Genomic DNA, 56,900 nt, shown 5'->3' on the forward strand with positions numbered 1-56,900 from the left:
GAGGACGAAGGGCGAGGCCTCGACGAACGTGCGGGCGGACTCGTCGATCCGCCCGATGTCCTTCTCCCACAGCGACGGGTGGGGCTCGGGGACCACCTCCCGCAGCTCGTCGAGGGTGGTGACGGTCTGCAGGTCCGGGGGTGCGGCCGGGGCGGGAGCGATCTCCATGACAGGTAAGGTAACCCTTACTCTCGCCGCGGCGGGAGCCCGTTCCCCCGGCCCGCGCTCAGCGGATGCTCAGTGCCGGGCGGGGCTCAGCCGCCGCGGTGGGCCGCGGCGTGCAGCGCCCGGACCGTGCGGATGGCGTCGACGGCGTGCTGGCGTTCGACGGCCTGGATCGCCAGGACCGGCAGGTACTCGTAGTCCGGCAGGTCCAGCCGGGCCCACGAGGCGCCGTCGGGGAAGGCGACCCGCTCCACCTGTGACCAGGGCAGGTACCGCGGCAGGGCCACGTTGCGGACCTCGATGCCGTGCTCGTCCGCCCGCACCCGCGGCCGGGCGAACAGCGCCAACCCGGCCGCGATGAACAGCCCGAGCAGCACCATGGCCACCTGGTCGGCCAGCCGGAAGAACACGCCGGTCGCCGTGTTGCGCAGGATCACCGCGATCACGACGAAGATCACCAGGACCGCCGCCGCGGAGACCCAGCCGAGCCACAGCGCCAGCCGCGGCCGGATCGTCACCGCGCCGGGGCCGCGACCGGGGCGCGCCGGCTTCTCGCTCACGTCGGCGGACACCGGGGTCTCCGCGCTCACGAGAGCGCCCGCAGCTCGGCGAGCACGATCGCCGTCCGCAGCGCGGCCACGGTGGCCTCGGCGCCCTTGTCCTCGCTGCTGCCGGGCACGCCGCTGCGGTCCACGGCCTGCTCGAGGGTGTTGGTGGTGAGCACGCCGTTGCCGACCGGGGTCGACTCGTCGAGCGCCACCCGGGTGAGCCCGGCGGTCACCGAGTCGCACACGTACTCGAAGTGCGGGGTGCCGCCGCGCACCACCACGCCCAGCGCCACCACCGCGTCGTGCGTGCGGGCCAGCTCCTGCGCCACGACCGGCAGCTCCACGGTGCCCGGCACCCGGACGACCGTGGGCACCGCCCCGGCCTTCTCCACCGTGGCCAGCGCCCGGTCCACGAGCGCGTCGACCACCTCGGCGTGCCAGGTGGCCGCCACGACGCCGACCCGCAGCCCCGCCGCGCCCGTCAGGTCGCCCGCGTCCGCGGGCCTGCCCTCACCGCTCACCGCACGTCTCCGGCACCACTCGAGTCCATGGCTCCAGTCTCCCAGGTCCGGCCGCCGCGGAGCGCCCGGGTCAGCCGCCCAGGCCGTCCGACAGGCCGTCGGACAGGTTGCCCGGTCCGTCCGATTCGCCCAGGTTCGGCAGGTCGTGCCCCATCCGGTCCCGCTTGGTGCGCAGGTACCGCAGGTTCTCCGGGTTGGGCCGGATCGGCATCGCGATCCGCTCGGTGATCCGCAGGCCGTAGCCCTCGAGGCCGGCCCGCTTCTCCGGGTTGTTCGTGAGCAGCCGCATCGACTTCACGCCGAGGTCGGAGAGGATCTGCGCGCCGATGCCGTAGTCCCGGGCGTCGGCGGGCAGGCCCATCGCGAGGTTGGCGTCGACGGTGTCGGCCCCGGCCTCCTGCAGCTGGTAGGCCTGCAGCTTGTGCAGCAGGCCGATGCCCCGGCCCTCGTGCCCGCGCATGTAGAGCACCACGCCGCGACCCTCCTGGGCCACGGCCTCGAGCGCGGCGTCGAGCTGCGGGCCGCAGTCGCAGCGCAGCGAGCCCATGACGTCCCCGGTCAGGCACTCCGAGTGCACCCGGACCAGCACGTCCTCGCCGTCGCCCTCGGGGGTGCCCACGTCGCCCTTGACCATGGCGATGTGCTCGATCCCGTCGAGCAGGGAGTCGTAGCCGAAGGCCACGAACTCGCCGTGCGCGGTGGGGATCCGGGCCTGGGCGACGCGCTGGATGTGCTTCTCGAAGCGCCGCCGGTAGGCGATGAGGTCGGCGATGGTGACCAGGGTGAGCTCGTGGTCGTCCGCGAAGACCTGCAGCTCGTCGCCGCGGGCCATCTCGCCCTCGTCCTTCTGCGACACGATCTCGCAGAGCGCGCCGGCGGGCGAGAGCCCGGCCATGCGGGTGAGGTCGACCGCGGCCTCGGTGTGCCCGGGGCGGCGCAGCACGCCGCCCTCGCGGGCGCGCAGCGGCAGCACGTGCCCGGGCCGGACCAGGTCGTTCGGCTGCGTGGTCGGGTCGGCGAGCAGCCGGATCGTGTGGGCGCGGTCCGCCGCGGAGATGCCGGTGCTCACCCCCTCCTTCGCGTCGACGGTCACGGTGAAGGCCGTGCGGTACGCGTCGGCGTTGGTGTGGTGCATCGGCGGGAGGTCCAGCCGGTCGCACTCGGTGTCGGTGAGCGCCACGCACACGTAGCCGGAGGTGTAGCGGACCACGAAGGAGACCAGCTCGGGCGTGGCCTTCTCCGCGGCGAAGATCAGGTCGCCCTCGTTCTCGCGGTCCTCGTCGTCGACCACGACGACCGGCTTGCCCTCGGCGAGGTCGCGCAGGGCCCGCTCGATCCGCTCGAAGCCGCCCGTGAGGCCGGCTGCGGCGGCGGCCCCCTGGTGAGCGATCTCGGTCACTTGGCACCGTCCTGTCCGTGCTGGTCCTGGGGCTGCCCGGGCTCGCGCCGAGCGGGGGTCGGGCCGCCGACGTAGCCGGCGGTGAGCCGCTCCACGTACTTGGCGACGACGTCGACCTCGAGGTTCACCGGGTCGCCGGGGGCGCGCAGGCCGAGCGTGGTGTCGGCGAGCGTGGTGGGGATGAGCGCGACCGAGAAGGTGTCGCCGTCCGTGCCGGCCACCGTGAGGGACACGCCGTCGACGGTGATCGAGCCCTTCTCGACCACGTACCGGGCGAGGTCGGGGGGCAGGCTGAACCGCACCTCGTCGCTGCGCTCGCCCGGGGTGCGCTCGAGCAGCGTGCCGACCCCGTCGACGTGGCCCTGCACGATGTGCCCGCCGAGCCGCGCGCCGGCCTGCAGCGCCCGCTCGAGGTTCACCTTCACACCGGGGGCGGCGCCGCCGAGCGAGGTCCGCTTCAGCGTCTCGGGCACCAGCTCGAGGCGGAACTCGTCGCCCTGGGCCCCACCGGGGTCGGCGACGGTGAGGCAACAGCCGTTCACCGCGATCGAGTCGCCGTGCGCGGCGTCGTCGGACACGCGCGGTCCGCGCACGGTCAGCACGACCACCTCACCGGACTGCCGGACGTCGACGATCTCGCCGACCTCCTCCACGATCCCCGTGAACATGGCTCCGCCTCTCCTGCCTTCCCGCTCCGCTCTACCCCGCGGCGGGGCGCGCGTCCACCAGCACGTCGCCCCCCACGGTGCGCACCGTGTCCACCTGCAACCGCCGGATCCCGGCGATCGTTCCCACACCCGCGTCGGCCAGCGCCGCCGGGCCCGCCCCGAGGAGCGCGGGCGCCAGGTAGGCCAGCACCCGGTCCACCCGGTTGGCGGCGAGGAAGGCCCCCGCGAGCCGCGGGCCGCCCTCCAGCAGCACGTCGACGGCGCCACGGTCGGTGAGCGCCTTCAACACGTCGTCCGGCGAGTGTGTCCGCAGGTGTAGCACGTCCGGCGCGTCGAGCCGCGATCCCGGGCGAATGTCACTGTGGCCCACCACAACGCGGAGGGGCTGGCGCTCCCGGTCCGTGCCGTCGGGGTAGCGGGCGGTGAGGGCCGGGTCGTCCGCCAGGGCGGTGCCCGTGCCGACGACGATCGCGTCGACGTGGGAGCGGAACTCGTGCACCTCGGCGCGCGCCTCCGGACCCGTGATCCAGCGGCTGGTGCCGTCGGCGGCGGCGCTGCGCCCGTCGAGCGTCGCCGCGAGCTTCCAGGTCACGTGCGGGCGCCCGGCGCGCACGGCGTGCAGCCATGCCCGCAGCGGCCCGGCCGCGACCGAGTCGGCGAGCGTGCCGACGGTGACCTCGACGCCGGCCCGGCGCAGCACCTCGGCGCCGCCCGCGGCCAGCGGGTTCGGGTCGGCGACGGCCACGTGCACCGCCGCGATCCCGGCCCCGAGCAGCGCCTCGGCACAGGGCGGGGTGCGCCCGTGGTGGGCGCACGGCTCCAGGGTGACGACGGCGGTGCCGCCGCGGGCCCGCTCCCCCGCCTGCCGGAGCGCGACGACCTCGGCGTGCGGTCCGCCGGCCGGGGCCGTGGCGCCGACGCCGACGATCTCGCCCGCGGCGTCGAGCACCACCGCGCCCACGGGCGGGTTGGGGCTGGTCGCCCCGTGCACGGCCACCGAGGCCTCCAGGGCGCGCCGCATCGCCCGCTCGACCGGCGGGGTCGGACCGGCGGGAGCGGTCACCCCGACCACCGCGGATGGGCGGCGACCGCCTGCTCGCGCAGCGCCACCACCGCCTTGCCGGGGTCGTCGGCGCCGTAGACGGCCGAGCCCGCCACGAAGCAGTCCACGCCGGCCTCGGCCGCGGCCTCGATGGTGGAGGCGGCGATGCCGCCGTCGATCTCCACGAGCAGGGTGAGGTGCCCGGTGTCGACGAGCCGGCGCGCGGCCCGGACCTTGTCCAGCACCTCGGGCATGAACGCCTGCCCGCCGAAGCCCGGCTCGACGCTCATCACCAGCAGGGTGTCGTAGTGCTTGAGGACCTCGACGTACGGGTCGAGCGGGGTGCCCGGCTTGATCGACAGCCCGGCCTTCGCCCCGGCCGCGCGGAGGTTCTTGGCCAGCATCACCGGGTCGGCGGCGGCCTCGACGTGCACCGTGACGTTGTGCGCGCCGGCCTCGGCGTAGCCCGGCGCCCAGCGGTCCGGGTCCTCGATCATGAGGTGGCAGTCGAGCGGGATGTCGGTCGCCTTCAGCAGCGACTCCACCACCGGCAGGCCGAGCGTGAGGTTCGGGACGAAGTGGGCGTCCATCACGTCGACGTGCAGCCAGTCGGCGCCCCGTCCCCCGCCGGCGGCCGCGTCGGAGACCCTCGCGGCCTCGTCGGCGAGGTGGGCGAAGTCGGCGGACAGGATGCTCGGGGCGATCAGGGGACGCACCACGGCAGGGTATCGCCCGGCCGCCGCCCCTCCGCCCCCGCGCACCCCTCGCCCGGCCGGGCGAGGCAGGTCACACGGGGGCCGGGCGGCGCCCGCTCAGGCCGTGCGGCGGAGCAGGGTCAGGAACATGGCGTCCGTGCCGTGCCGGTGCGGCCAGAGCTGCACGTGCGGGCCCGGGCCGAGCTCCGGGACGCCCGGCAGGTACCCGCGCGCGTCCAGCCGCTCGACCGTGACCCCGAGGTCCTTCCGGCGGACGATCCCGCCGACCACGCCGACGGTCTCGGACAGGTGCGGCGAGCAGGTGACGTACCCCACGACCCCGCCCACGCGGACGTGGCGCAGGGCCGCCAGCAGCAGCTCGCGCTGCAGCTTCGCCAGCGCGGAGACGTCCTCGGGCTTGCGCCGCCAGCGCGCCTCCGGCCGCCGGCGCAGCGCCCCGAGCCCGGTGCAGGGCGCGTCGACGAGCACGCGGTCGAACGCTCCGTCGGGCAGCGGGGCCTCGCGGCCGTCCGCGTGGTGCACCGTGACCGGCAGCCCGTCGGTGGACTTGCGCACCAGGTCGGCGCGGTGCTCGGTCTGCTCGACGGCATCGAGCGTGCCGCCGTCGAGGCCCACGAGCGCGCCGAGCAGCACGGCCTTGCCGCCCGGGCCGGCGCAGAGGTCGAGCCAGCGGCCGGTGTCCTCGCCCACCAGCTCCGCGCGGGACACGGCCAGCGCGACGAGCTGGCTGCCCTCGTCCTGCACCGTCGCCACGCCCTCGCGGATCGCGTCGAGCTCGCCGACCTCGCCGCTGCCGGGCTCGAGGTGCACCCCGTACGGCGAGTACGGCGCCTCGGTGCCGCCGGTGACCAGCGCCAGCTCCTCGGCGGTGATCTCACCCGGCCGGGCCAGCAGGTGGACGGCGGGGCGGGCGTCGTCCGCGGCGAGCGCGGCGGGCAGCTCCTCGTGGGAGCCCAGCGCGTCGGCGAAGGCCTGGCCGATCCACTTCGGGTGGGCGTGCACGAAGGAGGCGTGCCCGATCGGGTCCTCCTTCTCGTCGGGTGCGAGCTCGGCGAGCCACTCCTCGGCCCCCTTCGCCGCGGCGGTCTCGGCGACCTTGCGCAGGATCGCGTTGACGAAGCCGGACGAGCGGGAGCCCGCGAGGCCGCGGACGATGTCGACCGAGGTCGCGACGGCCGCGTGCTCGGGCACGCGCATCCGCAGCAGCTGGTAGGTGCCGAGCCGCATGGCGTCGACCAGCGGGCCCTCGATGCGGTGCAGCGGCCGGTCGGCGCACGCCTCGATCACGGCGTCGAGCTGGCCGGCGGCGCGCAGCGTGCCGTAGCCGAGCTCGGTGGCGAGGGCCGCGTCGCGGTCCTTCAGCCGGTACCGGCGCAGGATCGAGGGCAGCACGAGGTTGGCGTAGGCGTCGCGCTCGCGCACCGCGGTGAGCAGCTCGAACGCCGCCTGCCGGGCCGGGTCGCCCGCGGGCGGGCCGGGCGGGTTCGCCCGACGACGAGGTGGGCCGGAGTTGCGGGGACCGGCGCCGCGGTCGCGGCGCGGGCCGCCCTGCCGGCGGTCACCGCCCCGGTCACCACCCCTCTCGCCGCGGCCGCCCCGGTCGCGATCACCCCACTGGCCCCGGTCGCGGTCGCCCCCGCGGGAGCCCCCGCGCGGTCCGTCGCCGGAGCCGCGCCGGTCACCGCCGGACCGGTCGCCACCGGACCGATCGCCGCCACGCCGATCGCCACCGCGCCGATCGCCACCACGCCGGTCGCCACCGGACGGGCCACGCCGGTCGTCGCCGCGGTGGCCGCGGGGCCGGTCGTCCCGGCGCCGCTCGTCGTCCTGCTCGCTCACGACAGCGACTCCCCCGCCTCGATCCGGACGCCGCGGGCCCAGTCCGCCGCCGGCATCGCCTTCTTCCCCACCGGGCGCACCTCGCCCAGCTGCACGGGCACCGTGGCCGTGCCCACCAGTACGCGCTTCTTCTCCGCCCGCAGCTCGCCGGGCTTGAGGTCGGTCTCCCCGGTGCGCACGGGCGTGACCGGCCCCAGGCCCAGCCGCGCGCCCCGGAACTCCGTCCAGGCACCCGGCTCGGGCGTGGTCGACCGGATCAGCCGGTCCAGCGGCACCGCGGGCGCCGACCAGTCCACCCGGGCGTCGGCCACGGTGACCTTCGGCGCGTGCGACACACCCTCGGCGGGCTGCGGCACCGCGCGCAGCGTGCCGTCCTCGATGCCGTCCATGGTCGCGACGAGCAGGTCGGCACCGGAGCGGGCGAGCCGGCCGAGCAGGTCGCCCGAGGTGTCCCGCTCGCCGATCGCCTCGGTGACCACGCCGTAGGTCGGGCCGGTGTCGAGGCCCTCCTCGAGCAGGAACGTGGTGGCGCCGGTGATCTCGTCCCCGTGCTTGATCGCCGCCTGCACCGGCGCGGCCCCGCGCCACGCCGGGAGCAGCGAGAAGTGCAGGTTGACCCAGCCGTGGGCCGGGACGTCGAGCGCCGCCCGCGGCACCAGCGCGCCGTAGGCGACGACCGGGACGCAGTCCGGCGCCAGCTCGCGCAGCGCCTCGAGGAACTCGGGGTCGCGGGGCTTGACGGGGGTGAGCACGGGGAGGCCGGCCTCGTCGGCCAGCGCCCCGACGGGCGAGCGGACGAGCCGGCGGCCGCGCCCGGCGGGGGCGTCCGGCCGGGTCAGCACCCCGACGACCTCGTGCCGCGGCGAGTCGAGCAGCGCCCGCAACGCCGGCACGGCCGGCTCCGGGGTGCCCGCGAAGAGCAGTCTCAACGGGCTTTCCCGAACATCGGGTGCGGGCTGACCTTCACGATCGGGTCGGGGCGGCCGAACCACTCGGCGGCCCGGATCTCGGACATCGCGAGCTTGCGGGTCTCCGGGTCGAGCCGGTCGACGAACAGCACGCCGTCGAGGTGATCGGTCTCGTGCTGGATGGCCCGTGCGAGCTTGGCCGTGCCCTCGACCGTGATCGGCTCGCCGTGCATGTTCCAGCCGGTGGCGACCACGTTCAGCGCCCGGCGGCAGTCCCAGCCGAGCCCGGGGATCGACAGGCAGCCCTCGGGGCCGAACTGCTCCTCGCCGTCGACCGCGTTCCAGGTCGGGTTGACCATGTGCCCGGCCACGCCGTCGACCTCGAAGGTGAACACGCGCAGCCCGACGCCGATCTGGGGCGCGGCGAGGCCGGCGCCGCCCTCGTCGTGCATGGTGTCGGTGAGGTCGGCGACGAGCTTGCGCAGCTCCGCGTCGAACGTGGTGACGGGCGCGGCGGGGGTGCGCAGCACCGGATCGCCGAACAGGCGGACGGGCTGAACGGACACGGAACTCCAAACGATCGGGATCTGCCCCGATTGTGCCACCCGGGCCCGGCCGGGCCGGGCGCCGCCGGTGCTCCGCCTGCAGGGGCCGGGGTCAGCCGATCTCGGCCGGGTCCAGCCGCACCCGGACGGCGTCGGGTGCCTTGCGCGTGCTCCGGGCGGCCTGCGCCGCGTGCAGGTACCGGGCCAGCGCGCGGCCGTCCGTACGCGGCACGCGCAGCAGCGCCCGCTCCCGCACCTCGCCCGCGGCCTCCCCGGGCTCGGGCGGGGTGTCGATCTCCACCGGGCCGAGCACCTCGACCTCCGGCCCGCCGTCCTGCGCGGCGGCGAGGACGGCGTCGACCACGTCGGCCACCGCGCCCGGCGTGCCCTCCACCGCCGCCATCCGCACGGCCGGCGGGAACCCGACCTCGGCGCGCGAGGCGAGCTCCTCGGCGGCGAACCCGGCCGGGTCCCACCGCACGAGCGCCTGCACCACCGGGATCGCGGACTCGGCGACGACGATCACGCGCCCGCCCTCGGCGTGCGGCCGGACCAGCGCCGCGGCCGCGAGCCAGCGGCGCAGGGCCTCCTCGGCCACCCGCAGGTCGGCGCGGGAGAGCATGGCCCAGCCGTCGAGCAGCAGCGCCGCGCCGTACCCGGCCGCGGTCCCCTCCACGTCGGGCTCCGCCCCGGGCGTCGCGACGACGATCTCGGCCTTCGCCGGCACCGTGGCCAGCACCGGCGCCCCGCCCCCGGACGTCCGCACGGACACCCCGGGGAAGGCCCGGCCCAGTTCCTCAGCGGTCCGCCGCGACCCGACGACGCCCGCGCGCAACCGTCGCGACCCGCAGCCGCCGCACCGGAACGCCGGCTCCGCCCGCCCGCACCACCGGCAGGTCGGCAGCCCGGGATCGGCGTCCGTCCCGCCGCGGGGCAGGCCGAGCGGGCCGGCGCAGTGCCGACAGCGGGCGGGTTCGCGGCAGTGCGCGCAGGACAGCCAGGGCAGGTAGCCCGCCCGCGGCACCTGGACGAGCACCGGCCAGCCCGCGCCGAGCGCCTGCCGCGCCGCCTCGAACGCGACGGCCGGCACGCGCGCCGCGCGGGCGTCGGGGTCGCGGGCGAGCTGGGTGTCGGTCTCGCCGATCGCGGTGACCCGCGGCGCGGCGCCGCGCACGGTGGCGCGGTCGGCCACGATCGGGCTCGCCCACCGGGACTCCACCAGCAGCTGGGCCTCGGCCGTGCGGGAGTGGCCGCCGACCAGCAGCGCGGCGCCGGCGGCGTGCGCCCTGGCCACCAGCACGTCCCGGACCTGGGGGTACGGGGCGCGCGGCTCGGCGTGGCTGTCGTCCCCGTCGTCCCACACGGCGAGCAGGCCGAGCTTCTCGACGGGCGCGAACGCCGCCGACCGGGTCCCCACGACCGCCCGCACCGCGCCGCGCCGGACCGCCAGCCAGCGCCGGTACCGCTCGGCCGGGCCGAGCTCGGCGGTCAGCGCGACCACGGCGTCGGGGCCCAGGCGCTCACCGAGGGCGGCGCACGCGGCGTCGACGTCCCGCTGGTCGGGCACCACGACGAGCGCCCCGCGCCCGGCCGCGACGGTCGCCGCGGCGGCCTCGGCGAACCGCGCGGCCCAGGACTCCCCCGGCAGGGCCTGCCACACGGCGTGCGCGGCCCGGCCGCCGGCGAGTGCGTCGAGGTAGGCCGCGCCGTGCTGGTAGCGCGCCCACCCCGCGGGGTCGGGCGCCTCGACGGGGGGCAGCTCCCGCTCGCGCGGGGTCTCCGCCTCGACGCGGGCGTGCCGCGGCGGCACCGCCATCCGCACGACGTCGGCGAACACCCCGGCGTACCGGTCGGCGACCGCCCGGCACAGGGTCGTGACCTCCGGGGTCAGCACCGGCTCGGGCGAGACGACCTTGTCGATCCACGCCAGCCGCCCGGTGTGCCCGGACTCCTCGGCCCGCTCGAGCAGGAACCCGTCGACCAACCGCCCGGCGAACCGCACCCGCACCCGGACGCCGGGTCGGGCCTGCTCGTCCAGGTGTGTGGGCACGCGGTAGTCGAACGGCCGGTCCAGGTGTGGCAGCGGCACGTCGACGGCCACCCGCGCGACGGGCTGCACGGCCGCCGCGCTCCACTCGCCGCGCGTCCGGGAGGCGGGCGCCTTCCGCACCGGCCTGCTCACACCAGCGCTCCTGTTGTGCACGAACGGCACTCTCGCGCGGACCTGGCGCACGAGAGTGCGGTCAACGCCGGGCTCAGGCGCCCGCGGCCGACTTCAGCGCCTCGGCGCGGGAGGTGTCCTCCCACGGCAGGGCGATGTCGTTGCGGCCGAAGTGGCCGTAGGCCGCGGTCGGTGCGTAGATCGGGCGCAGCAGGTCGAGGTCGCGCACGATCGCCGCCGGACGGAGGTCGAACACCTCGGTGATGGCCGACTCGATCTTCGCCGGGTCGACGCGCGCGGTGCCGAAGGTCTCGACGAACAGGCCGACGGGCGCCGCCTTGCCGATCGCGTACGCGACCTGCACCTCGATGCGCTCGGCCAGCCCGGCCGCCACGACGTTCTTGGCCACCCACCGCATGGCGTACGCCGCGGAGCGGTCCACCTTCGACGGGTCCTTGCCCGAGAAGGCGCCGCCGCCGTGCCGGGCGAACCCGCCGTAGGTGTCGACGATGATCTTGCGGCCGGTGAGCCCGGCGTCGCCCATCGGACCGCCGATCACGAACCGGCCGGTCGGGTTGACCAGCAGCCGGACGTTCGAGGTGTCCAGCCCGAGGTCGGCGATCTCCGGGGTGACGATCTTCTCCAGCACGTCCGGCGCGAGCATGCCGTCGAGGTCGACGTCCGCCGCGTGCTGCGTGGAGAGGACCACCGTGTCGACCCGGACCGGCTTGTCGCCGTCGTACTCGATGGTGACCTGGGTCTTGCCGTCCGGCCGCAGGTAGGGCAGCACGCCGGACTTGCGGACCTCGGTGAGCCGGCGCGACAGCCGGTGCGCGAGCGCGATCGGCAGCGGCATCAGCTCGTCCGTGTCCGTGTTCGCGTACCCGAACATCAGACCCTGGTCGCCGGCGCCCTGGCGGGCGATCTCGTCCTCGATCGCCTCGACCCGGCTCTCGTACGCGGTGTCGACGCCCTGGGCGATGTCCGGCGACTGCGCGCCGATCGCCACGTTGACGCCGCAGGAGTTGCCGTCGAAGCCCTTCGACGACGAGTCGTAGCCGATCTCGAGGATCTTCTCCCGGACCAGGCCGGGGATGTCCGCGTAGGCACTCGTCGTGACCTCGCCGGCGACGTGCACCTGCCCGGTGGTCACCAGGGTCTCGACCGCGACGCGGCTGCGCGGGTCCTGTGCGAGGAGCGCGTCGAGGATCGTGTCGCTGATCGCGTCGCACATCTTGTCCGGGTGACCCTCGGTCACCGACTCGCTGGTGAAGAGCCGACGGCCCACGTTCGCCACGCGCCACTCCTGCCGAGGTCGTCGCTCCCCTGGCCTCGTTGCCGGCTCCGCCGCGTCGTGCGGCGGGGCGGGGTGCAGATCGCTGGATGCTGTCGGACGGCAGGGTAGTCGACCGCGGGCCTCCACAGGTGAGGACACCTCGTCCGATGACGCTGCGTGACGAACCGTGTCGTGAGCGCGCCGTCCACCACCCCTTCGGGTGGACCCCGAGCGGGGTCCCGAATCGGTAACGAGCGGCGTCGTTGGGCCCGGTGACACCGCAGCCGCGCCCCACCGACGCCCTCGCGTCGCCCCGAACCGGGGTCGCGGTCGACACTCTCGGAGGTTCCTCCCCATGAAGGTGACTGCACTGCAGCGACCGGGCCGCGCGGCCGCGGCGGTCGGCGGCGTGCTCGCCGTCGGCGCGGCCGGGCTCATGGCCGTGCTGGCCGGCACCGCGTCCGCGGCGACCACGGGCACCTGCACCGACAACGTCAACGTCCGCGAGGAGCCGGCGGCCGACGCCGACATCGTGGCCGTCTGCGACCGCGGCACCGAGGTCGAGGTCGGCGAGACCCGCAACGGGTTCGTGAAGCTCGAGAACCTCGACGGCTGGGCCGTCAAGGACTACGTGAAGACGGACGGCACCGGCACCGCCGCCGAGACCCCGGACGACGCCGGCCTCACCCCGTCGCGCGGCGACGCCGACGACTCGTCCAACGGCGGGGCCCCGGAGACCACCCCGTCGGCCTCCGGCACCGACTCGCCGGAGAACGCCGCCCCGGCCGAGGGCGCGGACGGCGCCGACGGCACCGGCGCCGACGAGGACGCCCCGGCGGAGCCGGCCCCGGCCCGCAGCGGCGGCGTGCCCGGCCTGCTCGGCGGCTGACGCCCGGCGTCACGCACACGAGACGAGGGGCGGTCCCGGTGGGACCGCCCCTCGTGCGTTCTCGCGGCTCGCGGAGCCCGGTTCAGGCCAGCCGGGCCGCCACCGCGTCCCACAGGCGCGACGCCAGCAGCGCCTTCGACCCGTTCGGGATCTGCGTCTCGCCACCGTCCGCACCGAGCAGCCAGCCCTGGTTCTCGGTGTTCTCGAAGGCGCCGCCCTCGCCGACCCAGTTGACCAGCAGCAGGTCGCAGCCCTTCTTGGCGAGCTTGCGGCGGCCGTACTCCAGCACGTCCGCGGTGTCGTCCCCGGTCTCGGCGGCGAACCCGACCACGACCTGGCCCGGCTCCCGGGCGGCGACGAGCTCGGCGAGGATGTCCGGGTTGAGCGCCAGGTGCAGCGGCTCGGGCTCGGACCCGTCCTTCTTGATCTTGTGCGCGGCGAGCGCGGCGGGCCGGAAGTCGGCGACCGCGGCGGACATCACCACGGCGTCGGCGCCCTTGACGGCCGCGTGCATCGCGTCGCGCATCTCCAGCGCGGACCCGACCTTCACGACCTCGACGGCCGCCGGGTCGGCCAGCTCGGCGGTGTGCCCCGCGACGAGCGTGACGTGCGCGCCGCGCTGGGCCGCGACCTTGGCCAGCGCGTACCCCTGCCGGCCCGACGACCGGTTGCCGAGGTAGCGCACGGGGTCGAGCGGCTCGCGGGTGCCGCCGGCCGAGACGACCACGCGCCGGCCCGCGAGGTCCCGCGGCAGCGCGTCGGCCCGCTCCAGCAGCAGCCGGGCGAGCTCGGCGATCTCGGCGGGGTCGGGCAGCCGGCCGGGGCCGGTGTCCTTGCCGGTGAGCCGGCCGGACGCGGGCTCCATGACGACCGAGCCCCGCTCGCGCAGCGTCGCCACGTTGGCGCGGGTGGCGGGGTGCTCCCACATCTCGGTGTGCATCGCCGGCACGAACAGCACCGGGCACCGGGCGACGAGCAGGGAGCCGCCGAGGAGGTCGTCCGCGCGCCCCTGCACCGCGCGGGCCAGCAGGTCCGCGGTGGCGGGGGCGACGACGACGAGATCGGCCTCCTGGCCCAGCCGCACGTGCTGGACCGACGGCACGTCCGAGAAGACGCCGGTGTGCACCGGCTGCCCGGACAGCGCCTCGAAGGTGGCGGCGCCGACGAAGTTCAGCGCCGAACCCGTGGGGACGACCCGCACGGAGTGCCCGGTCTCGGTGAGCCGGCGGAGCAGCTCGGCGCTCTTGTAGGCGGCGATGCCGCCCGCCACACCGAGCAGGACCTTCGGTGCGGTCATGGCGTCCTCACGCCTCGGGACATGCCGTTCGCGCGCAGCCGGCCGGGCTCACTCGCCCTCGGTGTGCTCGAGCAGGCCGCTCTGGATCTCGCGCATGGCGATCGACAGCGGCTTCTCGCGGGGGCCGGGCTCGACCAGCGGCCCGACGTACTCCAGCAGGCCCTCGCCGAGCTGGGAGTAGTAGTCGTTGATCTGCCGGGCACGCTTGGCCGCGTAGATCACCAGGGCGTACTTCGAGCTGACCTTGTCGAGCAGGTCGTCGATCGGCGGGTTGGTGATGCCCTCGGGGGTGGAACCGGCGACCGCGCCGGTCAGCGGCATGCTCACTCAGAAACTCCAGAGACGGACGGATGCGGGAATTCCGCAGGTGCGACCAGCAACTCTACCAACCGGTCGACGACGGCCTGCACCTCGTCGTTGACCACGACGACGTCGAACTCGTCACGCGCGGCCATCTCCTCGACCGCGGTGCGCAGCCGGCGCTCCCGGACCTCCGGGGTCTCGGTGCCCCGGTCGGTGAGCCGGCGGGCCAGCTCCTCGAACGAGGGCGGCTCGACGAACACGGTGACCGACTCGGGCATGACCTGCTTGACCGAGCGCGCCCCCTGCAGGTCCACCTCGACGAGCACCGGGTGGCCGGCCGCGAGCTCGCGCTCGACGGGCTCGCGCGGGGTGCCGGAGCGCTGCAGGCCGCCGTGCACCTCGGCCCACTCCAGCAGCTCGCCGTCGGCGATCAGCCGGTCGAACTCCGCCCGGTCCACGAAGTGGTAGTGGATCCCCTCGACCTCCCCCTCCCGCGGCGCCCGCGTGGTCGCGGAGACGCTGAAGTGGAGGTCGGGGAGCTCCGAGCGGAGCCGGTCGACGATGCTGCTCTTGCCGACCCCGGAGGGCCCTGCGAGCACCATCAGCCGGCCCCGGCGGGGCGGCGGTCCTGCCGGCACGCCGCCCCCTCTCAGGAAGGGAACTCGGCCAGCAGCGCCTTGCGCTGCCGCTCGCCGAGGCCGCGCAGGCGGCGGCTCGGGGCGATCTCGAGGCGCTCCATGATCTGCGCCGCACGGACCTTGCCGACGCTGGGCAGGGCCTCGAGCAGGGCCGACACCTTCATCTTGCCGAGCACCTCGTCGGTGTCGGACTGCTTCAGCACCTCGGCGAGGGTGATCCCGCCGCGCTTGAGCCGGTCCTTCAGCTCTGCCCGGGCCCGGCGGGCGGCCGCGGCCTTCTCCAACGCGGCGGCGCGCTGTTCCTCGGTCAGCTGGGGAAGGGCCACGGTCTCCTCCGTCTTTCGTCGTGCGCGAGGGCGGTCGCCCGGTGGCGGCGGCCGCCGTCCCCGGTGGGTTGTGCCGGGGGCCGGGAGGGAACGTACCCACGCACCCGTTCGTGATGCCAACGGGGGTGCCACCTGTGGGTTTGATGCCACAGGCCCGGTCGTCCACACCCGTCCGGGTGATACCACGAGCGACCGCGCGGAGGCTACGGCGACGCGCCCGTTCGGCGCGCGGGACCGGCGCGTCGCCGGTGGTCTCCATCACAGATCCGTCACGAATCCGTCACGAATCGTGCGTGCGGGGGCGCTCCGGCGCTCAGCCCGCCTGCTCCACCGACCGCAGGGCGCGCAGGCGTGCCGGTGTGAGGTCTTCCTTGTTGATGTACGCCACGGCGCCGCACTGCGCGGCGTCGCCGGGGAGGTCGTCGAGCGCGTAGGTCGACAGGAGCACCACGACGGCGGCCGGATCGCGGGCAAGGATCCGCCGGGTGGCCTCGATCCCGCTGATCCCGGGCAGGTTGATGTCCATGAGGACGACCGCGGGATGCACCCGTTCGGCCTCGACGAGGGCCTGCTCGCCCGTCTCGGCCTCGGCGGCGACGCGCCAGCCGCCGACCATCCCGACGACGGTGCGCGCCACCGTCCGGAACGGGCGCTGGTCGTCCACGATGAGGACGTCCACCACCTCGTCCACCGTTGCGGCCACTGCAGACACCTCCGCGCTCCCCGACCCGCGCGGCACCGGTCCCGGCCGCGCGGTCCGCCCAGCGTGCCGGGCCGCGGCGGCGGGCACCATGGTGCCACCATCCCCTCCGAACGGGTGAATCCGAGCGCCGGAGGTATCACCGGCCGCCCCGGCCGTTCGCGGGCCGGTCCTCAGCGGAGGGCGGTGAGGGCCGCGGCCAGCTCGTCCCGCTGGGCCTCGGCGGCGGACCGCAGGGCCGCCACCCCCGGCCCGGCCTTCAGGATCGACCGCGACGCCGCGGGCAGGACGAGCCCGGAGAGGCCCGCGAACCGCTCGGCGACGTCCCGCGGGGTCGCGCCCTGGGCGCCGAGCCCGGGCGCCAGCACGGCGCCGTTGAGGGCGCCGAGCTGCAGCCCGTGGTCGTGGGTGGCGCCCACGACCACGCCGACCCCGCCCAGCGGCGCGGCGCCGGTGTTCCGGCCCGCCGCGCCGTCGACCATCGCCTGCGCGACGGTGCGCCCGTCGGCGCTCGCCAGCTGCACCGACCCGCCCTCCGGGTTCGAGGTGCGGGCCAGCACGAACACGCCCCGATCGGCCTCCTCGGCGGCCCGGAAGGCCGGTTCGAGGGACCCGAACCCGAGGTAGGGCGAGACCGTGATCGCGTCGGCCGCGACGGCCGCGCCGACGCCGAGGTAGGCGTCGGCGTACCCGTCCATGGTCGAGCCGATGTCGCCGCGCTTGACGTCGAGCAGCGAGAGCGTCCCGGTGCCGGCGAGGTCGGCGAGGGTCCGCTCCAGGACCGCGATCCCCCGCGACCCGTGCCGCTCGAAGAACGCCGCCTGCGGCTTCACCACGGCGACGTGTCCGGCCAGGGCCTCGACGGCCGCGGCGCAGAACCGGGCGAGCCCGTCCGCGTCGTCCGTGAGGCCCCACTCCGCGATCAGCCCGGGGTGCGGGTCGATGCCGGCGCACAGCGGCCCGAAGCGGTCGACCGCCGCCACGAGCCGCCTCCCGAACCCGGTCACGGGCGGGACTTCTTCAGGGCCGCATGGGCGTCCTGGAGGGAGCGCACGCCGATCGAGCCGCGCAGCTTCGCCTCGATGCCCTGCACGGCCGCCGAGGCGCCCTGCACCGTGGTGATGCACGGGACGCCGCGGGAGACCGCCGCCGCGCGGATCTCGTAGCCGTCGACGCGCGGGCCCGAGTTGCCGTACGGCGTGTTGACGATCAGCGCGACGTCGCCGGCCAGGATCTGGTCGACGATCGTCTCGCCCTCGTCCTTCTGCGAGTGCTTGCGCACGACGGTGGTCGTGATGCCGTGCCGGCGCAGGACCTCCGCGGTGCCCTCGGTGGCGAGGACCTCGAAGCCCAGGTCGGCGAGCCGGCGCACCGGGAACACCATGGCGCGCTTGTCCCGGTCGGCCATCGACACGAAGACCTTGCCCTCGCCCGGCAGCGAGCCGTACGCGGCGGCCTGGGACTTGGCGAACGCGGGCCCGAAGGACGCGTCGATGCCCATGACCTCGCCGGTCGACTTCATCTCCGGGCCGAGCAGCGGGTCGACGCCCTGCCCGCTCGGGGTGCGGAACCGGTTGAACGGCAGCACCGCCTCCTTGACCGCGACCGGCGCGTCGGCCGGCAGCTCGCCGCCGTCGCCCTGCTGCGGGAGCATCCCCTCCGCCCGCAGGTCCGCGATCGACGCGCCGAGCATGATCCGCGCGGCGGCCTTGGCCAGCGACACCGCGGTCGCCTTCGACACGAACGGCACCGTGCGCGACGCCCGGGGGTTGGCCTCGAGGACGTAGAGCGTCTCGCCGTGCAGCGCGTACTGGACGTTGAGCAGGCCGCGCACCCCGACGCCGTGCGCGATGGCCTCGGTGGAGGTCCGCACGGCCGCGAGCACGCTGCGCCCCAGCGTGATCGGCGGGAGGGTGCAGGAGGAGTCGCCGGAGTGCACGCCGGCCTCCTCGATGTGCTCCATCACGCCGCCGATGAAGACCTCCTCGCCGTCGCACAGGGCGTCGACGTCGATCTCCACCGCGTCGTCGAGGAACTTGTCGACGAGCACCGGGCGGTCCGGCGAGATCGTGGTGGCGCGGGCGATGTAGCCGGCGAGCGTGGACTCGTCGTACACGATCTCCATGCCGCGCCCGCCGAGCACGTACGAGGGCCGGACGAGGACCGGGTAGCCGATCCGGTCGGCGATCTCGCGGGCCTGCTCGAACGAGGTGGCGGTGCCGAAGGCCGGAGCCGGCAGCTTCGCCCTCCGCAGCACCTCGCCGAACGCGCCGCGGTCCTCGGCCAGGTCGATCGCGGCCGCGGAGGTCCCGACGACCGGCACGCCGGCCGCGGTGAGCCGCTGGGCCAGGCCGAGCGGGGTCTGCCCGCCGAGCTGCACGATCACACCCGCGACGTGCCCGGACCGCTGCTCGGCGTGCACCACCTCGAGGACGTCCTCGAAGGTCAGCGGCTCGAAGTACAGCCGGTCCGCGGTGTCGTAGTCCGTCGAGACCGTCTCCGGGTTGCAGTTGACCATGACGGTCTCGAACCCGGCCTCGCGCAGCGCCTGCACGGCGTGCACGCAGGAGTAGTCGAACTCGATGCCCTGGCCGATGCGGTTGGGCCCGGAGCCGAGGATGAGCACCTTCGGCTTCTCGGTCTGCGGGGCGATCTCCGACTCCGCAGCGGGGTCGGTCTCGTAGGCGCTGTAGTGGTACGGCGTCTTCGCCGCGAACTCCGCGGCGCAGGTGTCCACCGTCTTGTAGACGGGCCGGATGCCGAGCCGGTGCCGCAGCGTGCGCACGCCGTCCTCGCCCGCGAACTCCGGGCGGATCGCGGCGAGCTGGCGGTCCGACAGGCCCGCCCGCTTGGCCCGGCGCAGCAGCGCGGCGTCGAGCACGGGCGAGGCCTCGATCTCGGCGCGGAGCTCGACGAGCAGCTGGATCTGGTCGAGGAACCACGGGTCGATGCCCGAGATCTCCGCGACCTCGTCGACGGTCCGCCCGGCCCGCAGCGCCCGCTCGACGGCGTAGATGCGGCCGTCCGTGGGCGTGCGGATCTCGTCGTCCGTCGGCGGGGCGGCCGGGTCCGGGGTGGTCCAGAAGCCGATCGCGCTCCGCTCCATCGAGCGCAGCGCCTTGCCGAACGCCTCCGGGAACGACCGGCCGAGCGCCATGGCCTCGCCGACGCTCTTCATGGTGGTGGTGAGCTCGGGGTCCGCGCCCGGGAACTTCTCGAACGCGAACCGCGGGATCTTCACCACGACGTAGTCCAGCGTCGGCTCGAACGCCGCCGGGGTCTCGCCGGTGATGTCGTTGCGGATCTCGTCGAGCGTGTAGCCGACGGCGAGCTTCGCCGCGATCTTCGCGATCGGGAAGCCGGTGGCCTTCGACGCCAGCGCCGACGACCGGGACACGCGCGGGTTCATCTCGATGACGACGAGCCGGCCCGTCTCCGGGTGGATCGCGAACTGGATGTTGCAGCCGCCGGTGTCGACGCCGACCTCGCGCAGCACGGCGATGCCCACGTCGCGCATGTGCTGGTACTCGCGGTCGGTGAGCGTCATGGCCGGCGCGACGGTGATCGAGTCACCGGTGTGCACGCCCATCGGGTCGAGGTTCTCGATGGAACAGACGACGACCACGTTGTCGCGGTGGTCGCGCATGAGCTCGAGCTCGAACTCCTTCCAGCCGAGCACCGACTCCTCGATCAGCACCTCGGTGACCGGCGACGCGGCCAGCCCCGCCCCGGCGAGCCGCTCGAGCTCCTCGTCGGTGTGCGCCATGCCGGACCCGAGCCCGCCCATGGTGAACGACGGTCGGATGACGACCGGGAGTCCGAGCTCGCCGACCGCGGCGCGGACCTCGTCCATGGAGTGGCACACGGCCGAGCGCGGCACGTCGCCGCCGACCCGCTGCACGATCTCCTTGAACTTCAGCCGGTCCTCGCCGCGCTGGATCGCGTCGACGTCCGCGCCGATGAGCTCGACGCCGTAGCGCTCCAGCACCCCGTTCTCGTGCAGGGCGATCGCGGTGTTCAGCGCGGTCTGCCCGCCCAGGGTGGCCAGCATCGCGTCGGGCCGCTCGGCGGCGATGACCTTCTCGACGAACTCGGGGGTGACCGGCTCCACGTAGGTGGCGTCGGCGAACTCGGGGTCCGTCATGATCGTGGCCGGGTTCGAGTTGACCAGCGAGACCCGCAGGCCCTCGGCACGCAGCACGCGGCAGGCCTGCGTGCCGGAGTAGTCGAACTCGGCGGCCTGTCCGATCACGATCGGTCCGGAGCCGATCACCATCACGTGCCGGATGTCCTCGCGGCGCGGCATCAGACCGCTCCCCCGTTCTGGTCGAGCAGGCGGTGTCGGCCGCCGGACTCCTCGGTCCCGGCCGGCCCGTGGCTCACCGGGTTGTCCGTCATGAGCTGGCAGAAGCGGTCGAACAGGTCCGCGGCGTCGTGCGGGCCGGCGGCCGCCTCCGGGTGGTACTGCACGCTGAAGGCCGGGAAGTCCAGGCCGGTGAGCCCCTCGACGCAGCCGTCGTTGGGGCAGGTGTGGCTGACGACGCCGGTGCCGAACGGGGTGTCGAAGCGCTCGCCCGCGCTGCCCTCGACCGCGAAGCCGTGGTTCTGCGAGGTGATCGCGACCCGTCCGGTGGCGTGCTCCACGACCGGGATGTTGATGCCGCGGTGCCCGTAGCGCAGCTTGTAGGTGCCGCGGCCGAGCGCCCGGCCGAGGATCTGGTTGCCGAAGCAGATGCCGAACAGCGGGATCCGCCGCTCCAGGACCTGCCGGGTCAGCGCCACCGGGACGTCGGCCGTGGCCGGGTCGCCCGGGCCGTTGGAGATGAAGACCCCGTCGGGGTTGACGGCGAGCAGCTGCTCGAACGTCGTGTCGGCCGGCAGCACGTGCACCTCGATGCCGCGCTGGGCCATCATCCGCGGCGTGTTGAACTTGATCCCCACGTCGAGCGCGGCGACGGTGAACTTCTTGTCCCCCACCGCCTCCCGGACGTACGGGGTCTTCGTGGTGACCGCGCCGTAGAGGTCCGCGCCCTCCATGCCCGGGCTCTGCCGGACCCGCTCGACGAGCATCTCGTCCGAACCCAGCGAGGTGCCGGAGAAGACGCCGGCGCGCATGGCGCCGCGCTCGCGCAGGTGCCGCACGACCGCGCGGGTGTCGATCCCGGCGATCCCGACGACGCCCTGCGTCCGCAGCGCGTCCTCGAGCGAGCCGGTCGACCGCCAGTTCGACGGCCGGCGGCTGGGGTCGCGCACCGCGTACCCGGCGACCTGGATGCCGGTGGACTCGTCGTCCTCGCCGTTCCAGCCGGTGTTGCCGATCTGAGGGGCGGTCTGCACCACGATCTGGCGGTGGTACGACGGGTCCGTCAGGGTCTCCTGGTAGCCCGTCATCCCGGTGGTGAACACGGCCTCGCCCAGGGTCTCCCCCACGGCACCGAAGGCCTCGCCCCGGAAGATCCGCCCGTCCTCGAGGACGAGCACTGCGTCGATGGTGGGGCTGGTCATGCCACAACCTTCCCGTCGCGGGCCGTGATCCGGCCACGCAGAACCGTCGCGACCACCGCTCCGGGCAGCCGCATTCCCTCGTACGGCGTGTTCGCCGCCCTGCTGGCCAGCGCCGCGCCGCGCACCGTCCACTGCGCGTCCGGGTCGACCAGCGCGAACGTCGCCGGCTCCCCGACCGCGATCGGCCGGCCCTGGTCCGGCAGGTTGCCGATCTCGGCCGGCCGCTCCGACATCACCTGCGCGACCCCGTGCCAGTCCAGCAGGCCCGGCTCGACCATCGTGTGGATCACGACCGACAGCGCCGTCTGCAGACCCAGCATGCCCGGCTTCGCGGCCGCCCACTCCGTGTCCTTGTACTGCGAGGCGTGCGGGGCGTGGTCGGTCGCGACGACGTCGATCACACCCTCGGCCAGCGCCTCCCGCATGGCCTGCGTGTCCGCCCCGGTGCGCAGCGGCGGGTTGACCTTGTTGACCGGGTCGTAGCCGGTCAGCCGGCCGTCGGTGAGCAGCAGGTGGTGCGGGGTGACCTCGGCGCTCACCCGCACGCCCTGCGCCTTCGCCGCCCGCAGCACCGCGATCGAGTGCAGCGAGGAGACGTGGCAGACGTGCAGCGCCGCCCCCGCCTCACGGGCCAGCGCGACGTCCCGCGCGATGACCGTCTCCTCGGCGGTCGCGGGCCAGCCGGCCAGGCCGAGCCGGGACGCGATCGCGCCCTCGTGCGCCTGGGCGCCGCCGGTGAGCCGGTGGTCCTCGGCGTGCTGGGCGATCACGACGTCGAGCGCGCTGGCGTACTCCAGCGCCCGGCGCATGATCAGCGGGTCGTTCACGCAGCGGCCGTCGTCGGAGAACATCCGGACCTGCGCCGCGGACGACACCATGGTCCCGAGCTCGGCGAGCTTCTCGCCCCGCAGCCCGGTGGTGACGGCGCCGACCGGGTGCACGTCGACCAGGCCGACCTCCTCGCCGCGGCGCCGCACGTGCTCCACGACGACGGCGGTGTCCGCCACCGGATCCGTGTTCGGCATGGCGAAGACCGCGGTGAAGCCGCCGAGCGCGGCGGCGTGCGAGCCGGTCTCGATGGTCTCGGACTCCTCGCCGCCCGGCTCGCGCAGGTGCACGTGCAGGTCGACGAGGCCGGGGAGCAGGACGTGGCCGCCGGCGTCGAGGGTCCCGACGCCCTCGGCGGTCAGGCCGGTGCCGATCTCCGCGACGACGCCGTCGCGGACCAGCAGGTCGACGGCCTCCTCGCCGTAGGGCTTGGCGTTCGTGATGAGCAGGTCTGTCATTCGGGCGCTCCGGCCAGCAGGTGGTAGAGGACGGCCATCCGCACGTGCACGCCGTTGCGCACCTGGGCGAGGACCGCGGCGTTGGGGGCGTCGGCCACGGCGGGCGCGATCTCCATGCCGCGCACCATCGGGCCGGGGTGCAGCACGGGCGCGCCCTCGGGCAGCAGGGCGAGCCGGCGCTCGTTGAGCCCGTAGGCGATCGAGTACTCGCGGGCGCTCGGGAAGAAGCCGCCGTGCATCCGCTCGGCCTGCACGCGCAGCATCATCACCGCGTCGAGCGCGGGGAGCTCGGCGTCGAGGTGGTGGGCGACCCGGCAGGGCCACTCCGCGACGCCCGTCGGCAGCAGCGTGGGCGGGGCGATCAGCACGACCTCGGCGCCCAGCGTGGAGAGCAGCAGCACGTTGGACCGCGCGACCCGGGAGTGCAGGACGTCGCCGACGATCCCGATCCGCCGGCCCGCGACCGAGCCGAGCCGCTCCCGCAGGGTGGCCGCGTCGAGCAGCGCCTGCGTGGGGTGCTCGTGCGTGCCGTCGCCCGCGTTGACGATCGAGGTGTGGGTGCCCGTCGTGCCGGCGTCCTTGTCGGCCCACCCGGCGATCCGGTGCGCCGCACCGGAGGCCGGGTGCCGGACGATCACGCAGTCCGCGCCCATCGCCGAGATCGTCAGCGAGGTGTCCCGCAGCGACTCGCCCTTCGACACCGACGAGCCCTTGGCGCTGACGTTGATCGTGTCCGCGCTCATCCACTTGCCGGCGATCTCGAAGGACACCCGGGTGCGGGTGGAGTCCTCGTAGAACAGCGTGACGACGGTGCGGCCGCGCAGCGTGGGCAGCTTGCGGACCTCCCGGCCCAGCAGCGTGTCCTTGAGCCTGCTCGCGGTGTCCAGCAGGCCGGTCGCGGTGGCCGCGTCCAGGTCCGCGATCGAGAGCAGGTGCTTCACCCGCGCTCCTCCCGGTCGACGGTCGGCTCCGCGGGCTTCGCCGCCGCGCCGACGGTCGGCTCCGCGGGCTTCGCCTCCGGCCGCTCGATCAGCACCCCGTCCCGATCGTCCGACTCGGTGAGCCGGACCAGGATCTTCTCCGCGCGCGAGGTCGGCACGTTCTTGCCCACGTAGTCGGCCCGGATCGGCAGCTCGCGGTGGCCGCGGTCGACCAGCACGGCCAGCTGCACCGCGCGCGGGCGGCCCTCGTCGCTCAGCGCGTCGAGCGCGGCGCGGGTGGTGCGGCCGGACATGAGGACGTCGTCGACCAGGACGACGAGCTTGCCGTCGATCCCGCCCTCCGGCACCGCGGTGTCGACGAGCGCGCGGGCCGGGCCGCGGCGCAGGTCGTCCCGGTAGAGGGTCGCGTCGATCGAGCCGACGGCCGGGGCGACGCCGGTGAACTCCGTGATCGCGGCGGCGAGCCTGCGGGCCAGCACGGCCCCGCGGGTGGGGATGCCCAGGAGCACGAGGTCGGCGGTGTTGCCGGGCCCGAACGCCGTCTTCTCGATGATCTGGTGCGCGATGCGCGCGATGGTGCGGGCGACGTCGGCGCTGCTCAGCAGCTCGCGGGCAGGGGGTTGCCCCTCGCCGACGTCCCCGCGGCGATCGTTCGCCACGAGGTGCTCTCCTTTCCCGCCTCACGGGACGGGGTTAAAGGACTGTCGGTGCCCGAGGTTAGCAAGCGGCGGGTCTCCGTCGCGCCCGGGCGGGAGCGCCGTCCGTCACGTCCGCGGGACGGCTCCGCCAGGTCACGGGGGCGTCACGATCGGGCAACGCAGCGGTCCCCGTCGGGCCGCCCGCGCACCGCGCCCGGACACGCGGCGACGGGCACGGCCCGTACCGTCACGCAGGGCCACACCCACACGTTCACCATGCGTCCCAACGCTCGCGGGGCGTCGCGGCCGGGCGGGCGGACTGCCCGATTGATACCGCCGTCGGGGGACGAACCGTCGTTCGATCGGGTGGGAAAGCCTCACCTGGCACCCGTCCGGGGCCACCCGGCTTGACCTGCGACGCGACACCGGCGCATGATTACTCTGCGTATTGATCGACAGTGGCGAGGGTGGCCGCCGCGGCGGCGACACCGACCTCGTCCCACGACGAGACCAGCGAGCACCACCGGAGCGCGTCGGCGCTCAGCACCACCCACTCACCACTCAGCGGTACGAGGTCCACTTTCGGCCCACGACGGCCGAGAAGACCAGGAATGAGGAGATCGCCACATGGGCGACTACGCCAAGGCCCTCGGGAGCAAGCTCCGGGCCATCCGGCAGCAACAGGGGCTGTCGCTGCACGGCGTCGAACAGAAGTCCGGGGGCCGCTGGAAGGCGGTGGTCGTCGGCTCGTACGAGCGCGGCGACCGCGCGGTCACCGTCCAGAAGCTCGCCGAGCTGGCCGACTTCTACGGGGTCCCGGTGGCCGAGCTGCTGCCCGAGGGCCGTGTCCCCTCCGGCTCCGAGCCGGCCACGAAGATCGTCATCAACCTCGAGCGGCTCCAGCAGCTGCCCGCGGACAAGGTGGGCCCGCTGGCCCGCTACGCCGCCGCGATCCAGTCCCAGCGCGGCGACTACAACGGCAAGGTCCTCTCCATCCGCGCCGAGGACCTGCGCTCGCTGGCGATCATCTACGACATGACCCCGGGCGAGCTGACCGACCAGCTCATCGACTGGGGCGTGCTGCCGCCGGAGGCGCGGCCGTCGCACCGGGTCGAGTAGGGGCACGACGGCATCGGGTCACCCGCTCCGCACGGGACCGCGCACCGGGGAAGGGCGCGCGGCACCGTGACCAGGTCGGCGGGGAACGATCCGGAGGCGGCGGTCCCGGGGCTGCGGACCGCCGCCGTCGTGCCCTCCTCGAGGGGCGTGTTCAGGACCGGGGTGCCCGGAACAGGCACTCCTGGGTGAGGCTGGCGACGTGCCGGCCGGTCCGGTCGTGGAGCGTGCCCGTGTACCAGTTGCGCCCGCCCGCGGCGCTGCGCGGCACGAGGTCGATCAGCATCCACTCGTCGGCCCGCACGGGCCGGTGGAACCAGATCGCGTGGTCCAGGCTCGGGCCCGGCACGCCCCCGTCGACCGGCGGGAACGCGCCGAACATGTCCGAGATGTAGGTGAGCGCCGAGGCGTGCACCAGCGGGTCCTCCGGCAGCGGCTCGGTGCACCGGGTCCAGTAGCGGACCGGGTAGCTCCGGGCGCCCGGGTGCGCGCGCACGGTGCGGCCCTCGAAGCCGAACACGCGCGGCACCGGCGCACCGGACAGCGTGTCGGGGTCGGGCGCCTCCGGGAGGGGGTCGACGGACGTGTCGGGGCCGTCCTGCGGCACCGCGAACGACGCCGCCATGTTGAAGATCACCTCGCCGTCCTGGATCGCGACGACCCGGCGCGCGGTGAACGAGCGGCCGTCGCGGTCCCGGTGCACCTGGAAGACCGTGGGCCGGGAGGCGTGCCCGCCGCGCAGGTAGTAGCCGTGCAACGAGTGCGGCGCGCGGTCGTCGGGCACCGTGCGCCCGGCCGCGAGCAGCGCCTGCGCGGCGACCTGCCCGCCGAACAGCGCGTAGTCCTCCTCGAAGACCGTGCACGCGCGGAACAGGTCGCGGTCGATCCGCTCGAGCTCCAGCAGGTCGCGGAGCGTGGGCTGGGTGCGGCGCGACTCGGTCGCCGTCATGCGTGAACCTCCCCGGGGGTCGCGGCTCGGGAGTGCCGCCAGTCGGCCAGCAGCGTACGCAGGCCGGTGACCAGTGCGATCGGTGAGTCGATCATCACGTGGTGCGCCGCGGCCGGGATCTCGACGACGGGGACGCCGCGGCCGAGCCGGTCGCTCACCATCTCGCCCATGTGCTTCGGCATCAGCCCGTGCTCGGCGCGGAACAGCGCGACCCGGCAGCCGGGGATGTCGAGGTCGTCCGGGGTCAGCGGGTTGCGGGCGAACACCCGCGGGTCGAACTTCCACGACCACCCGCCCTCGACCGCGCGCAGCGAGTGCTCGGCGATGTGCGCCAGCACGTACGGCTCGCCGTCCTGCGGCGGCACGGTCCGGAAGTGCCGGATCGCGCGCTCCCGCTCGGCATAGACGCGGAGCGGCCCGAAGGCCCGGCGCTGCCGGGCGGCCTTGTCCTCCGGCGGCATCTCGCGCACCGGGGTGTCGATCGCGACGGCACCGCCCAGCCGGTCGCCGAACTCCTGAGCGGCGATCAGCGCGACCATGCCGCCCATGCTGTGGCCCAGGATCACCGGCAGCGGGGCGAGGCCGGCGGCGTCCGCCACCGCGAGCGCCTCCCCGGCCCACTGCTGCAGCGTGTAGCGCTCGCGCCGGCCGGAGTCGCCGTGCCCGGAGAGGTCCATGGCGACCACCCTCCGACCCTCGGGCTCGACGAGCAGCGGCCCCAGGTGGTCCCACCAGCGCGCGTGCGCGGCCCCGCCGTGGATCAGCAGCACGCCCTCGCCGGGCGGGCCCCACGCCCGGAAGGCGACCGCGGCGCCGTCGACCTCGACCGCGCCCGTCTCGGGCTCCGCGGCGAGGGCGGCCCGGAACCAGGCCGGGGCGTCGGGCGGGGCACCGGGCGGGGTACCGGGCGCGGGATCGCGCCCGGACACTGGCTGCGGCACGGGCGGCTCCTGGGTCGCGATGGTGGTGGTGACGGTCGTCGTGGTGGTGGCGCGGTTCGGGACGTTACGGCACCCGACGGTCGCGCCGGCCCCGTCCGGACGCGGTGTCGGGAAGCTCGTGGTCGGCGGGATCATCCGCCTCGTCGCCGATCCCGCGGGCGGCCAGCGCCTCGCCCAGCTCGTCGGCGTGCCGGAGGGTGCGCACGACGAAGGGCACCGCGAACGCCGTCGGCGACCGCTCCGCCCCGCGCGCCCGGGCGGCCTCGCGCACCGACCCGGCGATGCCGGACAACGTGGTGACGGCCTGCACCGTCAGTCCGACGAGCAGCCCGAGCCGGTCCGGCCGCACCCCGATCCGGCGCAGCGGGCCGAGCACGCGCTCGACCGTCGCGACCACGGCGTCGATGCGGGTGGTCAAGGTGAACAGGCCCGCCGCGGCGAGGGAGGCCGAGAGCCGCAGGACCGTGACGAGCGCGGGGCGCCAGCCGAGCAGCCACACCTGCAACGCCCCGACCAGCACGGCGAGCAGGAGCAGGGTGCGCACCAGCGGCAGGATCCGGTGCGCCGGGATCCGCGCGACCGAGTACCCGGCGGCGACGAGCGCGCAGGCGCCGCCGAGCCAGACCGGCGAGCCGACGAGCACGACCGCCGTCACGAGCGCCAGCAGCACGAGCAGCTTCGGCCCGGCCGGCGCGCGGTGCAGCGGGCTGTCCCCGGGCGAGTAGAGGCCGAGCGGGGTCATGTGTCGCACAGCTTCCGGTAGTGCCGGATCGCGGGCTCCGGCTCGTCGTCGGCCACGACCCGGCCCTCGTCGAGCACCACGACCCGGTCGAAGTCCGCCAGCAGGTCGAGGTCGTGGGTCACCAGCAGCACCTGCTGCCGCAGCCCGGCGACGATCTCGGCGAACCGGCGGGTGTTGCGCAGGTCGAGCAGGGTCGTCGGCTCGTCGCAGACCAGGACGTCGGGATCCAGGGCGAGCATCCCGCACAGCGCGAGCAGCTGCTTCTGGCCACCGGAGAGCTGGTGCGCGGGATGGTCGGCGTAGCCCTCGAGGCCGTGCGCAGCGAGCACCTCGGCGGCCCGGCGGGCGCGCTCCGACCGCGACAACCCGCTGCGGCGCAACGAGAACGCGACGTCCTCGCCCGCCGTCGGCATCACGATCTGGCTGTCCGGGTTGGTGAACACGAACCCGACCCGGCGGCGCACCGCGGGGCCCTTCTCGGCCGGGTCGAGGCCGTCGACCAGCACCTGGCCCTCGCTCGGCAGGACCAGCCCGTTGACCATGCGCGCCAGCGTGGACTTGCCCGAGCCGTTGGCGCCGACGAAGCCGATCCGCCGCTCCGGGAGCGCGAGGTCGACCTCCTCCAGCACCACCCGCTCCTCGTAGCGGTGCCCGACGCCCTCGAACGTGATCACCGCGCTCCCCCTGCCGGCACCGGCTCCCCGTCCGGCCCGACGGCCTGCCACAGGGCCGCGACGCCCAGCCCGCCGCCCGCGGACAGCGCGGACAGCCCGGCCCCGCCCCGCCCCTGGCGCACGAGCTGCGTGAACAGCCGCACCACCAGGACCGCGCCCGAGGCGCCCCAGGGATGGCCGAGGGCGATGGCGCCGCCGTCGGGGTTGACCGCCTCCTCGTCGAGCCCGGCGGCGTCGAGGCAGGCGAGCGCCTGCCCGGCGAAGGCCTCGGTGAACTCGACGACCTGCGGCGTGCCGTGCTCGAGCACCTCGCGCAGGGCCGGGACGACGCCCAGCCCGAGCCGCCGCGGGTCGCAGCCGGAGGTCGCGCTCGCCACCAGCCGCAACCCGGGCAGGTTCCGCTCGCGGCGCACGCGCTCCGACACGATCAGCACCGCGGCGGCGCCGTCGCTGACGCCGCACGAGTTGGCCGCCGTCGCCGTGCCGTCGGGCGTGAAGGCGGGCCGGAAGCGCGCCAGCCGCGCGGCGGTGAATCCCGCCCGGGGGCGTTGGTCGCGCCGGACCCCGGCGACCTCGACCAGCTCGTCGTCGAACCGGCCCGCGACCTGGGCGGCCATCGCGCGCTCGTGGCTGCGCAGCGCGAAGCGGTCCTGCCGCTCGCGGGAGATCCCGTTCTCCGCCGCAACGAGGTCCGCGGCCTCCCCCATCTCCGGGTCGCCGAACTCGGCCGGCGCGAAGGGAGCCCGCGTGTACGGCTCCGGCGGATCCGTGCGCCACAGGCGGTGCGGGGCGGTCGACGCGCTCTCGACGCCGCCCGCCAGGTACACCTCGCCCTCCCCGGCCCCGAGAAGAGTGGCGGCCAGAGTGATCGCCGCGAGCCCGCTGGCGCACTGCCGGTCGACGGTGAGGCCGGGGACCTCCGCGCCGAGGCCGGCGCGCAGGGCAGCCACCCGGGCGGTGTTGCCGCCGGGGCCGAAGACGTTGCCGAGCAGGACGTCGTCGACGGTGGTGAGCCCGGTGTCCGCGAGCACGGTTCGGAGCACGGGAGCGGCCAGCTCGTCCGCGGCGAGGTCGCGCAGCACACCGCCCGCGGTGCCGATCGGGGTGCGGCGGGCGGCGACGATCACCGGCGCGATCACGGGTGCGCTCATCGGAGGCGCTCCGCGCCGAGGGTCCCCGCGGCCAGCTCGTCGGCGATCACGGCCCGGGCGGGCTTGCCGGAGGCGGTGCGCGGCAACGCCTTCGCCCGCAGCCAGACCCGCGGCCGCTTGCCGGGTTCGAGGGCGTGGCGGGCCGCCGCGCGCAGCTCGGCCAGCGGAGGCTCCCCCTCGACGACGGCGGTGACCAGCGCGCCGAGGCGGGCGTGCGGGGTCCCGGTGACCACGACGTCGTCGACGCCCGGGACCTCGCGCAGCACGGTCTCCACCTCCTCGGCGGCCACGAGCCGGCCACCGCTGGAGATCACGGCGGAGCCGCGGCCGTGCACGGTGAGCAGGCCGTCGTGGAGGTCGACGCGGTCGCCGACGGTGGTCCACGCCCCGGCGGGCTCGAGGCGACCGGCGCGCAGGGCGCCGTCGGCGGCGAGGGGCGAGCGGACCCAGAGCGTGCCGTCCCGGACGTCGAGGTCGACGCCCGGCACCGGCCGCAGCCCGTCGCCGCGCCGGACCGCGACCAGGGAGTGCTCGGCCGAGCCGTAGTACTCGACGAGCTCGGCCGCGGGGAAGGCCTGCCGGAACCGCGCGCGCAGGCCGTCGCCGAGGTGCGCCCCGCCGCAGACGACGGTCCGGAGCGCGGACTCCGCGGGGGCCCGCTCCTGGGTGGCGACGAGATCGGCGAGCATCGCCGGGACGACGTGGGTCGTCGCGGCCGCGCGGGCGTCCGCGGCCCGCCCGAGCCGGAGCTCGGCGCCGCACCAGAGCGCGTGCAGGGCCCCGAAGAGGAAGAGCGACGAGCTCAGCGGGCCCGCGATCAGCACCGGGCCGGGCACGGGGCCGAGGGCGGCGAAGCTGCGCAGCCACGAGTCCCGCGAGCGCTGCAGCACCGTCGGGCGGCCGCTGCTGCCGGAGGTGGTGGGCAGGTAGAAGGGGGTGCGGCCGTCGCCGGCGGGCGTGGTGGCGGGGCCCGGCTCCGTCGCGGTGGGCCGGACGACGAGGTCGGGGCGCGCGTCGTCGAGCACGGCCGTCCGTTCGCGGGCGGTCCAGCGCGGCTCGATGACCAGGGTCGCGGCGCCCAGCAGGTCCGCGCCGAGGAACCAGGCGAGGAGGTCGCCGCTCCCCTCCAGGGCGACCCGGCCACCCTCCCGCACATCCCGCCGCGCCAGCTCCGCGGCCGCGGCGTGCGCCCGGGCCAGCAGCCCGTCGGGGACCGCGGCCCCGCCGAGCACGGGCGGGACCGGCCGGTCGGCTGCGGCGGTCACCGCGCCCGCGTCCCCACCAGGCGTCCGGGGAGGGCGCGGTGCACCACGGACGCGATCAGCGCCGCGACCACGACCTTGACGAGGTCACCGGGCACGAAGACCAGCGACCCGGTGAGCGCGGTGCTCCACGAGCCGGTGTACACGGCCAGCCACGGCACGCCGATCACGTAGTCCGCGACGAGGCCGGCGAACGCGGCGAGCAGCAGCACGGGGAACCCGGGGCGGCCGCGCCGCGCACCGGCCTGCGCGATCAGGCCCGACACCAGCGCCGACAGGATCCAGCCCAGCAGGAATCCGCCGCTCGGCCCGACGAACGGGGCGAGCCCGCCGCGGCCGCCGGACAGCAGCGGCAGGCCGATCGCCACCAGCGCCAGGAACAGCACCACCGCGAACACGGCCCGCTTCGCGCCGACCAGGACGCCCGCGAGGAACGGCCCCATGTTCTGCACCACGATCGGCACACCCGTGGCGCCGACGTACACCCCCGGGAAGAGACCGAGCACCGCGATGAACGCGGCGAACACCACGGTGGTGGCCAGATCGGTGGCGGGCGACGACGCTCGGGCGGGCACCCGACGAGGCTAACGAGCCGGACGTCGTTCCCCGAGGTCCGACCCCTGTCAGCCGCGCCACTCACCGGTCCGTGGGATGTCGGCGCCTGCGGTACCCGAGACCGCGGGCACCCCTCGCACCCGCGGCCCCCGATCTCGCGGGCGCGCCCCTCAGCCCGCCAGCACCGCGTCGATCTGGCCCATCGCCTCGCGCATGCCCTCCTCCATGCCCATCGCCGTGAGCCTCTCGAGGTCCTCGAGGGAGGTGAAGGTGCTGACGGTGGTCATGCGGGTGCCCGAACCCGCCGCCTCCAGCGTGACGACGGCGTGGGTCGTGGGCATCGCGGTGTTGGGCTCGCCGTCCTCGCCCGCGAAGCCGTCGTCGAACTCGAGGCGATGGGGCTCGTCGATCGCGGTGATCACCCACCAGCCGCCGGCCTTCTCCCCCTCGGGACCGGTCATGTAGTAGCGCGACCGCCCGCCGACGACGAACTGGTGCTCCACGAACGTGGCCGGCCAGGTCGGCGGGCCCCACCACCGTTCGAGCCGGCGCGGGTCCGCCCACACCTCCCACACCCGCTCGACGGGCGCCTCGAACTCGGCGACGAAGGTCAGCGTCAGGGCCTGCGGGTCCTTGCGGACGTCGATCACGGTCACGGTCCGGTCCTCTCCTCGGGATCCTGGGTCCGAATGTCGGGGGAAGAGACGTCCTCGGCGAGGATGTCCTCGATCGCCCGCACGCGGTGCCGCCAGATCCGCTCGTAGTCCTCGAGCAGGCGGGCGGCCCGCTGCAGGGCCTCCGGGTTGCCGTGCACGAGCTGCTCCCGTCCGCGCCGCTGTTTGGTGACGAGCGCGGCCCGCTCGAGCACCGCCACGTGCTTCTGCACCGCGGCGAAGCTCATCTCGTACCGGCGGGCGAGCGTCGAGATGGACTGCGCCTCGCGCAGCACCTGCTCGACGATGTCCCGCCGGGTGGCATCGGCGAGGCCGTGGAAGATCCGGTCGACCTCGTCCGGACTCAGCTCACGTACAACCACATGGTTGTACGTTAGGGCATCCGCCCGAGCGCGACAAGCCCCCGGTTCGCGGCGGCCAGCGCCAGCAGCACCACCGCGGCGTCCGCGGGCACCGCGAGATCGCGGCCGGTCAGGGCGGTGAAGCGGCGTAGCCGGTTGAGCACCGTGTTGCGGTGACAGAAGGACCGCTCCGCCACCTCCTTGATCGAGCCGGACTCCGCGAACGCGCGCACCGTCTCCAGCAGCCGTTCCCGCTCCCCCGGCGCGGCGACCGCCAGTCCGGACAGCACCGAGTCGACGAGCTCGGCCGCGGTGTCGGACAGCCGTCCCGCGGCGAGCGGCAGCCAGGCCGCGGACACCTCGACCGGGCCGGGCCCGGTGGTGACCGACGCGATCTCGGTCGCCAGCCGGGCGCACCGCGGCACGTTGGCCAGCCCGTGGGCGAGCGGCCCGACCCCGCACTGCACGCCGTCGAGCACCGCTCGTACCGGCGCCCCCGTGCCGCCCTGCCACTCCGCGACCAGCACGCTGTGCGCCCCCGTCGACTGCACGTGCACCACGCGGTCGCCCGCCCCCAGCCCCTCCGCGGCCCGCCGCAGGGCCGCACCGGACGCCGCGCCGGCGGCGGCGACGAGGAAGTCCGCGTCGACGTCGACGGCCAGCGCGAGCGCCACCCGCTCGACCTGGTCCGGATCGGGGTTCTCGCTGCCGAGCAGCTCGCCCACCAGCGCCGTCCGCTCCCCGTGCCGTTCGCGCGCGAGCAGCGCGGCCTCCTCCTGGTAGCTGGACTGGATCTGCAGCGTGTAGTCCTCGACGACCGCCCACACCTGCTCGACCCGCGCGACCAGGACGTCGCGCTCCTCGGGCGTTGCGCGGTCGCGCAGGGCCGACCACAGCACCCGGAAGTCGAGCCGCACCGCCGAGAGCAGCTCGTTGAGCGGGACGCCGCGCCGGGCCCGGTCCCGCCCGATCGCCTCGCCGACGCCCGCGAGCCGCTCCGGGACGTCCTGCCCCGCGATCCGGCGCAGCAGGTGGTCGAAGGTCAGGTCCGCGTCGGTGACCAGCCGGTCCGGCGGGACGAGCCCGCGGCCGTACGGGGCGATCCGCCGGACCCGCTCCACGAACTCGTCGACCAGTCCCCCGGAGTCCGCCCGCAGCCGGCCGACGAGGACGGCCCAGCGGGCGTCGTCCGTGGAATGCGCGTCCGTGTCACGCGGGCTGTGCATCTGCACATCATCCAGCTCACATCGCGCTGCGCGAAGTGGTACCGGTGCGAGTGCGAAACGACCAGTCTGTGCCGGTGCACCTGACCCCGCGAGAGACCGAGCGGCTGCTGCTGCACAGCGCGGCGTCGCTCGCGCGCCGCCGGCTCGACCGGGGCGCGAAGCTCGGCGCGCCGGACGCCATCGCCCTGGTCTGCGACGAGATCTGCGAGATGGCCTGGGACGACCTGCCCTACGAGGAGGTCGTCGCCCGGGCCCGCACCGTCGTCGACCCGGCCCGCCTCGTCGACGGCGTCGCCGCCGCCGTGCCGGCGCTGCAGGTCGAGGCCCTGTTCCCGCACGGAACGGTGCTCGTGCACGTCGACACCCCCTTCGGCGCCCCGCCCGCCGACGGGCCGGGGGCCGTCCGCGCGGAGGGCCCGCCCCGCGAGCTCGCACCGGGCCGGGAGCGCGGCACCGCACGCCTGCGCAACCGCGGGCACCTCGCGATCTGGGTGTCGTCGCACGTCCAGCTCGACCGGCTGAACCCGGCGCTGGAGGTCGAGCTCGCCGACGCCGGGAATTTCCGCCTCGATCTGCCGGCCGGGACGTCGCTGAAGGTGGAAGCGGGCGCAGAGCGGGAAGTCCCGGTGGTCCGGATGGGAAGGACGCACGGATGACGACCGTCGAGCGCCGCGAGTACGCCCGGCTGTACGGGCCGACGACGGGCGACCGGATCCGGTTGGCCGACACCGACCTCTGGATCGAGATCGAGGCCGACGACACCGAGCCCGGCGAGGAGCTCCTCGGCGGCTGCGGCAAGACCGCCCGGCACGGCGCGCTGGTCAGCAGCTCCGCCGACCGGGCCAGCGCCCTGGACATGATCGTCCTCGGGGTGGTGCTGGTCGACCCGCTGCTCGGCGTCCGCAAGACCAACATCGGGATCAAGGACGGGCGGGTCGTCGGCGTCGGGCGGGCGGGCAACCCGCAGGTCCAGGCCGGGGTCGAGCTGGAGGTCGACGCCCACACCGCCATGATCACGGGCGAGGGGCTGATCTGCACCCCCGGCGTCGTCGACTCGCACGTGCACCTGTCCAACGCCGACCTCGCCGGGGCCGCGCTCGCCGCCGGTGTGACCACGCTGGTCGGGATGGGCATGGGCGGGGTGTGGGACGTCGGCGCCAACCCCCGCCGCAACCTCCACACCCTGATCGAGGGCTGGGCGGACGTGCCGATCAACGCCGCGTTCCTCGCCCGCGGCAGTTCCACCAGCGCCGCGCTGCTCGAGGAGGCGGTGGCCGCCGGCGCCGGCGGGTTCAAGATCCACGAGGACTGGGGCGCCACTCCCCCGGTGATCGACACGTGCCTGGGAGTGGCGGAGGGCGCGGACCTGCCCGTCGCCCTGCACACCGACACCCTCAACGAGTCCGGCTACCTCGCCGACACCCTCGACGCCGTCGGCGGCCGTACCGTGCACGCCTACCACGTCGAGGGCGGCGGCGGGCATCCCGACCTTCTAACGATCGTCTCGAAGGACAACGTCCTCACCTCGTCGACGACGCCGACGCTGCCGCTCACCCCGTCGACCGTGGCCGAGCTGGGCCCGATGACCCTCACGGTGCACCGCGGGCACGCGCACGTGCCCAGCGACGCGAGCATCGCGGCGAGCCGCATCCGCGAGCACGCGATCTCCGCGGAGAACGCCCTGCACGACACCGGCGCGATCGCGATCGTCAACTCCGACGCCCTGGGCATGGGCCGGATCGGCGAGACCGCCCGCCGCACCTGGCAGCTCGCCCACGTGCAGGCGACGCTGGCCGGGGAGACCAGCCCCGACGTCGTCAACAACGCCCGGGTCCTGCGCTACCTGGCCAAGCTCACGCACAACCCGGCGGTCGCGCACGGGCTCGCGCACCACGTCGGCTCCGTCCGGCCCGGGCTGCTCGCCGACCTCGTGCTGTGGAACCCGGCCTGGTTCGGCGCGCAGCCCGACCTGGTGCTCAAGTCCGGCTTCGTCGCCTGGGGCGCCGCGGGCTCGGGCTCCGGCTCGACGCGGCTCACCCAGCCGCGGCGGATGCGGCCCTTCTACGGCGGGCTGGGCACCGCGCCGTCGCGGCTGGCGCACGTCTTCGTCTCCGAGCACGCCGACCGCGCGGGCCTGCCCGCCGGACGCGTCTACGCGAGCATCGCGGACAGCCGCGGCCTGAGCTGCGCGGACATGCTGCACAACACGGCGACGCCGCAGGTCGAGGTGGCCCCCGAGCCGATCCCGGTGCGCGTCGACGGCCGCGACGTGCCGCTGCACCGCTCCCCCTCCCTGCCCCTGACCCGGCTCCACCACCTGGGGTGAGCATGATCGACCTGCTGCTGCACAACGCGACGATCCACACGCTCGACGCGGACCATCCGCGCGCCCGGTCGGTCGCGATCCACCAGGGGCGGGTGTTCGCCCTCGACCCCGACGGCCTGCGCGCCCGCCGCGAGATCGACCTGCAGGGCGCCACCGTGGTCCCCGGCTTCGGCGACGCGCACAACCACATGGGCTGGTTCGGCCAGTCGCTCTCCGAGATCGCCCTCGCCGGCCTGCCGGACCTCGACGCGCTGTACGCGGCCGTCGCCGAGCGCGCGGCGACCCTGCCCGCCGACGCCTGGGTCGTCGGTTCCGGCTACGACGACACCACCCTCGGCGGGCACCCGCACCGGCGGGAGCTGGACCGGGCCGCGGGCGGCCGCAAGGTCTGGCTCAAGCACCGCTCCGGGCACGTCTGCACCGTGAACTCGCCGGTGCTCGACCTGATCGGCGACCGGCCGGTGCCCGAGGGCGGCGTGGTCGTGACCGACGAGGACGGGCCGACCGGGACCCTCGAGGAGCAGGCCCAGAACCTCGTCGGCGAGCTCGTGGTGCCCCATCCCCTGGCCGACCTCGCGACGGCGATCCGGCGGGCGGCGGCGGTGTACGCGGGCGAGGGCCTCACCCACGTCACCGAGTGCGGCGTCGGCGGCGGCTGGATCGGCCGCTCCGGGCTCGAGCTCGGCGCGTACCAGCAGGCGGGCCCGCTCGACGTCCGGGTGCAGGTCATGCCGGTCTCCGACGCCCTGCACCCGGTGCGGGGCCACGCGAGCGACCCGGACCGCTTCGGCCTGGACCTCGGGCTGCGCACCGGGTTCGGCGACGACATGCTCCGGCTCGGCCCGATGAAGATCTTCCTCGACGGGTCGCTGGTGGCCCGGACCGCGGCCATGCTGCACCCCTTCTGCGACCGGCACTCCCACGGCTACCTGCAGGACGATCCGGAGCTGCTGCGCCGGCGGGTGGTCGACGCGCACGTGTCCGGCTGGACCGTGGCGGCGCACGCCATCGGCGACCGGGCCGTGGACCTCGCCCTCGACACCTTCGCCGAGGCGCAGAAGGAGCGCCCGCGGCCGGAGGTGCGGCACCGGATCGAGCACGCCGCCGTGACGACCGAGGCGCAGATCGCGCGGATGGCCGACCTCGGCGTCACGCCGGTGCCGCAGGCGCGGTTCCTGTACGAGATCGGCGACACGATGGCCGCCGCCGTCGGACCGGACCGCGCGGACTCGCTCTACCGGGTCGGCGGGTTCCACCGCGCCGGCCTGCGCGTCCCGGGCAGCTCCGACCGGCCCGTCGCGCTCGGCGCCCCGCTGCTCGGCATGCAGTCGATGGTCGAGCGGCGCACCCGGGACGGCGCGGTGCTCGGCCCCGACGAGCGCGTCACGGCCGCCGCGGCCCTGCGTGCCTACACCCTCGACGCCGCGTGGATCGCCGGCGACGAGCGCATCCGCGGCTCCCTCACCCCCGGCAAGCACGCCGACCTCGTCGTCCTCGGCGACGACGTGCTGACCGTCCCCGCCGACCGGATCGGCGCGACCGAGGTGGTCGCGACGCTCCTCGGCGGACGTCCCACCCACGGCTCCACCACGCTCGGTCTCGACACCCAGGAGATGTCATGAGCACACCGGCGCACACCGCGGTCGTCAGCGACCGCGAGGCGCGGAAGGTCGCCTTCGGCGCCTTCGTCGGCACCGCCCTCGAGTGGTACGACTTCTTCCTCTTCGGCACGGCGGCCTCGCTGGTGTTCAACCGGCTGTTCTTCACCGGGTCACCGGCGGCGGCCACGCTCGCGGCGTTCGCGACCTTCGCCGTCGGGTTCGCTGCCCGGCCGTTGGGCGCGATCCTGTTCGGCCACCTCGGCGACCGGATCGGCCGGCGGACCTGCCTGATCGTCACCGTCACGATGATCGGCATCGTCACCGGGCTGATCGGTGTGCTGCCGACCGCCTTGTCGATCGGCGTCCTCGCCCCGATCGCCCTCACCGTGCTGCGGCTGCTGCAGGGCATCGCGGTCGGCGGCGAGTGGGGCGGCGCGGTCACCCTCGCCGTGGAGCACGCCCCGAAGGACAAGCGCGGCCGCTACGCCGCGATGCCGCAGATCGGCTCGCCCATCGGCACGCTGCTGTCCTCGGGGGCGTTCCTCGCGGTGTCCGCGCTGCCGAAGGAGAGCTTCGACTCCTGGGGCTGGCGGATCCCGTTCCTCATCGCCTTCCCGCTGCTCGCCGTGGCGCTGTACCTGCGCCGCCGGGTCGAGGAGTCGCCGCTGTTCGAGCAGCTGCTGGCCGAGGACGAGCGGGCGAGCTCGCCGGTGAAGGACGTCCTGCTGCGCTCCTTCCCGCAGCTGATGGTGGGCGGCGGCTCGGCGTTCCTCGGCGTCGGCGGGTTCTACCTGGCCACCACGTTCGTGATCAGCTACGGCACGGCCACGCTCAAGCTGCCGCAGGCGCTGATGCTGGGCGCCACGCTCGTCGCGGCCGCCGTCGAGATCCTCGTGCTGATCACCGGCGGCCGGCTCGCGGAGCGGTACGGGGCGGCCCGGGTCACCGTCGCGGGCGGTGTCATCTCCGCGGTCGCCGCGTTCCCGATGTTCTGGTTGATCGACTCGAAGGCCGCCGCACTGGTGATCATCGGCGTGACCCTGGGCGTCGCCTGCCTGTCGATCCCCTACGCCGTCTCCGGTGCGCTGCTCACCGAGCTGTTCCCGGCCCGGCTGCGCTACTCCGGCGTGGCCCTGTCGGCCAACGTCGCCGGCGTGGTCAGCGGGTTCGTGCCGCTCGTCGCCTCGGCCTTCCTCGCCGGGGCCGGCGGAGCGTCGTGGACCGCGGCGCTGCTCCTGATCGTGATCGCCCTGATCACCGCGATCTCGGGCATGCTCGCCCCCAGGGTCGCCCTGGGGCGGGACGACGAGGTGCAGGAGGTCGGCATCCGTGGGTGAGCAGTCGGCAGGGGCCGGCCGGACCGGCGCGGAGCGGACCGCGGGCGCGCTGCTCGTCGCGCAGCTGGAGGCGCTCGGGGTGCCGCGCGTGTACGGCGTCCCCGGCGAGAGCTACCTCGAGGTGCTCGACGCGCTGCACGACTCCCCGATCGACATGGTCGTGTGCCGGCAGGAAGGCGGCGCCGGGTTCATGGCCCTGGCCGAGGCCCGGCTGACCGGCCGGCCCGGCGTGGTCGCCGTGACCCGCGGCCCGGGCGCGGCCAACGCGGCCATCGCGGTACACACCGCCTGGCAGGACGCCACACCGATGATCCTGCTCGTCGGCCTGGTCCCGGTCGCCGACCGGGACCGGGAGTCCTTCCAGGAGTTCTCCCTCGGCGGCTGGTTCGGCACCACGGCGAAGCGGGTGATCACCCTCGACCGGCCGGAGCGCGCGGCCGAGCAGGTGGCCGAGGCCTTCGCGGTGGCGACGGCGGGCCGGCCGGGCCCCGTGGTGATCGGCCTGCCCGAGGACGTCCTCACGGCCAAGACCTCCGCACCCGTCGTCCCGGCGCGGGCCTTCTCCGGCGGTGCCGTCTCCGCACCCCAGGCCGAGGAGCTCGAGGTGCTGCTCGGCCGGGCGGAGCGGCCGCTCGTGATCGTCGGCGGGACCGGCTGGACGGCCGACGCGGCGGCGGCCGTGACCGCGTGGTGCGAGCGGCGGCGCTTCCCGGTCGTCGCCGACTGGCGGTGCCAGGACATGGTCGACCACGACAGCCCCGCCTACGCCGGCTGGTTCGGCTACGGCTCCGACCCCGGCCTGCTCGACGCCCTCGACCGCGCCGACCTGCTGCTCTTCGTCGGCGGGCAGTACGGCGACGTGCTCTCCGGCGGCTACACCCGCGGGAACCCGGACGCACCGACGGTCGTCGTCTCCGCCGACCCCGACCTGCGGGCGCACCAGCGCCGCGTCGACCTGCACCTGCTGGCGACCCCGGCCGCCTTCGCCGGCGCGCTCCCCGAGGGACCCGCCGCGGAGCCGGGGTGGTGGGAGGGGCTGCGCGCCGCCCGCGAGAAGTTCGCGACGCCCGGCGCGCCGGTGCGCAGCGAGTACGTCGACCTCGACGTGGCCACCGCCGCGCTGGCGGAGCGGATGACGCCGGACGCGATCGTCGCCCACGGCGCGGGCCAGCACGCGATCTGGGCGCAGCGGTTCCTGCCGCGGCACTCGTTCCCCTCGCTGCTCGCACCGCGCAACGGGGCGATGGGCTACGGGCTGCCCGCCGCCGTCGCCGCCTCGCTCGTCCACCCCGGGCGACAGGTCGTCTGCGTGGCCGGGGACGGCTGCTTCCTCATGAACGGCCAGGAGCTCGCCACCGCCGCGGCCTACGGCGCCACGCCGCTCGTGGTGATCGCGGACAACTCGGGCTACGGCACGATCCGCCAGCACCAGCAGCGCCACCACCCGGGCCGGCCCAGCGGCACGGCGCTGGTCAACCCGGACTTCGGCGCGCTGGCGCGCTCCTTCGGCCTGCACGGCGAGCGGCTCTCCCGCACCGACGACGTCCCGGCCGCGCTCGACCGTGCCCTCGCCGCCGTCGCGGGGGGCCGGGCCGCGATGCTGCACCTCGACGTGGACCCGGAGATCCTCCAGCCGCGCGGGGTGTGAGGTGCCGGCGTCGGTGGGGTCAGGGCAGGTCGGGTGCGGTCAACACACCCCAACCGAGGATCCAGGCGGTGCGGTCGAGCCGGCGCTCCATCCGGTCGAAGGCCTTCCGGTAGGCCGGGCCGCCGTCCGCCTGCTTCTCGTCGTGGTGCTCCCAGACCTCCTCGGCCGCCTCCCAGGCGAGCGCCCGGGTGACCCGGACGAGGAGGTCCGACGCGGCGTTGCCGAACCGGTCGACCGCGCTGCCGTCCGGCGCGACCTCGGCCAGGAAGGCGTCGAAGTCCTCGCGGAGCTGGTCCATCTCCTCGGCGAAGATCTCGTTGACCTGGTCGTAGTCCGAGCGCCGGTCGGGGGTCGGCGGGAAGGTCTTCCATGTCTCGAGCAGCGCGAAGGCCAGGTCGAAGTTCACGTGGGCGTTCACGCCCGCCGCGGCGAAGTTGACGTGCCCGATGCCGGCCTTGCGCCGGCGCTCGAACAGCACGTCCCAGCTCTTCGGGGTGTCCCCGCGGCCGGCCTCGTACGCCCTGATCGCGGCGATGTACCGGCGTGCGAACTCGAGGTCGAGCAGGGTCAGGAAGTCCGGGTCCTTGAACTCCCGCTTCGGTTTGCGGCCCTCCACGGTGTCCAGCACGTTCTGCGTGATGATCGTGTAGAGCCGCGAGAAGCAGGAGATGCCGTCGACCTCCGGACGCATGATGTCCTCGGCCGACGCATCCCGGATCGCGCCGAGCACCTTCACCACGTCCGCGATCGTCGCGACGTCGCTGCAGCAGTCCGCCAGGTTCCGTGCCACCGTCCGTGCTCCCCTCGTCACCCGCCCCGCACGAGGAGAGCACGGACGGCGGTCCCGCGATACCGACCGACGGCCCGGACCTTCGGCTCTGGAGTAGCAGTGGGCGGCTCAGTGGCGGGCGGCTCAGTGGTGGGCGGCTCAGTGGTGGGCGGCTCAGTGGTGGGCGGCGCGCTCCAGGGTCGTCTGCAGCGCGGCGAGCAGCTCACGGGCGGTGTCGAGGCTGAGCTCGACCGCCACCCGCGCCCCCGGCCCCTGCTCCGGGTTGAGGAAGTCGATGTTGACCGTGTGCTCGTCCGGGGCGTGGACGGGGTGGTCGTAGTAGACCGTCGCGGTGCGCAGCGGGAACCAGCCCGCCGGCCCCTTCCCGCTGCTGCGGGCGACCTCGATCTTCTCCGTGGAGTAGGTGCACACGGGTCAGCCCGCCAGGTGGGTCGCGAAGAAGGCCTCGACGTGCCGCCAGCCGTCGACCGCCGCCTCCGGCCGGTAGCTGGGCCGGTCGACGGAGAAGAACGCGTGCCCGGCGCCGTCGTAGCGGTGGAACTCGTAGGTCTTGCCGTGCTCCTGCAGCAGCTTCTCCAGCTCGTCGACCTGCTCCGGGGTCGGGTAGGAGTCGTCGTTGCCGAACAGGCCCAGGATCGGCGCCCGGACCTCGGCGACCCGGTCCGCGAGCGGCTGCACCTGCAGCGGGAAGCCCTCCGGCGGCGTCCCGACGACGAACGCGCCGTAGCAGTCCACGGCCGCCTGGACGTCGACCTCGATGCTGCTCAGGAAGGCCTGGCGGCCGCCGGAGCAGTAGCCGATCGTGCCGACCCTGCCGTTCGACGTCGGCAGGTCGCGCAGCCAGCGGGCGGCGGCCTTCGCGTCGCCCACGAACCGCTCGTCCGGCACACCGCCCTGCGCGCGGGCGGTCGCGGCGGCGTCGTCCGGGGCCGCGCCCGGCGCCTCGCGGCTGTAGAGGTTGACGCAGATCGCGTCGTGGCCGAGCACCGCGAACCGGCGCACGACCTCCTTCGACTCCCGGTCGTAGCCGGGCATGTGGTGGATGACGACCACCCCGCCGCGGGGGCCGGGGGCCATCGGCCGGGCGGTGTAGGCCTCGACCAGGTCGTCGCCGTGGCCGCGGATGCCCACGGTCTCGGCCAGCACGGCGTCGTACGCCACTTCGCGCCTCCTCGAAGATCTCGTGTCCCCGCCCTGCTTACTCTCCCGGGGGCGGCTCCGGCGAGCCTGCTGCCGCGCAGCCCGCACCGACCCGGTGGACGAACCGCCCGAACCGATCCGAAGGAGACGCCGTGACCGGCACCGAGACCCTCTGGCACCCGTTCGCCGCCATGCACGCGGTGCGGCGGTCGCAGGTGACGATCACCCGCGCCGAGGACGTCTGGCTCTGGGACAGCGCCGGCACCCGCTACCTCGACGCGACCGCCAGCCTCTGGTACGCCAACGCCGGCCACGGGCGGCGCGAGATCGTCGACGCCGTGACCGCGCAGCTGCGCGAGCTCGACGCCTACCACCTGTTCACCGACTTCGCGAACGAGCCGGCGCTGCGGCTCGCCGACGAGATCGCGGCCCGCGCGCCCGTCGACGACGGCCGGGTCTTCTTCACCAGCGGCGGCGGCGACTCGATCGACACGGCCGCGAAGATGGCGCGCGCGTACTTCGCGCTCACCGGGCAGCCCGACCGCACGATCCTGCTGCACCGTGAGCACAGCTACCACGGCACGCACGGGCTCGGGACCTCGCTCGCCGGCATCCCGGGGAACCGGGTGGCGCCGCCGTTCGTGCCGGACGTCGTGCAGACGGCCTGGAACGACGCCGAGATGCTCGAGGAGACCATCCGCGAGATCGGCGCCGAGCGGGTCGCCGCCTTCTTCTGCGAGCCCGTGATCGGCGCGGGCGGGGTGCTCCCGCCGCCCCCGGGCTACATCGAGGCCGCGGCGGAGGTGTGCGCACGACACGGCGTGCTGTTCGTCGCCGACGCCGTGATCTGCGGCTTCGGGCGGCTCGGCGACTGGTTCGGCGTCGAGCGCTTCGGGGTGCGGCCCGACCTCGTCGTCTTCGCCAAGGGGGTGACGTCCGGGGTGCAGCCGCTCGGCGGCGTCGTCGCGTCGGGGCGGGTGGCCTCCCCGTTCTGGGACGAGCCGGGCCGCGTGTTCCGGCACGGCCAGACCTACTCCGGGCACCCCGCCGCCTGCGCCGCCGGGCTCGCGACGATCCAGGTCTACGAGCGCGACGGCCTGTTCGACCGGGCCGTCGCCCTGGAGGGCCCGCTGGCCGAGCGCCTCGCCGGCCTGGCCGACCACCCGCTCGTCGACCATGCCCGGGGCGGCACGGGCTTCCTCGGCGCGCTCGAGCTCGACCCGGAGCGGGTGGCCGCGACGCCCGGCCTGTCCGGCGCCGTCGCGAACGCCGTGCGCGACCACGGCGTGCTGGTCCGGCCGATGATCTCCTCGCTCGGCTTCTCGCCGCCGCTCACCGCCACCGAGGAGCACCTGGACCTGCTGGCCGACGCCGTCCGGAAGGGACTCGACGGCGTGCTCTGACGGGTCGTGCGACGCCCCTGGAGTGTGGCATGCCACACCCCTAGGGTCGGTCCGGGAACGTCGAGGAGGACGGCAGATGAGCGCAGCGCTGGAACGGTTCCGCATGCTGATCGGCGGCAAGCCCGCCGACGCCGCGTCGGGGCGCACCTTCGAGTCGCAGAACCCCTACACGGGCGAACCGTGGGCGGAGATCCCCGACGCAGGCACCGAGGACGTCGACGCCGCGGTCGCCGCGGCCCGGGCCGCGCTCGACGGCGAGTGGGGCCGGACCACGGGGTTCACCCGGGCCGCGCTGCTGCGCCGGCTCGGCGACCTCGTCGGCGAGAACGCGGAGCGGCTCGCCCGGCTCGAGGTCAACGACTCGGGGAAGCTGTACCGGGAGATGATCGGCCAGCTCAACGGCCTGGGCTCCTGGTACCACTACTACGCCGGGCTCGCGGACAAGATCGAGGGCCGGCAGATCCCCTCGCCCAACCCGAACTACCTGGTCTACACGCGGCGCGAGCCGGTCGGGGTGGTCGCCGCGATCACGCCCTGGAACTCGCCACTGCTGCTCATGACGTGGAAGCTCGCCCCGGCCCTCGCGGCGGGCTGCACGATCGTGGTCAAGCCGTCCGAGCACGCGCCCGCGTCGACCCTCGGGTTCGCCGAGCTGATCGAGCAGGCCGGGTTCCCGCCCGGCGTCGTCAACGTGGTGACCGGGCTGAGCCGGGAGGTCGGGGCGCACCTGGCCGGGCACCCGGGCGTCGACAAGGTGGCCTTCACCGGCTCGACCGCGACCGGGCGCGCGGTCGCGCACGCCGCGGCGGAGAACCTCAACAAGGTCACCCTGGAGCTCGGCGGGAAGTCGCCGCAGATCGTGTTCCCCGACGCCGACCTGCAGGCCGCGGCGAACGGGCTGATCGCGGGCGTGTTCGCGGCGACCGGGCAGACCTGCATGGCCGGGTCGCGGCTGATCGTCCACGAGTCGGTGCACGACGAGCTGGTCCGGCTCGTGGCCGAGCGGGCGGCCACGATCAAGCTCGGCGACCCGAACGACCCGGACACCGAGATGGGCCCGGTCGCCAACGCCCCGCAGTACGAGAAGGTCCTGGGCTACCTGCGGACGGCGCAGGACGAGGGCGCGACGGTCGCGTACGGCGGGGCGGCCGAGGACGGGCTCGGCGGGTACTTCGTGAAGCCGACCGTGCTCACCGGCGTCGGCCCCGCGTCGACGGTGGTGCGCGAGGAGGTCTTCGGCCCGGTCCTGTCCGCCTACACCTTCACGGACGAGGACGAGGCGGTGAAGCTGGCCAACGACACGCCCTACGGCCTGGCCGGCGCGGTCTGGACCAAGGACGTGCACCGGGCGCACCGGGTGGCCGCGCGGATCCGGGCGGGCTCGGTGTGGATCAACGCCTACCGCGTCGTGGCGCCCAGCGTGCCCTTCGGCGGCTTCGGCGCCTCCGGGCTGGGCCGGGAGAACGGCGTCGCCGCGGTCGACGAGTACCTGGAGAACAAGTCGGTCTGGGTGGAGCTCACCGGCGGCACCCGGGACCCCTTCACCCTCGGCTGATCTCGTGGTGAACGGCGCTCTCGCTCACACCTGGTGAGCGAGAGCGCCGCTCGCGCAGGAAGGGGCGGGGGTGAGTGAGCGGCGCGTTCGTTCAGTGAATGTGAGCGGACGCGCCGTTCGTGCGATCGGGGGCGGTTTCTGTCGGGGGCGCATGCGAACATCTGTTCGTGTCGCGGATCGAGAGTCGCGCCGAGGCGAGCATCCTGCACGCCGACCTCGACTCCTTCTACGCGTCGGTCGAGCAGCGGGACGCGCCGCGGCTGCGCGGGCGGCCGGTGATCGTCGGCGGCGGGGTGGTGCTCGCCGCCAGCTACGAGGCCAAGGCCTTCGGCGTACGCAGCGCGATGGGCGGCCGGCAGGCCCGGGCGCTCTGCCCGCACGCGATCGTGGTGCCGCCGCGGTTCTCGGCCTACAGCGAGGCCAGCAAGGCGGTCTTCGCGATCTTCAAGGACACCACGCCGGTGGTCGAGGGACTGTCGATCGACGAGGCGTTCCTCGACGTCGGGGGCCTGTGGCGGATCGCGGGCGCGCCGGTGGCGATCGCCGAGCGGCTGCGGGCTCGGGTGCTGGCCGAGGCGGGCCTGCCGATCACCGTCGGCGTGGCCTGCACGAAGTTCCTGGCGAAGGTGGCCAGCGGGGTCGCGAAGCCGGACGGGCTGCTGGAGGTCCCGCCCGGCGGCGAGCTGGACTTCCTGCACCCGCTGCCCGTCGAGCGGCTGTGGGGCGTCGGCAAAGTCACCGCGGCGAAGCTGCACGCGCTGGGCATCCGCACCGTCGGCGAGGTGGCTGACCTGGGCGAACCGGCGCTGGTCTCGCTGCTCGGCCGGGCGACCGGGCGGCACCTGCACGCGCTGGCCCACAACCACGACCCGCGCGTGGTCGAGACCGGCCGGCGCCGCCGGTCCATCGGCTCCCAGCGGGCGCTCGGCCGTCGCTTCCGCTCGCCGGAGGAGATGGACACGATCCTGGCCGGGATCGTCGACCGGCTCGGCAAGCGGCTGCGCGGGGCGGACCGCACCTGCCGCACGGTCGTCCTGCGGCTGCGCTTCGGCGACTACACCCGGGCGACCCGCTCGCACACGCTCGCCCGGGCCACGGACCACACCCCGACCCTGCTCGAGGCCGCGCGGCGGCTGCTCCGCGAGTCGTTGAGCATGGTCCTCGACCGCGGGCTCACGCTCATCGGGATCTCGCTCACGAACCTCGACACGGACGACGCGATGCAGCTCGCCCTGCCCTTCGACCGCACGAGCGGGCCGGAGCTGGACCGGACGCTGGACTCGCTGCGGACCCGGTTCGGGTCGGAGTCCGTCACGCGGGCGGCGCGACTGGGCCGTGACCAGGGGCTGGAGGTGCCGATCCTGCCGGACGGCTGACCGGTCCCCGGAGCCGGATCTGCCGGTATCGGCGAGGGGGCTCCCCAGTCCCCGCCGATACCGGCACCCGCTTCAACGAGCGGGGGCGCCGGGAGTTGCCCGTCGGGTTCGTTGCAGGCGCGTGAACGCTCCGGGAACCGGGATGACGTGCCGGAGATCAGGACGAGTCGACGCCGGGTGCCCGGGATCGACAACTCTGCTCAGCCGGTCCGGTCCGCCGGTCCCGCCGTGCGGCCCGACCACTCCGGCTCGACCTCGGCCCACCGGCGGGTCCACTCGGCGTCGTTGCGACGGGCGGTCCAGCGCTGCACGAGCCGCCAGGCGGCCAGGAGCAGCAGCACGCCGGCGACGGCGACCCAGCCGGCGGCCACCACGCCGACCAGCAGGCCGGCGCGGGGCGAGGTCGGCGCGGGCGCGGGCATGCCGGCGCGGTCCACCCACACCGGAACGGCCGAGCCGGCCTTGGCGCTCATCGGGATCGTGACCTCGCCGGCGCGCGCGGTGCCGTCGGGCGCGGTCCAGGTGGCCGTGGCGCGGCGGGTGCCCGGGCCCACGCCCTCCGTCGACCCGGCGAGGTCCACGGGCTCGACGACCGCCACGACCACCCGGCTGCGGTCCGCCGCCTCCTGGTACGCCCGCGCGGACACGGCGCCGTGCGCGGCGGTGCCGACCAGCCCGGCGAGCACCATCGCGACGACCCCGAGACCGCACAGCAGGACGGCCACGACGTCCTCGATCCGGTCCGTCCGCCTGCGCGGCAGCCCGCGGCGTCGCCTCTCCACGGCCGGGATCTCGTCCGGGCCCACCCTCCCCGTTACGCAGGGTCCCTGGCTGTCACAGCCCGAGGGTGGCGAGACGCTCCTCGTAGCGGGCGCGGACGTCCTCCGGGTCGCCGCCCGCGTCGAGCTCCTCGGCGTAGATGGCGGCGGTGTCGGTGCCGGTCTCGGCGACCCGCGCGAACCACTTCTCGGACTCGGCGCGCCAGTACCCGACGACCCCGTAGGAGCCGGCCGGCAGTCCGAGCTCGCGGCGCAGGTAGCGGCGGACGGCCCGGGTCGCCGAGGCCTCCCCCGCGACGTAGACGTAGCCGGGACCGGGCGGCAGCTGGGCGCCGCGCACCAGCTCGTCCAGCCGGCTGGGCGTGCGCCCCAGCCCGGCGGTGTGCATCCAGCGCACCTGGGCACCGGGCAGCTCCTGGGCGTCCTCGCGGTCGGGCACCTCGACGAGCACGGTGGTCGGGAGCCGGTCCGCCGACTCCTCGACGATCCGGCCGATGGCGGGTAGCGCCGTGACGTCGCCGAGCAGCAGCTGCCAACGCGCCCCCTCGGGCCGGCGGAACCAGCTGTTGCGGTGGGTGATCCCCAGCTCGTCGCCGACGCGCGCCCGCGCGGCCCACTCGCCACCGACCCCGCCGGGGTGCAGCACGATGTCGACGGTCAGCCGGGCCGGCTCCCACCGGCGCACGGTGTACCAGCGGCCGACCTCGGCACCGGGGAACCGCAGGACCAGGGCCTCGTCCGGCACCCCGAGCGAGTCGAGGCCGGGCAGCCCCGGCCCGCCCAGGCCCACGCGGACAAGCGTCGGGGACAGCCGCTCGACGGTCTCCGTCACGACGGTGACGGGACCGTTCTCCAGCTCGGTGGCCATGTCGTGCGGACCTCCACGGACGACGTTCGGGGAACGGAGGTGAGGCTAACCAATCCGGACCCCGCCGTCGATCAACCGGCCCAGATCGGACCGCCCGCCGCACCTCGAGGCCGCGCCCGACGCGGCGCTCGACACACTGCGGCGTTCGACGAGGGGACTGCCGTAAGGCGCCTGCATCAACTAGCCTCCAGGCAACGACCGACGCAGGCGTCGGCGAAGCGAGTCGCGGAGGTGCGGGCACGATGGCGTGGGACTTCTCCACCGAGCCGGAGTTCGAGAAGAAGCTGGAGTGGATGCAGGAGTTCGTCCGGGAGGAGATCATCCCGCTCGAGACCCTGGACATCGACCGCGAGACCTACGCCCGCATCACCGCTCCGATGAAGGAGAAGGTCAAGGAGCAGGGCCTGTGGGCGGCGCACCTGCCGCCGGAGCTCGGTGGCGGCGGGTTCGGGCAGGTCAAGCTGGGTCTGATGCACGAGATCCTGGGCCAGTGCAAGTTCGCACCGGGCATCTTCGGCAACCAGGCGCCGGACTCGGGCAACGCCGAGCTGCTCGCCATCGGCGGGTCGCCGCAGCAGAAGGAGCAGTGGATGCACCCGCTGCTGCGCGGTGAGCTGCGCTCCTGCTTCTCGATGACGGAGCCGGGCGCCGGGGCCGACCCCACCCTCCTCACCACGCGCGCGGTGCTCGAGGGCGACGAGTACGTGATCAACGGCCACAAGTGGTTCTCGTCGAACGCCTCGGCCGCCGACTTCCTCATCGTGATGGCGGTCACGGACCCGGACGTCTCGCCCTACCAGGGCTCGTCGATGATCATCGTGCCGACGGACACGCCCGGCGTGAACATCCTCCGGGACATCCCCGTCATGGACCACTCGACGGTGCACCCGCGCCTCGAGGGCGGCCACGCGGAGATCATCTACGACAACGTGCGGGTGCCGAAGGAGAACCTCGTCGGCAACCCCGGCGACGGCTTCAAGCTGGCCCAGCAGCGCCTCGGCCCGGGCCGTATCCACCACGCGATGCGCTGGCTCGGCCAGTCGAAGCGCGCGTTCGACATGCTGTGCGAGCGTGCGGTGTCGCGCTACGCGCACGGCTCGGTGCTCGCCGACAAGCAGATGATCCAGGACTGGGTCGCGACCTCGGCGGCGGAGATGCAGGCCGCGCGGCTGCTGACCCTGCAGGCGGCGTGGAAGATGGACCAGGTCGGCGCGTCGAACGCCCGGAACGAGATCGCGATCATCAAGTTCTGGGGCGCGAAGGTGCTCCACGACGTGATCGACCGCGCCATCCAGATCCACGGCTCGCTCGGGTTCTCCGGCGACCTGCCGCTGGAGCAGATGTACCGGGCCGCGCGCGCCGCCCGCATCTACGACGGCCCGGACGAGGTGCACAAGGCCACCGTCGCCAAGCGGATCCTGCGCGGCTACGAGGCCCACGACGTGCCGTCCGAGCACGTGCCCACGCGCACCGAGGCCGCCCGCAAGAAGTTCGCCGAGTACCTCGAGCTCGCCACGGCGAACAACTGAGCCCGCTCCGGCCGGGATCCGACGGGGGGATCCCGGCCGGCGCAACTCAGCCCGCCCAGTCCGCGATCTCGGCGCGCCAGCGCCGCTTGTCCTCCTCCGGCGCGAAGGTGGCGTCGACGGAGTTGCGGGCGAGCTGGGCGAGCCGCGCCCGGTCGAGGCCGAGGTCGCGGGCGACGGCCCGGTAGTTCTCGTCGACGTACCCGCCGAAGTAGGCCGGGTCGTCGCTGTTCACGGTCGCGACGAGCCCCTCGTCGAGCATCCGCCGAAGCGGGTGGTCGGGCAGCGCGTCGACGGCCCGCAGGGCCACGTTGGACAGCGGGCACACCGTCAGCGGGATCCGCTCCTCGCGCAGCCGCGCCACCAGCTCCGGGTCCTCCATGGCACGGATGCCGTGGTCGACCCGCTCGACACGGAGCAGGTCGAGGGCCTCGCGGACGTACTCCGGGCCGCCCTCCTCCCCCGCGTGCGCCACCCGGTGCAGGCCCTCGGAGGCGGCCATCGCGTAGACGCGGGTGAAGAGCGACGGCGGGTACCCGACCTCCGCCGAGTCGAGCCCGACGCCGATGAAGTGCTCGCGGAAGGGCAGCGCCGCCCGCAGGATCTCCTCCGCCGCCTCCGGGCCGAGGTCGCGTAGGAAGCAGAGGATCATCGCCGCGGACACCCCGTGCGTCTCCTCGGCCGCGGAGAAGGCGCTGCTCAGGCCACGGATCACCGCCTCGAGCGGCACCCCGCGGTCGACGTGCGTCTGCGGGTCGACGAACACCTCGGCCCGCCGCACCCCCGCAGCCCGCGCACGATCGAGGTAGCCCGTCGCCAGGTCGTGGAAGTCCTCCTCGGTGCGGAGCACGGCGAGGTTCGCGTAGTACACGTCGAGGAAGGACTGCAGGTCGGCGAAGTGCTCGTACCGCTCCCGCAGCACGTCGGTGTCGCGGGAGGGCAGCGGGAGGCCGTCCCGGTCGGCGAGCCGGACCAGCAGCTCGGCCTCGATCGTGCCCTCGACGTGGAGGTGCAGCTCGGCCGTGGGCGGGGTGGGAGCGCTCATCCTGCGAGCCTTCCCCCGGCGCCCGGGGTCAGTCCTCGGCCACGAACCGGAACGCGTCGCCGTCGCGCACCACGTGCCCCGCGCTGCTGCCGGCGAAGTGCGTGCCGAGCACCAGCGCCTCGGCGGACGCCGCCTCCTCCAGCAGCGCCCGCCGGGTCGCCCGCGCGAGGTCCGGGTCGCCGTCGCCCGTCGCCGTCCAGTCGGGGTGCCGGCACTGGATCGGGTGGTGCAGGACGTCGCCGGTGATCACGCACCGGTCGCCGATCCAGACGCTGAGGTGGCCCGGCGTGTGTCCCGGCGTCGCCCGCAGCCGGACCGGACCGACGAGCGGGAGGTCGCCCTCGACCGGATCGACGAGCCCCGCGTCGAGCACCGGCCGGACGGAGTCGGCGAACGCCGGGGCGTGCAGCGGGTCGTCGGAGCGTCCCCACGCGTCGACGTCGGCCGCCCCGAGCAGGTACCGGGCGCGGGGGAAGGTGGGCACCCACTCACCGTCGACGAGGCGGGTGTTCCAGCCGGTGTGGTCGAGGTGCAGGTGCGTGCAGACGACCGCGTCGACGGTGTCGGGCGCGAAGCCCTCCACCACGAGATCGGCCAGGTACGGGCCGGTGCGGTGGTCGAACTCGGGGATCAGCGGGCGGACCTTCCCGTTCCCGCAGCAGGTGTCGACGATGATGCGCCGGCCGTCCGCCTCGAGCAGGTAGGAGTGCAGGCTCATCCGGTACCGGCCGTGGGCGTCGACGAAGTCGAGCGCGAGGTCCGGCTCCGCGGCCACGTCGGCCGGCGTGGCCTCGGCGAAGAAGTCGACCGGGAAGGGCATCACGTGCTCCACCACCCGGCTGATCCGCACACCGTCGACGGTCCACGACATCGCGCCCACCCCTCTCTAGAACCGGCGGTTCGCCAGGACGGGGATGGCCTTGCGGGCCGCGTCGACCTCGTCCAGGTCGACGTCGGCCACGAGCAGCCCGGGCTCCTCCCCCAGCTGCGCGACCACCGCGCCGTACGGGCTCGCCACCAGGCTCGCACCGATCCCCGTCGGGGCCTTGCCGCGCTCCCGGCCGACGGTCTCGGGGTCGGCCTGGTCGCAGGCGGCCACGAAGGCCGTCGAGTCCAGGGCCCGGGCGCGCACCAGCAGGTCCCACTGCTCCCGCTTGCCCGGCCCCGCACCCCACGACGCCGGCGCCAGGACCAGCTGCGCCCCGCGGTCGCCCAGCTCCTGGTACAGGCCCGGGAAGCGCAGGTCGTAGCAGGTGGTGAGGCCGAGCGTGCGGCCGTCGACCTGGATGGTGCGCAGCCCCGTGCCCGGGGCGACGGTGTCCGACTCGGCGAACCCGAAGGCGTCGAACAGGTGGATCTTCTCGTAGGACGCCTCGACCCCGCCGCCGGTGACCAGCAGCGTGTTGTGCACGCGTCCGTCCTCGGCCGGGGTGAACATGCCGGCGACCACGGTGACCCCGGCCTCCTCGGCGATCGCCCGCACCCGGTCCGCCCACGGGCCGTCGAGCGGCTCGGCGACGGGACCGAGCTTCACGCCGAAGCAGCACATCGTGGCCTCGGGGAACACGACGGTGCGCGCACCGGCCGCGGCGGCCGCGCGGGCGCCGTCCGCGACGAGCCCGAGGTTCTCCTCCGGCGACGGGGTCGAGACGATCTGGGCCAGGGCGATCCGCATGACCTCAGGCTGGCATCCCGAGCATGCGGCCCGCCAACCCTGCGTACAGCAGGCCCAGCGCGTCGGGCGTCCACGGCCCGCCCGGGACGAACCACCGGGCGACGTCGATGCCGAGGGAGAGCACCGCGGCAGTGGCCCCGCGGACGTCGGGAACGGTGAACGCGCCCGCCGCGACGCCGCGGTCGATCAGCCCGCGGACGACCCGCTCGGTGTCCCGGCGCAGCTCCGCGACCACCTCGGCGTGCGCGGCGGTGAGCGCGCCCTGCTCGTACTGCACCACGCGGGCGGTGGTGCGCTGCTCGGCGTGCCAGCGGGTGAAGGAGTAGACCAGCACCCGCATCGCCGCCGCCGGGTCGGGTTCCACGGCGGCCGCCCGGACGAGCTCCAGGGCGATCGTGTGGCCGCGCCGGCTGAGCGCGAAGAGCAGCTCCTCCTTCGAGGCGAAGTGCACGTACAGCGCGGCCGTGCTCAGCCCGGAGCCCTGCGCGATGTGCTTGAGCGAGGTGCCGTGGAAGCCGCGCTCGGCGAAGGACTCCAGGGCGGCCCCGACGATCGCCCGCTGCGTCGCCGTCGGCCACTCCGCCCAGAGGTCGAGGCCGGCGAGGATCCGCTCGCCCGCCCTCGTGCTCTCCGCCGTGACCCGCCCCATGGCCCGCTCCCCTTGACGCCGCCGCCCGTCGCGCCCACCCTACTTACTGATCGATCAGTAACCACTCGGGAGCGACGATGCCACGGGGCGACCGCGACCTCATCCTGTCCCGCCACGACGTGCGGTTCCTGCTGCACGACTGGCTGCACGTGGACGAGCTGACCAAGCGTGAACGGTTCGCCGAGCACTCGCGCGAGACGGTCGACGCGGTCCTGGAGCTGGCCGCCGACCTCGCCGCGGAGCAGTTCGCGCCGCACAACAAGCGCAACGACGCCGAGGAACCCGAGTTCGTCAGTACCGACGGAGTCGGGCGGGTCCGCCTGCACGAGGAGGTCGCGCCCGCCCTGCGCGCCGCCGCCGAGGCCGGCCTGCTGTCCGCGACGATGGACGCCGAGGTGGGCGGGCTGCAGCTGCCCCACGTCGTCGGCACGGCGGTGCAGGCCTGGTTCCACGCCGCCAACATCGGCACCTGGGCCTACGCCATGCTCACCGTGGCCAACGCCAACCTCCTGCAGGCGCACGGCACGCCGGAGCAGATCGCGACCTGGGTGCCGCCGATGCTCGAGGGCCGCTTCCACGGGACGATGTGCCTGTCGGAGCCGCAGGCCGGGTCGTCGCTCGCCGACATCACCACCCGCGCCGAACCGCAGCCCGACGGCACCTACCGGCTGCGCGGCACCAAGATGTGGATCTCCGGCGGCGAGCACGAGCTCGGCGAGAACATCGTCCACATGGTGCTGGCCAAGATCCCGGGCGGCGCGGCCGGGGTGAAGGGCATCTCGCTGTTCCTGGTACCCAAGTACCTGCTCGACGCCGACGGGAAGCCCGGCGAGCGCAACGACGTCGCGCTGGTCGGGCTGAACCACAAGATGGGCTACCGCGGCACCGTCAACACCCTGCTCAACCTCGGCGAGGGCGCGCACACCCCGGGCGGCGGGCCGGGTGCGGTCGGATACCTCGTGGGCGCGGCCGGCGGTGGGCTGGCCGCCATGTTCCACATGATGAACGAGGCCCGCATCGGGGTCGGGGCGGGTGCGGCCGCGCTCGCCTACACCGGGTACCTGAAGTCGCTGGACTACGCGAGATCCCGACCGCAGGGCCGCCCGGCCGGGGCCAAGGACCCGGCCGCCCCGATGGTCCCGATCGTCCGGCACGCCGACGTGCGCCGGATGCTGCTCGCACAGAAGGCCTACGCCGAGGGTGCGCTCGCGCTCGTCCTCTACTGCGGCCTGCTCGTCGACGAGGAGCGCACGGCGCCGACCGAGGCGGAGCGGATCCGGGCGCACCTGCTGCTCGAGACGCTCACCCCGATCGCCAAGAGCTGGCCCTCGCAGTGGGGGCCGGAGGCCAACTCGCTGGCCATCCAGGTGCACGGCGGCTACGGCTACACCCGCGAGTACGACGTCGAGCAGCACTACCGGGACAACCGGCTCAACCCGATCCACGAGGGCACCCACGGCATCCAGGCCGCCGACCTGCTCGGCCGCAAGGTCGTCATGGCCGGCGGGGCCGGGTTCACCGCGCTGCAGGAGACGCTCTCCGCGACGATCTCGCGGGCGGCCGAGGCCGGCGGGGACGCCGCCGAGTACGCCGCCGCGCTGCGGGCCGCGCTGGACCGGCTCGTCGAGGTCACCGGCGTGCTGCACGCCCATCCGGACGCCGAGGAGCGGCTGGCCAACGCGTCGGTCTACCTCGAGGCGGCCGGGCACGTCGTCGTCGCCTGGGTCTGGCTCGAACAGCTGCTGGCCGCGGCCGGGCGGGACGACGACCTCGGCCGCGGGAAGCGCGCCGCCGCGCGGTACTTCTTCCGGTTCGAGCTGCCGAAGGTCGGCCCTCAGCTGGACCTGTTGGCCTCGCTCGACCGGACCTCGCTCGACACCGACCCCGCCTGGCTCTGAGCGGGGTCCGGCCCGGCGCGGCGGGTGAGCACGATCCCCACGACGACCACGGCCACGGCGATCAGCGCCGTCATCGCCAGGTCGAAGCGGGAGCCCTCGCGGAGGGCCATGTAGACCAGGATCACCGGGATCACGACGATGACCGCCCAGGTCAGCACGGGGTAGGCCCACATCCGCACGGGGAGCGCGGCGTCCTCGCGCTCCAGCCGGCGGCGCATCCGCAGCTGCGACACGGCGATCCCGAGGTAGACGAGCAGCGCGATGGCACCGGACGTCGCGAGGAGCGTCGAGAAGACCTCCTCGGGGAAGACGTAGTTCGCGATCACGGTGAGGAAGCCGACGGCCGTGGACGCGAGCACGGCGATCCGCGGCACGCCGCCCGCGGTGGTCCGCATGACCGCCCGCGGGGCCTGCCCGCGGCGGCCGAGCGAGTAGATCATCCGCGAGGCGGTGTAGAGCGCCGAGTTCAGGCAGCTCGCGACGGCGACCAGCACCACGACGTCCACGATCAGCTTGGCGCCCGGGACGCCGATGGCGTCGAGCGCGGTCTGGTACGAGCCGTTCTCCGGCAGCCCCGGGTCCGTCCACGGGACCAGGGCCACGACCAGCAGGATCGACGCCAGGTAGAACACCGAGATCCGCCAGATCACCGAGCGCGTCGCCCGGCCGATCTTCTCGGCCGGGTTCTCGGACTCCGCCGCCGCGATGGTCACGATCTCCGTGCCCATGAAGCTGAACATCGTGATGAGCACGGCGGCGACGACGGCGCCCACGCCGTTGGGCAGGAAGCCGCCGGCGTCCCACAGGCGGCTGACGCCGCTGACCTGCGTGCCCGGCAGGATCCCGAGCACGGCGAGCACGCCCATCGCGATGAACGCGACGATCGCGACCACCTTGAGCAGCGCGAACCAGAACTCGAACTCGCCGTAGTTGGCCACGTTGAACAGGTTCGTGACCGTCAGCAGCAGGGTGATGACCAGCGCCCACGTCCACTGCGGCACGGCCGTGATCCACGAGTTGAGGATCGTGGCGGCCGCCGTCGCCTCCACGGGGATGACCAGCACCCAGAACCACCAGTACAGCCAGCCGACGCTGAACCCGGCCCAGCGGCCGATCGCGCGGTCGGCGTAGGTGGAGAAGGAGCCCGAGTCCGGGGTCGCGGCCGCCATCTCGCCGAGCATCCGCATCACGAGGACGACCAGCAGCCCCGCGAACGCGTAGGCCAGCAGCACCGCCGGCCCCGCCGTCGCGATCGCCGTGCCGGAGCCGACGAACAGGCCCGCCCCGATCACGCCCGCGATGCTGATCATCGTGACGTGCCGGTTCTTCAGTCCCGCGCTGA

Annotated in this window: 55 protein-coding genes (2 of these 55 only partly in view); 12 read left to right on the forward strand and 43 right to left on the reverse strand. The window is 74.7% G+C overall.

Annotated elements, in window-relative coordinates; genetic code table 11:
• The 12 genes from PKE99_RS14430 to metK form a co-directional block, all read right to left on the reverse strand.
• Positions 1-168, reverse strand: the beginning of a protein-coding gene (locus PKE99_RS14430) for a pyridoxamine 5'-phosphate oxidase family protein (RefSeq protein ID WP_051736486.1). 483 nt of this gene lie to the left of the window's left edge; the window shows 168 of its 651 coding nt (coding positions 1-168); it begins with the start codon at positions 166-168; its stop codon lies off the left edge, out of view.
• A gap of 86 nt (positions 169-254) precedes the next feature.
• Positions 255-737 (reverse strand): PH domain-containing protein, encoded by a 483-nt coding sequence (locus PKE99_RS14435; protein WP_231497983.1) that lies wholly within the window; start codon positions 735-737, stop codon positions 255-257.
• A gap of 14 nt (positions 738-751) precedes the next feature.
• Positions 752-1,234 (reverse strand): 6,7-dimethyl-8-ribityllumazine synthase, encoded by a 483-nt coding sequence (ribH, locus tag PKE99_RS14440; protein WP_037038702.1) that lies wholly within the window; start codon positions 1,232-1,234, stop codon positions 752-754.
• Between the two features lie 70 nt (positions 1,235-1,304).
• On the reverse strand, positions 1,305-2,624 hold the full coding sequence (locus PKE99_RS14445) for a bifunctional 3,4-dihydroxy-2-butanone-4-phosphate synthase/GTP cyclohydrolase II (RefSeq protein WP_051736563.1): 1,320 nt from the start codon (positions 2,622-2,624) through the stop codon (positions 1,305-1,307).
• A 5-nt stretch (positions 2,625-2,629) separates the two neighbouring features.
• Positions 2,630-3,301, reverse strand: coding sequence for a riboflavin synthase (locus PKE99_RS14450; RefSeq protein WP_081923608.1), 672 nt, complete (start codon positions 3,299-3,301; stop codon positions 2,630-2,632).
• Positions 3,302-3,332: 31 nt separating this feature from the next.
• A complete protein-coding gene (gene ribD, locus PKE99_RS14455; RefSeq protein WP_037039219.1) occupies positions 3,333-4,322 on the reverse strand; it encodes a bifunctional diaminohydroxyphosphoribosylaminopyrimidine deaminase/5-amino-6-(5-phosphoribosylamino)uracil reductase RibD in 990 nt (329 codons plus the stop codon).
• A 38-nt stretch (positions 4,323-4,360) separates the two neighbouring features.
• Positions 4,361-5,050: a ribulose-phosphate 3-epimerase gene (gene rpe, locus PKE99_RS14460; RefSeq protein ID WP_197040396.1), complete on the reverse strand. Its 690-nt coding sequence runs from the start codon at positions 5,048-5,050 to the stop codon at positions 4,361-4,363.
• 105 nt (positions 5,051-5,155) lie between these two features.
• Entirely contained in the window at positions 5,156-6,898 is a 1,743-nt protein-coding gene (locus tag PKE99_RS14465) for an RsmB/NOP family class I SAM-dependent RNA methyltransferase (RefSeq protein ID WP_081923607.1), read from the reverse strand.
• On the reverse strand, positions 6,895-7,827 hold the full coding sequence (fmt, locus tag PKE99_RS14470; RefSeq protein ID WP_037038700.1) for a methionyl-tRNA formyltransferase: 933 nt from the start codon (positions 7,825-7,827) through the stop codon (positions 6,895-6,897). The genes PKE99_RS14465 and fmt overlap by 4 nt, the downstream gene beginning before the upstream one ends.
• Complete coding sequence (gene def, locus PKE99_RS14475) at positions 7,824-8,372, reverse strand: peptide deformylase (protein WP_037038698.1); 549 nt, start codon at positions 8,370-8,372, stop codon at positions 7,824-7,826. The genes fmt and def overlap by 4 nt, the downstream gene beginning before the upstream one ends.
• Before the next feature lie 91 nt (positions 8,373-8,463).
• On the reverse strand, positions 8,464-10,533 hold the full coding sequence (locus tag PKE99_RS14480; RefSeq protein ID WP_425566447.1) for a primosomal protein N': 2,070 nt from the start codon (positions 10,531-10,533) through the stop codon (positions 8,464-8,466).
• Positions 10,534-10,606: 73 nt separating this feature from the next.
• A complete protein-coding gene (gene metK / locus PKE99_RS14485) occupies positions 10,607-11,809 on the reverse strand; it encodes a methionine adenosyltransferase (RefSeq protein ID WP_037038695.1) in 1,203 nt (400 codons plus the stop codon).
• A gap of 334 nt (positions 11,810-12,143) precedes the next feature.
• Here metK and PKE99_RS14490 point away from each other — a divergent pair, with 334 nt between their 5' ends.
• The gene (locus tag PKE99_RS14490; protein WP_037038693.1) at positions 12,144-12,677 is read left to right on the forward strand and encodes an SH3 domain-containing protein; all 534 of its coding nucleotides are present in this window, start codon (positions 12,144-12,146) and stop codon (positions 12,675-12,677) included.
• Between the two features lie 82 nt (positions 12,678-12,759).
• Here the strand turns inward: PKE99_RS14490 and coaBC are convergent, their stop codons facing one another.
• The 11 genes from coaBC to pyrR all read right to left on the reverse strand — a co-directional run bounded on the left by coaBC (position 12,760) and on the right by pyrR (position 24,332).
• Positions 12,760-13,974, reverse strand: coding sequence for a bifunctional phosphopantothenoylcysteine decarboxylase/phosphopantothenate--cysteine ligase CoaBC (coaBC, locus tag PKE99_RS14495; protein WP_037038691.1), 1,215 nt, complete (start codon positions 13,972-13,974; stop codon positions 12,760-12,762).
• Positions 13,975-14,022: 48 nt separating this feature from the next.
• Complete coding sequence (gene rpoZ, locus PKE99_RS14500) at positions 14,023-14,295, reverse strand: DNA-directed RNA polymerase subunit omega (protein ID WP_051736485.1); 273 nt, start codon at positions 14,293-14,295, stop codon at positions 14,023-14,025.
• 2 nt (positions 14,296-14,297) lie between these two features.
• The gene (gene gmk, locus PKE99_RS14505) at positions 14,298-14,915 is read right to left on the reverse strand and encodes a guanylate kinase (RefSeq protein ID WP_425566446.1); all 618 of its coding nucleotides are present in this window, start codon (positions 14,913-14,915) and stop codon (positions 14,298-14,300) included.
• Between the two features lie 11 nt (positions 14,916-14,926).
• Complete coding sequence (mihF, locus tag PKE99_RS14510; protein ID WP_037038688.1) at positions 14,927-15,241, reverse strand: integration host factor, actinobacterial type; 315 nt, start codon at positions 15,239-15,241, stop codon at positions 14,927-14,929.
• A gap of 313 nt (positions 15,242-15,554) precedes the next feature.
• Positions 15,555-15,944: a response regulator transcription factor gene (locus tag PKE99_RS14515; protein WP_231497982.1), complete on the reverse strand. Its 390-nt coding sequence runs from the start codon at positions 15,942-15,944 to the stop codon at positions 15,555-15,557.
• A 170-nt stretch (positions 15,945-16,114) separates the two neighbouring features.
• Positions 16,115-16,948, reverse strand: coding sequence for an orotidine-5'-phosphate decarboxylase (pyrF, locus tag PKE99_RS14520; RefSeq protein WP_037038686.1), 834 nt, complete (start codon positions 16,946-16,948; stop codon positions 16,115-16,117).
• The gene (gene carB, locus PKE99_RS14525; RefSeq protein ID WP_037038684.1) at positions 16,945-20,247 is read right to left on the reverse strand and encodes a carbamoyl-phosphate synthase large subunit; all 3,303 of its coding nucleotides are present in this window, start codon (positions 20,245-20,247) and stop codon (positions 16,945-16,947) included. Before carB ends, pyrF begins: the two co-directional genes overlap by 4 nt.
• Positions 20,247-21,446, reverse strand: coding sequence for a glutamine-hydrolyzing carbamoyl-phosphate synthase small subunit (gene carA / locus PKE99_RS14530; protein WP_081923606.1), 1,200 nt, complete (start codon positions 21,444-21,446; stop codon positions 20,247-20,249). The genes carB and carA overlap by 1 nt, the downstream gene beginning before the upstream one ends.
• Positions 21,443-22,732, reverse strand: coding sequence for a dihydroorotase (locus PKE99_RS14535; RefSeq protein ID WP_037038682.1), 1,290 nt, complete (start codon positions 22,730-22,732; stop codon positions 21,443-21,445). Before PKE99_RS14535 ends, carA begins: the two co-directional genes overlap by 4 nt.
• Entirely contained in the window at positions 22,729-23,673 is a 945-nt protein-coding gene (locus tag PKE99_RS14540; protein ID WP_037038680.1) for an aspartate carbamoyltransferase catalytic subunit, read from the reverse strand. The genes PKE99_RS14535 and PKE99_RS14540 overlap by 4 nt, the downstream gene beginning before the upstream one ends.
• Entirely contained in the window at positions 23,670-24,332 is a 663-nt protein-coding gene (gene pyrR, locus PKE99_RS14545) for a bifunctional pyr operon transcriptional regulator/uracil phosphoribosyltransferase PyrR (RefSeq protein WP_081923605.1), read from the reverse strand. Before pyrR ends, PKE99_RS14540 begins: the two co-directional genes overlap by 4 nt.
• Before the next feature lie 606 nt (positions 24,333-24,938).
• On the opposite strand from pyrR, the gene bldD reads away from it, so the two are divergent.
• A complete protein-coding gene (gene bldD, locus PKE99_RS14550; protein ID WP_037038677.1) occupies positions 24,939-25,430 on the forward strand; it encodes a transcriptional regulator BldD in 492 nt (163 codons plus the stop codon).
• 151 nt (positions 25,431-25,581) lie between these two features.
• Here the strand turns inward: bldD and PKE99_RS14555 are convergent, their stop codons facing one another.
• The 10 genes from PKE99_RS14555 to PKE99_RS14600 all read right to left on the reverse strand — a co-directional run bounded on the left by PKE99_RS14555 (position 25,582) and on the right by PKE99_RS14600 (position 33,942).
• Positions 25,582-26,376 carry an acyl-CoA thioesterase gene (locus tag PKE99_RS14555; RefSeq protein WP_037038673.1) on the reverse strand — a complete coding sequence of 265 codons (795 nt, stop codon included), beginning with the start codon at positions 26,374-26,376 and terminating at the stop codon, positions 25,582-25,584.
• Positions 26,373-27,317 (reverse strand): alpha/beta hydrolase, encoded by a 945-nt coding sequence (locus PKE99_RS14560; protein WP_269322895.1) that lies wholly within the window; start codon positions 27,315-27,317, stop codon positions 26,373-26,375. The genes PKE99_RS14555 and PKE99_RS14560 overlap by 4 nt, the downstream gene beginning before the upstream one ends.
• A 64-nt stretch (positions 27,318-27,381) precedes the next feature.
• Positions 27,382-28,059 (reverse strand): energy-coupling factor transporter transmembrane component T family protein, encoded by a 678-nt coding sequence (locus tag PKE99_RS14565; protein WP_051736484.1) that lies wholly within the window; start codon positions 28,057-28,059, stop codon positions 27,382-27,384.
• Positions 28,056-28,733 carry an energy-coupling factor ABC transporter ATP-binding protein gene (locus PKE99_RS14570; RefSeq protein ID WP_037038672.1) on the reverse strand — a complete coding sequence of 226 codons (678 nt, stop codon included), beginning with the start codon at positions 28,731-28,733 and terminating at the stop codon, positions 28,056-28,058. The genes PKE99_RS14565 and PKE99_RS14570 overlap by 4 nt, the downstream gene beginning before the upstream one ends.
• Positions 28,730-29,884, reverse strand: coding sequence for a thiolase family protein (locus PKE99_RS14575; protein WP_051736483.1), 1,155 nt, complete (start codon positions 29,882-29,884; stop codon positions 28,730-28,732). The genes PKE99_RS14570 and PKE99_RS14575 overlap by 4 nt, the downstream gene beginning before the upstream one ends.
• Positions 29,881-31,149: an AMP-binding protein gene (locus PKE99_RS14580; RefSeq protein ID WP_231497981.1), complete on the reverse strand. Its 1,269-nt coding sequence runs from the start codon at positions 31,147-31,149 to the stop codon at positions 29,881-29,883. The genes PKE99_RS14575 and PKE99_RS14580 overlap by 4 nt, the downstream gene beginning before the upstream one ends.
• Positions 31,146-31,721 carry a biotin transporter BioY gene (locus tag PKE99_RS14585; protein ID WP_037038669.1) on the reverse strand — a complete coding sequence of 192 codons (576 nt, stop codon included), beginning with the start codon at positions 31,719-31,721 and terminating at the stop codon, positions 31,146-31,148. The genes PKE99_RS14580 and PKE99_RS14585 overlap by 4 nt, the downstream gene beginning before the upstream one ends.
• Before the next feature lie 150 nt (positions 31,722-31,871).
• Positions 31,872-32,357: an SRPBCC family protein gene (locus tag PKE99_RS14590; protein WP_037038668.1), complete on the reverse strand. Its 486-nt coding sequence runs from the start codon at positions 32,355-32,357 to the stop codon at positions 31,872-31,874.
• Positions 32,354-32,737, reverse strand: a complete 384-nt coding sequence (locus PKE99_RS14595) for an ArsR/SmtB family transcription factor (RefSeq protein WP_051736482.1) — start codon at positions 32,735-32,737, stop codon at positions 32,354-32,356. Before PKE99_RS14595 ends, PKE99_RS14590 begins: the two co-directional genes overlap by 4 nt.
• A gap of 11 nt (positions 32,738-32,748) precedes the next feature.
• On the reverse strand, positions 32,749-33,942 hold the full coding sequence (locus tag PKE99_RS14600) for a PucR family transcriptional regulator (RefSeq protein ID WP_156066894.1): 1,194 nt from the start codon (positions 33,940-33,942) through the stop codon (positions 32,749-32,751).
• Between the two features lie 74 nt (positions 33,943-34,016).
• On the opposite strand from PKE99_RS14600, the gene PKE99_RS14605 reads away from it, so the two are divergent.
• The 5 genes from PKE99_RS14605 to PKE99_RS14625 are packed head-to-tail and all read left to right on the forward strand — an operon-like array spanning position 34,017 to position 40,854.
• Complete coding sequence (locus tag PKE99_RS14605; protein ID WP_037039185.1) at positions 34,017-34,598, forward strand: urease subunit gamma; 582 nt, start codon at positions 34,017-34,019, stop codon at positions 34,596-34,598.
• On the forward strand, positions 34,595-36,268 hold the full coding sequence (locus PKE99_RS14610) for an urease subunit alpha (protein WP_037038666.1): 1,674 nt from the start codon (positions 34,595-34,597) through the stop codon (positions 36,266-36,268). The genes PKE99_RS14605 and PKE99_RS14610 overlap by 4 nt, the downstream gene beginning before the upstream one ends.
• 2 nt (positions 36,269-36,270) lie before the next feature.
• Positions 36,271-37,890, forward strand: coding sequence for an amidohydrolase (locus tag PKE99_RS14615; RefSeq protein ID WP_037038663.1), 1,620 nt, complete (start codon positions 36,271-36,273; stop codon positions 37,888-37,890).
• Positions 37,887-39,206: an MFS transporter gene (locus PKE99_RS14620; RefSeq protein ID WP_037038660.1), complete on the forward strand. Its 1,320-nt coding sequence runs from the start codon at positions 37,887-37,889 to the stop codon at positions 39,204-39,206. The genes PKE99_RS14615 and PKE99_RS14620 overlap by 4 nt, the downstream gene beginning before the upstream one ends.
• A complete protein-coding gene (locus PKE99_RS14625; protein ID WP_051736480.1) occupies positions 39,199-40,854 on the forward strand; it encodes a thiamine pyrophosphate-dependent enzyme in 1,656 nt (551 codons plus the stop codon). The genes PKE99_RS14620 and PKE99_RS14625 overlap by 8 nt, the downstream gene beginning before the upstream one ends.
• A gap of 19 nt (positions 40,855-40,873) precedes the next feature.
• On the opposite strand, the gene PKE99_RS14630 is transcribed toward PKE99_RS14625, so the two are convergent.
• The 3 genes from PKE99_RS14630 to PKE99_RS14640 form a co-directional block, all read right to left on the reverse strand.
• Positions 40,874-41,644, reverse strand: coding sequence for a DUF5995 family protein (locus PKE99_RS14630; RefSeq protein WP_037038658.1), 771 nt, complete (start codon positions 41,642-41,644; stop codon positions 40,874-40,876).
• A 153-nt stretch (positions 41,645-41,797) separates the two neighbouring features.
• Positions 41,798-42,055, reverse strand: a complete 258-nt coding sequence (locus PKE99_RS14635; protein ID WP_037038656.1) for a DUF6295 family protein — start codon at positions 42,053-42,055, stop codon at positions 41,798-41,800.
• 3 nt (positions 42,056-42,058) lie between these two features.
• Positions 42,059-42,805, reverse strand: a complete 747-nt coding sequence (locus PKE99_RS14640) for a dienelactone hydrolase family protein (RefSeq protein ID WP_037038654.1) — start codon at positions 42,803-42,805, stop codon at positions 42,059-42,061.
• A gap of 131 nt (positions 42,806-42,936) precedes the next feature.
• Between PKE99_RS14640 and PKE99_RS14645 the strand changes: the two genes are divergently transcribed.
• From PKE99_RS14645 to dinB, 3 genes are all read left to right on the forward strand, one after another.
• Complete coding sequence (locus tag PKE99_RS14645; RefSeq protein WP_037038652.1) at positions 42,937-44,187, forward strand: aminotransferase family protein; 1,251 nt, start codon at positions 42,937-42,939, stop codon at positions 44,185-44,187.
• Between the two features lie 76 nt (positions 44,188-44,263).
• Entirely contained in the window at positions 44,264-45,742 is a 1,479-nt protein-coding gene (locus PKE99_RS14650) for an aldehyde dehydrogenase (RefSeq protein ID WP_037038649.1), read from the forward strand.
• 161 nt (positions 45,743-45,903) lie between these two features.
• A complete protein-coding gene (gene dinB, locus PKE99_RS14655; RefSeq protein WP_037039180.1) occupies positions 45,904-47,118 on the forward strand; it encodes a DNA polymerase IV in 1,215 nt (404 codons plus the stop codon).
• Between the two features lie 200 nt (positions 47,119-47,318).
• On the opposite strand, the gene PKE99_RS14660 is transcribed toward dinB, so the two are convergent.
• Positions 47,319-47,900 (reverse strand): Rv1733c family protein, encoded by a 582-nt coding sequence (locus PKE99_RS14660; protein WP_156066891.1) that lies wholly within the window; start codon positions 47,898-47,900, stop codon positions 47,319-47,321.
• A 52-nt stretch (positions 47,901-47,952) separates the two neighbouring features.
• Positions 47,953-48,765 carry a siderophore-interacting protein gene (locus tag PKE99_RS14665; protein ID WP_037038647.1) on the reverse strand — a complete coding sequence of 271 codons (813 nt, stop codon included), beginning with the start codon at positions 48,763-48,765 and terminating at the stop codon, positions 47,953-47,955.
• A 242-nt stretch (positions 48,766-49,007) separates the two neighbouring features.
• Between PKE99_RS14665 and PKE99_RS14670 the strand changes: the two genes are divergently transcribed.
• Entirely contained in the window at positions 49,008-50,294 is a 1,287-nt protein-coding gene (locus PKE99_RS14670; protein WP_037038646.1) for an acyl-CoA dehydrogenase family protein, read from the forward strand.
• A gap of 46 nt (positions 50,295-50,340) precedes the next feature.
• Here PKE99_RS14670 and PKE99_RS14675 read toward each other — a convergent pair whose 3' ends face one another.
• The 4 genes from PKE99_RS14675 to PKE99_RS14690 are packed head-to-tail and all read right to left on the reverse strand — an operon-like array spanning position 50,341 to position 53,660.
• On the reverse strand, positions 50,341-51,336 hold the full coding sequence (locus tag PKE99_RS14675) for an adenosine deaminase (protein ID WP_037038644.1): 996 nt from the start codon (positions 51,334-51,336) through the stop codon (positions 50,341-50,343).
• 28 nt (positions 51,337-51,364) lie between these two features.
• On the reverse strand, positions 51,365-52,207 hold the full coding sequence (locus PKE99_RS14680) for an MBL fold metallo-hydrolase (protein WP_037039173.1): 843 nt from the start codon (positions 52,205-52,207) through the stop codon (positions 51,365-51,367).
• 15 nt (positions 52,208-52,222) lie between these two features.
• Complete coding sequence (locus tag PKE99_RS14685) at positions 52,223-53,011, reverse strand: carbon-nitrogen hydrolase family protein (RefSeq protein WP_037038643.1); 789 nt, start codon at positions 53,009-53,011, stop codon at positions 52,223-52,225.
• A 4-nt stretch (positions 53,012-53,015) separates the two neighbouring features.
• Positions 53,016-53,660 (reverse strand): TetR/AcrR family transcriptional regulator, encoded by a 645-nt coding sequence (locus PKE99_RS14690; protein ID WP_081923602.1) that lies wholly within the window; start codon positions 53,658-53,660, stop codon positions 53,016-53,018.
• Between the two features lie 77 nt (positions 53,661-53,737).
• Here PKE99_RS14690 and PKE99_RS14695 point away from each other — a divergent pair, with 77 nt between their 5' ends.
• Complete coding sequence (locus PKE99_RS14695; protein WP_037038642.1) at positions 53,738-55,558, forward strand: acyl-CoA dehydrogenase; 1,821 nt, start codon at positions 53,738-53,740, stop codon at positions 55,556-55,558.
• On the opposite strand, the gene gabP is transcribed toward PKE99_RS14695, so the two are convergent.
• Positions 55,495-56,900: the 3' portion of a GABA permease gene (gene gabP / locus PKE99_RS14700; RefSeq protein ID WP_081923601.1), read on the reverse strand. 19 nt of this gene lie beyond the right edge of the window; the window shows 1,406 of its 1,425 coding nt (coding positions 20-1,425); its start codon lies off the right edge, out of view; the stop codon is at positions 55,495-55,497. The two genes, PKE99_RS14695 and gabP, sit on opposite strands and share 64 nt — an antisense overlap.

The sequence above is a fragment of the Pseudonocardia halophobica genome, assembly GCF_027922425.1.
Classification (GTDB): Bacteria; Actinomycetota; Actinomycetes; order Mycobacteriales; family Pseudonocardiaceae; genus Pseudonocardia; species Pseudonocardia halophobica.

What these genes read in the sequence shown, in the direction of transcription:
- PKE99_RS14450 (WP_081923608.1), bottom strand. Translation starts at nt 3,301, where the DNA reads ATGTTCACGGGGATCGTGGAGGAGGTCGGCGAGATCGTCGACGTCCGG.
- ribD (WP_037039219.1), bottom strand. Translation starts at nt 4,322, where the DNA reads ATGCGGCGCGCCCTGGAGGCCTCGGTGGCCGTGCACGGGGCGACCAGC.
- PKE99_RS14490 (WP_037038693.1), top strand. Translation starts at nt 12,144, where the DNA reads ATGAAGGTGACTGCACTGCAGCGACCGGGCCGCGCGGCCGCGGCGGTC.
- coaBC (WP_037038691.1), bottom strand. Translation starts at nt 13,974, where the DNA reads ATGACCGCACCGAAGGTCCTGCTCGGTGTGGCGGGCGGCATCGCCGCC.
- rpoZ (WP_051736485.1), bottom strand. Translation starts at nt 14,295, where the DNA reads ATGCCGCTGACCGGCGCGGTCGCCGGTTCCACCCCCGAGGGCATCACC.
- carB (WP_037038684.1), bottom strand. Translation starts at nt 20,247, where the DNA reads ATGCCGCGCCGCGAGGACATCCGGCACGTGATGGTGATCGGCTCCGGA.
- carA (WP_081923606.1), bottom strand. Translation starts at nt 21,446, where the DNA reads ATGACCAGCCCCACCATCGACGCAGTGCTCGTCCTCGAGGACGGGCGG.
- PKE99_RS14535 (WP_037038682.1), bottom strand. Translation starts at nt 22,732, where the DNA reads ATGACAGACCTGCTCATCACGAACGCCAAGCCCTACGGCGAGGAGGCC.
- bldD (WP_037038677.1), top strand. Translation starts at nt 24,939, where the DNA reads ATGGGCGACTACGCCAAGGCCCTCGGGAGCAAGCTCCGGGCCATCCGG.
- PKE99_RS14555 (WP_037038673.1), bottom strand. Translation starts at nt 26,376, where the DNA reads ATGACGGCGACCGAGTCGCGCCGCACCCAGCCCACGCTCCGCGACCTG.
- PKE99_RS14565 (WP_051736484.1), bottom strand. Translation starts at nt 28,059, where the DNA reads ATGACCCCGCTCGGCCTCTACTCGCCCGGGGACAGCCCGCTGCACCGC.
- PKE99_RS14575 (WP_051736483.1), bottom strand. Translation starts at nt 29,884, where the DNA reads ATGAGCGCACCCGTGATCGCGCCGGTGATCGTCGCCGCCCGCCGCACC.
- PKE99_RS14600 (WP_156066894.1), bottom strand. Translation starts at nt 33,942, where the DNA reads ATGCACAGCCCGCGTGACACGGACGCGCATTCCACGGACGACGCCCGC.
- PKE99_RS14610 (WP_037038666.1), top strand. Translation starts at nt 34,595, where the DNA reads ATGACGACCGTCGAGCGCCGCGAGTACGCCCGGCTGTACGGGCCGACG.
- PKE99_RS14615 (WP_037038663.1), top strand. Translation starts at nt 36,271, where the DNA reads ATGATCGACCTGCTGCTGCACAACGCGACGATCCACACGCTCGACGCG.
- PKE99_RS14620 (WP_037038660.1), top strand. Translation starts at nt 37,887, where the DNA reads ATGAGCACACCGGCGCACACCGCGGTCGTCAGCGACCGCGAGGCGCGG.
- PKE99_RS14650 (WP_037038649.1), top strand. Translation starts at nt 44,264, where the DNA reads ATGAGCGCAGCGCTGGAACGGTTCCGCATGCTGATCGGCGGCAAGCCC.
- PKE99_RS14665 (WP_037038647.1), bottom strand. Translation starts at nt 48,765, where the DNA reads ATGGCCACCGAGCTGGAGAACGGTCCCGTCACCGTCGTGACGGAGACC.
- PKE99_RS14670 (WP_037038646.1), top strand. Translation starts at nt 49,008, where the DNA reads ATGGCGTGGGACTTCTCCACCGAGCCGGAGTTCGAGAAGAAGCTGGAG.
- PKE99_RS14675 (WP_037038644.1), bottom strand. Translation starts at nt 51,336, where the DNA reads ATGAGCGCTCCCACCCCGCCCACGGCCGAGCTGCACCTCCACGTCGAG.
- PKE99_RS14680 (WP_037039173.1), bottom strand. Translation starts at nt 52,207, where the DNA reads ATGTCGTGGACCGTCGACGGTGTGCGGATCAGCCGGGTGGTGGAGCAC.
- PKE99_RS14685 (WP_037038643.1), bottom strand. Translation starts at nt 53,011, where the DNA reads ATGCGGATCGCCCTGGCCCAGATCGTCTCGACCCCGTCGCCGGAGGAG.
- PKE99_RS14690 (WP_081923602.1), bottom strand. Translation starts at nt 53,660, where the DNA reads ATGGGGCGGGTCACGGCGGAGAGCACGAGGGCGGGCGAGCGGATCCTC.
- PKE99_RS14695 (WP_037038642.1), top strand. Translation starts at nt 53,738, where the DNA reads ATGCCACGGGGCGACCGCGACCTCATCCTGTCCCGCCACGACGTGCGG.